Genomic DNA, 57,671 nt, shown 5'->3' with positions numbered 1-57,671 from the left:
ACAAGAAAGGTTGCGAACATAAAGGTTTCGACGCCTCCGACGCACTGTACCTGCTGATGCCCGACCGCTTTGCCAATGGCAACCCGGACAATGACCAGATTGCGGGCATGGCCGAGTACAAGATAGACCGCAAAGACCCCAATGCACGCCACGGCGGTGACCTTGCCGGCATCGAACAACACCTGGACTACTTCTCCGACCTCGGCGTCACAGCCCTCTGGTTTACTCCGGTACTGGAAAACAACATGACCGGCGGTTCCTATCACGGCTATGCCACCACAGACTACTACAAGGTAGACCCGCGCTTCGGTACCAACGAAGAATACAAGCAACTGATTGAAAAAGCCCATGCACGCGGCATCAAAATCGTAATGGACATGATTTTCAACCACTGCGGCGTAGAGCATGTATGGATTAAGGACATGCCCTCCAAAGACTGGTTCAACAACCCCGACCACGAAAACAACTTCGTGCAGACCTCCTTCAAACTGACCCCGCACGTAGACCCTTATACTTCCCAGTACGATGCCGACCAGATGAACGACGGCTGGTTCGTACCTTCCATGCCCGACCTCAACCAGAAGAACCCTCACGTTTACCGCTACCTGGTACAGAACAGTTTCTGGTGGATTGAATTCGCCAACATCGACGGCATCCGCATGGACACTTACCCGTATGCCGACTATGATGCCATGAGCAACTGGATGAAAGAGCTCAACGAAGAATATCCCAACTACAACACCGTGGGCGAGACCTGGGTTACCGAACCCGCCTACACCGCCTGGTGGCAGAAGGATTCCAAGCTATCAGCCCCCAAGAACAGTAACCTCAAGACCGTTATGGACTTCAGCTTCTTTGACAAGATAAACACCGCCAAGAATGAACAGACCGAAACTTGGTTCAAGGGACTGGACCGCATATACAATAACTTCGTATACGACTTCCTCTACCCCAACCCCGCTTCCGTACTGGCATTCATCGAAAACCACGACACCGACCGCTTCCTGGGCGAAGGCAACAACCTTCCGATGCTGAAGCAAGCCTCTACCCTGCTGCTTACCACCCGCCGCATTCCGCAACTCTACTACGGAACGGAAGTCATGATGAATGGCGTGAAGAGCAAGAGCGACGGCTATGTCCGCAAGGACTTCCCCGGCGGATGGACCGGTGACGCAACAAACGCACTGACCCCAGCCGGACGTACCAAAATACAGAACGAGTGCTACGACTTCTACAAGACCATCCTAAACTGGCGCAAAGGAAACGATGTGATTGCCAAAGGCAGCATGGTGCAGTTCATGGTACAGAATGGTGTTTATGCCTACGCACGCCAGTACGAAGGCAAGACGATATTCGTGATGCTGAACGGTACAGATGCAGAGACCACCGTTCCTTTGAAATTCTACAAGGAAATCCTAAAAGACAGCAAGCAGGGAAAAGATATTCTTAGCGGCAAGGCCATCACCTTCGGTGAAGAGCTGAAGATGGGCCCCAGAGAATCATTAGTGATAGAATTATAACGCGCACTCCACACAGAGAGCTCATTCTTGCAAATCTCCCTTGCAGATAGCTTGCAGACACCTCGCCTGCCAGCCATCTGCAAGGGATTTTTAGTATGGAATAGGTGTCACGGGGATATGCTTTTCACCGGTCTCAAATATAGCTAATCTGTTAGTTCATAACGGTGAACACTTTGTTCCAGTATAGAGAAACAAAGTGTTCGGATATGTAGAAACAAAGTGTTCTTACGTATTGGAACGAAGTGTTTTTGCATATTGGAACGAAGTGTTCTCTTTATTGAAACAAACTGTTCAGTTAAGGGAAACAGACTGTTTTGTTAAAGGAAACAGACTGTTGTACACGTTGAAACATCCGCTTCTGAAATAACCGGCGAACTTAACCATCCCACAACACCGGCCTATATATAACAAGTCAGCCCTTGCAACATCAATATTGCAAGGGCTGACGCTATATTCGGATTATCTTTCGATTAGTCCAGTTGAGCCAATTTGTTCTCTGAACCAAGCACGTTGATGATTTTATGCTTGTACAGTTTTTCCATATTGTCACGAGCCGGACCCAGATACTTACGCGGGTCGAATTCTGCCGGTTTTTCAGCAAATGTCTTGCGGATAGCAGCTGTCATAGCCAGACGTGAGTCAGAGTCGATGTTGATTTTGCAAACAGCAGACTTGGCAGCCTTACGCAACTGCTCTTCGGGGATACCGATAGCAGCTTCCAGCTTACCACCATACTTGTTGATAGTATCAACTTCTTCCTGAGGAACTGAAGAAGAACCGTGAAGAACGATGGGGAATCCCGGAAGTTTCTCCATTACAGCATCCAGAACGGCAAATTCCAAAGGAGGAGGAACCAGACGACCGGTAGCAGGGTCAACGTGGCATTGTTCGGGTTTGAACTTGTATGCACCATGAGAAGTACCGATTGAGATAGCCAGTGAATCGCAACCTGTACGGGTAGCGAAGTCAATAACTTCTTCAGGATTAGTATATGTATGGTGTTCTGCAGAAACTTCATCTTCTACACCGGCCAATACACCGAGTTCGCCTTCTACAGTTACGTCGAACTGATGGGCATAGTCAACTACCTTCTTAGTCAGTGCAACGTTTTCTTCGTACGGAAGGTGTGAACCGTCAATCATTACTGAAGAGAAACCGGAGTCGATACAGCTCTTGCAAGTTTCGAATGTATCTCCGTGGTCAAGGTGAAGAACAATTTCAGGATGTTTGCAACCCAATTCCTTAGCGTACTCAACAGCACCCTGAGCCATGTAACGCAACAGCGTAGCGTTGGCATACTGACGGGCACCCTTAGATACCTGAAGAATAACCGGAGACTTTGTTTCAACTGCAGCCTTGATGATAGCCTGCATCTGTTCCATATTGTTGAAGTTGAATGCCGGAATAGCATATCCACCTTTGATAGCCTTAGCAAACATCTCTCTTGTGTTTACCAGTCCTAAATCTTTGTAATTAACCATTTTGTTTAAATTTTATTGTTAGTGAATTAAAATTCTACGCAAAAGTAATCATTATCCTTTAAAGTAAAGAACTTGAGAGGAATAAAATATCCGGCTCATCCTACCAAATCCATTCTATTTTAAAGCTATTGGCTTCATTTAACAGATTATTGTAATCTCTATATTACAAACTCTTTGCATTTATCTCTGCCAGCCATACTTTTGCCATCTATACTTCTATCAACAAAAAAGCCGGAGAACATGTTTGCTCTCCGGCATCTGTTTACACATTATTATGTAATACTAATTTTTCAGATAGATGATGGTCGGCAAATGGTCACTGTAACCGTTCAGCCAAGTCCTGCCCCCATGCGTACGCAAGGGGGAACCTTTGTATTTGCCATCCTGCTGAATCAGATAATCGCGGATGAAAACTTCATTGTGATCATAGCGCAACCCTTTCTTAGCCTTCAGCAACGGTTTCGAAATGACAATCTGGTCAAACAAGTTCCACTTGCCCCGATAGAGCAATGTCCCCACTCCCTTGTCTTCCAGTGTCTCCCACCAGGGATTGTAGAATTCGCCTTTCTTCACCTGCTTCGGATATTTGCGTGCACCCAGCACCTCCATGCTTTCATCCATCGGGTCGTCATTCATATCCCCCATCACGATGAGTTTCAGCTTCTTGTCGCTACGCATCAGAGAGTCCTTCAAGGCCTTTACCTGCCTGGCTGCATGCACACGCACCGGTGACTTTGCCCCACGGGAGGGCCAGTGGTTCACTATCACGCAGACACGCTCTCCCGCCAGTTGTCCGTCCACAATCAGGAAGCCGCGCGTCAAGTGCACCGTATCCCCCTCAAAAGGAGTAGAAAGCACCAACTTTGAGTGGGTAACGCTGAACTGCTTCGGGTCGTACAGCAAGGCACAGTCGATGCCCCGTCTGTCCGGTCCTTCATAATGCACGAACTCATAATTGGAAATGGCCGGCTGCTTCACGAGGTCTTCCAGCACCCGGCTGTTCTCCGCCTCTGCCACACCGATGAATGCCGGACCTTCCGGCACTAAATCACGCGAAAGGGAACCCAACACTTTGGAAAGGTTCTGCAGCTTGGACTCATACTTCTTTGCCGTCCATTGGTAACTGCCGTCGGGCAGGAACTCATAGTCATTCTTACCTGCATCATGAATCGTATCAAACAAGTTCTCAAGATTGTAGAACGCAACACTATACAGTTTCCGTTCCGCATTTTGTGCCCCCAGCGTTGCCACGCACAGCCAGAAAGAGCATAAGACAAGTAGTTTCCTCATAAATTCACAAGATTAAGTCCTGCAAAAATCAGAAATAAAATGCGATAAACCTACTAAATAAAAATAAATCTGAATTTATTTTGTAGAGTCTCCAACTTGCACTATCTTTGCGCTCTGAAAAGAAGACCATTACACTATTTATTACCAAAATAGTAACAGAATATAAATTTTTAAAAGAAAATATCAAAATGAAAAAAGGTATTCATCCTGAAAATTACCGTCCGGTAGTATTTAAAGATATGTCAAATGGTGATGTATTCTTGTCTCGTTCCACTTGCAACACGAAAGAGACTATCGAATTCGAAGGTGAAACTTATCCGCTGGTAAAGCTGGAAATCTCCAGCACCTCTCACCCGTTCTACACAGGTAAGTCTAAGCTGGTTGACACTGCCGGTCGTGTTGATAAGTTCATGAGCCGTTACGGTAACCGTAAGAAATAATCAGTTTTCAAGCAAACTGAAAAAAGGGAGTCTTTCACTGAAAGGTTCCCTTTTTTGTTTCCGCCTCCCACTGCAGGACCGATAAATAGGGAATCTCCTATCACAGAATAGGGAAAAAAACGAGAAAGGGAAAAAACACTTCCCTATTTTTGTATCATCAAAACCGAAAACATATACTAATCATGAAACGACTTGCCACCCTATTCATCCTGACAATCCTTGTCGCAACGGCAGGATTTGCCAAGCCCCAAAAGTACAAAGATTTAAGCGGGAACATCGCTGTCAAAGGAGAATTGACAAAAGAGTACCGGCAATCTCCCGCCGGTACACCGGTCATTATCCGCCGGGTTGTCAAAATGAAGAATCCCGGTGAAAGCAGCAACAACATTTACTATGCTGTCGAAATGAACGGCATGCAAGAGACCATTCCTTCGAATGAGATGGGGCACATTGCCATATCCGCTCCGCAAACCGACCGGGAATTCTGGCAGCAGATATACTTGAAAAACCATCTTTACGAATATTTCAGCGACCGCGGCTACAAGCACAAACTGCGCCAGGAAATCGACGAAGAGTGCCTGGACTATCTCGACAAACTGAATGAGATAGCCTATCAGGAAGATTACATCGTTTCGTACGTGCAGGGAGTGTTCTCCAAGTTGAACGCCACCACCATTGACAGCAATCGCGGGGAGAGTTTGAACATACGTATCATCCAGTCGCCCGAACCAGATGCCTTCATGCTTCCCAACGGCTCCATGGTTATCAGTACGGGCCTCCTCTGCACTCTTGATTCCGAAGACGAACTGGCCGCCGTCATCGCATGTGAGCTGGGACATTTCGTCCTCGACCATCAGGTAAACAACATTTACCGTGCCGAGCGGCGTGCCAAGCGTGCAGCTTTTTGGGCAGATGTCTTTGCCACTACCGCCAGTGCAGCCCTCGATGTGGCCTACTGGGACGATAATGAAGATGCTTATGCCGTCAGTCTGGTGGCAGATATCGGAGCCATCGCTTCCCTTTTGAGCATTCCGGCAACGGACCGGTTGGGGATGAAATACAAAACTTCCCAGGAAATCTCTTCAGACCGCCTTGCGCGCCAACTTCTGGCATTCAAGGGCTATAATCCCGACGGAATCGCATCGGCCCTCAGTAAAATTATAGGGTATTACAACCTGCACCAGCGCAACAAGGACATTCCTCGCTACGGCAGCATCGGCGACCTGCAAAAGCGTATAGAAAAGGCCGGTGAATCCCATAGCTTGAGTGCCCGCCCCTACCTACGGACTACCAGCGATGTCGTTTCTTTCAACGCAAGTATGAACTACGCCAACAAGCGCTATAAGGAAACTGCCCGGCTGATACGCAAGAACATTGACAACAGACTAGCCACGGACAATGACTACATCATCCTGGTAAAAGCGGAAATGGCACTGTCTAATACGGAAGAAGTGAACAACCGCTGCCTCGCCATGCTTGATAAAGCCCAGGAGATGGCAGGAACAAGCCCCAATCTGGACATATATAAACAAAAAATACTATTATTGATGCGCATGAACAAACAAGCCCAAGCCACCGATATACTGAAAGAATACATCATCTTGCTTTCGGCCTACGAAGGCCAGGGCATAGAAGGAACCGAAAAGGAATGGACCAATAAAGAGATAGGTTGGGCAAACCAAATGCTGGATAGGATAAGCAGAATATAGAGAAAGGAATAACTAAGAATAAAGAATGAAGAATTTGTCATGCGGCATCATTGCGCAGCCAAATTCTTCATTCTCAGTCATTTATTCAAACTACTGTTTGCGGAACGGCGGCTTCACAACCACAGCTTTCAGCTTACGTCCCCGCATGTCAATGCAGATTTCCGTACCGACCTTGCTGTATTCGGGTCTGATATACCCCATTCCGATACCAATCTTACGGGTAGGCGACATAGTTCCGGAGGTAACCACACCGATGGCAATACCGTCTGTACTATACAGCTCGTAACCATGACGGGGGATACCGCGGTCTATCATCTCAAATCCCACCAACTTACGGGTAGTGCCTTCCGCTTTCTGTTTTTCCAGCATCGGGCGATTGGTGAAGTTCTTTCCCTCCACAAACTTGGTAATCCATCCTAAACCCGCTTCAATGGGCGAAGTGGTGTCATCCAAATCATTGCCATACAAACAGAATCCCATTTCCAGACGAAGCGTATCGCGCGCACCCAGACCAACTGGCTTAATGCCGAACTCTGCGCCTGCCTCGAACACGGCATCCCAAATCTTCATGGCAGCCTCCGGATAGAAGTAAAGTTCAAAACCACCCGCGCCGGTATATCCGGTATTGGAGATAATGACATCCTTTTCTCCGGCAAACTCACCGTGGGTAAAAGTATAGTAAGGAAGGTCGGAAAGATTAATGGAAGTCAGCTTCTGCAAAGCCTGAATAGCCTTCGGTCCTTGCACAGCAAGCTGTGCCATGTGCTCGGAAGCATTTTCCAATTCAGCGCCTTCCGTGTTATGAGACACACACCAGTTCCAGTCTTTCTCAATGTTCGACGCATTCACGACAAGCAGGTATTTCTCCGGCTCATAATGATAGACCAGAAGGTCGTCCACAATGCCTCCATTTTCATTTGGGAAGCAGGTATACTGTACTTTCCCCGGTGTGAGGGCAGCTACGTTATTGGAAGTCACTTTCTGCAGAAAGTCCAAAGCATGGGGACCTTTCACCCAAAATTCTCCCATGTGTGAGACGTCGAATACACCGACACCCTGACATACTGTAAGATGCTCGTCAATGATGCCGGAATACTCGATAGGCATATTATATCCCGCAAACTCGTGCATCTTGGCACCCAGCGAGATGTGTTTTTCGGTAAACGGAGTGGTTTTCATGGAACTATTAGAGTTATGAGTTATGAATTATCTATTTGCTTGCTACGAGCTCGGCAATCTTGACGATGACGTTCATGGCTTTCTCCATGTTCTGGATAGGCACGAACTCATAGCGGCCGTGGAAGTTCAAGCCACCGGCAAAGATATTGGGACAAGGCAGGCCCTTGAAAGAGAGCTGGGCGCCGTCCGTACCTCCGCGAATGGCTTTTACACGAGGCTCTACACCTACTGCCTTCATGGCGGCAAAAGCGGTGTCGATGATATGCATCACCGGTTCAATCTGCTCGCGCATATTATAGTATTGGTCGCGAAGTTCCAGAGTAGCGGTACCCGGACCGTATTCTTCATTGATTTTTGCCACAAGACGTTCCATCTCCTTCTTGCGCTCTTCAAAGCGGGTGCGGTCGTGGTCACGGATAATGTAAGAGACTGTTGTCTGCTCCACCTCGCCGGTAATGCCTATCAGATGATAGAAACCTTCGTAACCTTCGGTATGCTCCGGAGCCTCGTCAGCCGGAAGCATGGACATGAAACGGTTGGCAACGCGGATAGAGTTAATCATCTTATTCTTGGCATAGCCCGGATGCACATTCCGTCCCTTGAAGCTTATCTTGGCAGAGGCCGCATTGAAGTTCTCGAATTCAAGTTCACCCACTTCTCCGCCATCCATGGTATAGGCCCATTCGCAACCGAACTGCGCTACATTGAACTTATGGGCGCCCAGACCGATTTCCTCATCCGGATTAAAGCCGATACGGATTTTACCGTGCTTGATTTCGGGGTGCTCCTTCAGATATACCACCGCCGATACAATTTCGGCAATACCGGCTTTATCATCGGCACCAAGCAAGGTCTTGCCGTCGGTCACAATCAAATCTTCCCCTTGATGGTCGAGCAGTTCGGGGAACTGGGCAGGAGAAAGAACCACATTCTCTTCGGCGCAAAGAACAATGTCCTTACCGTCATAATTCTGCACGATACGCGGAGAAACATTCTTGCCACTCATATCGGGGCTTGTATCCATGTGGGCAATAAAGCCGATGACGGGCAACGGCTTGTCTGTATTGGCAGGAAGAGTGGCGAACAGATAACCATTTTCGTCCAACGTGATTTCTTCCAGACCCAAAGTTTCCAATTCTTCTTTCAGATACCGGGCAAACACCATTTGCCCCGGAGTACTCGGAGTAATCTCAGTCTCTTCACTGGACTGAGTATCGAAGCTTACGTACTTTAAAAAACGTTCTACTAAAGTCATGATGAATAATGATTAGTGATTAATGGTTAGTGATTAATGGTCAGTGATTAGTAATTGGCGAAAAGCATTATCCGAATGGCATTAATCATTAATCACTAATCATTAACCACTATTTTGTGCTGTAAAGATAAAAAAAGGGGCGTGAACTGCCAAGCAATTCACGCCTCTTTTTTATTTCTTAAGGACAAAATGTCAATCAAAAATGGCTGCTACCATCAAAACAATGCGTACATATCTTACACTTAGGCAATCCGATAGCCTCAACCAGAGTTTCCAACGTATTGAACTTCAAGGATGAAAGTCCGAAACGCTCGCGGATAACGTCCACCATCTTTTCGTATTCGGGTGAGCCGGTAGTGGCATACTTATCGAGATTCTTATTCTCGTCACCCTCCAGTTCCTTGATGACACGACGGGTAATCAGTTCCATGTCGCTTTTGGAAGCCGTGAATCCTACAAACGGGCAGCTATATATCAATGGAGGACAAGCAATCCGGATATGCACCTCCTTGGCACCATACTCATACAGCACCTTCACATTGTCGTGCAACTGGGTCCCCCGGACAATAGAGTCATCACAGAACAGCAGACGCTTACCCTCGAGCATGGCACGATTGGGAATCAGCTTCATCTTTGCCACCAGCGAACGCAATTCCTGCTTGCTGGGAGTAAAACTACGAGGCCAAGTCGGAGTATATTTGGAAATGGCACGATGATAAGGAACTCCTTTACCTTCGGCATACCCAAGCGCCATACCTACACCCGAATCAGGAATACCGCAGGCACAATCCACCTCTGACTTATCTGTCTGTGCCATCTTGAAACCGGAGGCAAAACGCACTTCCTCCACATTCTTACCTTCGTAGCAGGAAGTGGGGAAACCGTAATATACCCATAGGAAGGAACAAATCTGCATTCCCTCATCAGGCTTGCGCATCTGTTCCACACCATCGGCACGCAGGCGAACAATCTCTCCGGGTCCCAAATAACGGTCTATCTCATAACCAAGATTCGGAAAGCTGCTCGACTCACTTGTGGCGGCATACGCTCCGTCTTTCTTGCCAATCACAATCGGAGTACGTCCCCAGCGGTCGCGAGCGGCAATGATGCCGTCTTCCGTCAATAACAGCATGGAGCAGGAACCTTTGATATGCTTATACACATTTTCAATTCCTTCGACAAATGTCTTTCCTTGTATAATAAGGAGGGCGATAAGTTCCGTCTGATTGGTTTTGCCCGAACTGAGTTCGGCGAAGTGCATGTTTTGGGCCAACAGTTTTGTTTCCAGTTCTTGCAGATTTACTATTTTGGCTACCGTTACAATGGCAAAGCGACCGAGGTGGGAGTTAAGGATAAGGGGTTGAGGGTCTGTGTCACTGATGATTCCTATTCCGGAATTTCCTTTGAACTTATCCAGTTCATCCTCAAACTTCGTGCGGAAATAAGTGCTTTCCAGATTGTGAATGGAACGGGTAAACTGCTCCGTTTCTGCATCGTATGTAGCCAACCCACCACGTTTTGTCCCTAAATGTGAATTATAATCTGTGCCGTAAAACAAATCTGCCACACAGCTTGTTGCCTTGGCGACTGTTCCGAAAAAACCTCCCATAAGTTCTGTTTTGTTATTGGTTTCTAAAATTAACGGATGCAAAGGTATGAAGAATTTGCGAAATTCGGGCAGATTTGAAATGAATAAAAAAGGCAATATATTTCTTGCCCACAATAGAAGTTATATTATTGGAAACATATACTTTTGTGATCGAAACCAAACAACTGTATAATGGGAGAAACCGCAAATATTATAATAGCCGATACTCTTCAAGGTCTGGGGACGGACGCATACAGTGGCTATCTTGCACACGCCCTCTGTCTGTCAGGAATCTGCCGATTGAAGTACAATGGAGAGGAGCGCGAGCTACGTGCCGGCGACCTGATGATTGTCCGCAAAGGAAAACTGGTAGAGAAAATTCAACCTTCAGAAGATTTTCGCGTAAAGGTCATCTATATCGCATCGGGCTTTGTGGTGCTGAGTACACCACAGAACAACTACGGCATGAAAGGGCAACTTTCCCTATTTCTCAATCCTATCATGTCCCTGACTACCGAACAGCAAGAGCTATGTCTCCGGGATTTTGAACAAGTGGAATACAGACTCCGGAATACAGACCATCATTTCCATCGCGATATGCTTATCGCCTCCACACAGATGTTGATACTCGACTTCTTCGATTTCCACTCCCATCTATATGGCGAGGACAATATCTCTGTACAAAATGCTTCCATCATGAGCCGTTTCCTCAACATGCTGGAGAACGGAACTTTCCGCGAGCATCGTGAAGTGACCTATTATGCCGACTGCCTATGTGTCACCTCCAAATATCTTTCGGAAGTTTCCAAGAAAGTAAGCGGTTATACAGCAAACTACTGGATAAACCGTTATACCACACTCGACATCTCGCGTTTGCTGCGCGACAAATCACTAACGTTCGTCCGTATTTCCGATATGTTCGGTTTTTCCTCTCCTGCTTATTTTAGCCGTTACGTACAACAACATCTGGGTGTAAATCCGACAAAATACAGAGGTTAATGATTATAGTTTTTGATTGTTTGCCCGTTTCAGATCTATTAGCGAAATATGCTCATTACGATAGCGGGCATTGGGGTTCTTCTCCGTTCCGTCAGGAAAAGAGCCATCTTCCTGCTTTATGAACTGAATAGCCTTCTGCGGACAATTCTGTATGCAGGCAAAACAGAACTCGCAGTCACCGGACGTCTTCACTCCTCTCGACGTCAGCTCATAATTGCCGCGCGGACAAACGTAGGTGCAGATGCCACAGTCAATACAAGCATCAGTCACGGTAAAGAACTTCTCGCTTTTCATCAGGAAGCCCACCTCGGGGTCGAGTCCACTCCGCTGCATAAAACCTTGGTGCTGTTGCCGTTCCTCCTCCGTCACCGGTTCGTGCCAATGCTGCCGACTGTTGATATCTGCCGTTATCTTCTGCAAGTTCTCGGGGATGTGCTTGTCTATCTTGAGTTGCTCGTTCATGTCGAAGTTGGGTAGCCAGTTATCCACCATGATGATAGTGTTGATATAGTCGAACGCATTGTCGGCTTTACGGGATATACGGTCCCAAATCTCTACCGCATCGCACTTCCTTGCACCATAGGTGAGGACAGCAAACTTGTATTCTGCCTTCAGTTTTGCTTTCTGAATGAACTGCCGTACCATATAGGGAGGCATATGACCGTAGATGGGATAAACGATGCCGATTTCATCTGCCTCAAATTCATACTTCCCCCGTTTCACCATCTGAGGGATACTCAACAATTCTGCGTTCTCTCCAGCCAACTGACGGGCGATGTAAAGACTGTTACCCGTTCCGGTAAAATAAAAGATGATACGCTTACTCCTTTTTGTTTCGCAGGATGCCAACGAGAGTAGGCCGGAAGATGCGATAGCACTGCTCATCACGGCAAATCCCATACGCTTTAAAGCCTCCCGGCGACTGATTTTCTTATCCGTATTCATATCTCTGATTTTTAATGATTATGCAATCTGTTATCTGAGTGCAAAAATAAAGGTTTCCCCAAAGAACGGACTTACCAAAAACTCGGGTCTTGATGCTATTTTTACGGTATAAGAATGAGCTTACCCTAACACAAAAAAAGCCCCGCAAAGATTGGACTTCTGCGGGGCCTCACTAATGCCTAATAAAAACTCTTTCTACCCTAAATTATCTCCACTTCTTCACAGCTTTCTTGTCAGCCGGAGTCGCTTCAATCAAGCTCAATGCAAAACCACCGCTACGCGCTTCCTTCACGGACATTTTGGTCTTGCTGGTTACGATACCCTTCTTTATCTGATAAGAAGTAGGGTTCTCCTTGTAATCAGCATCTTTACCGTCGGCATAGAGAGTGGCTACGTATTGCTTGCCCGGTTCAAGGAAGTCGAGCGTAAAGTTGGCTGTACGTGCATTCTCGTCTGTAATACCTCCAACAAACCAGTTGCCAGTTCCTTTTGCCTTACGGGCCACGGTAATGTAATCACCCGGTTCTGCTTCAATGTACTTGCTGTCGTCCCAGTCTACTGCCACATCCTTGATGAATTGGAAAGCATCCATGTGCTTTTCGTAGTTCTCAACCAAGTCGGCAGCCATCTGCAACGGGCTGTATAAAGTTACATACAGAGCGAGTTGCTTGGCAAGTGTAGTCTGCACTTGTCCGTGGGGCAAATCGCCCATAAAGTCAAGTTTGGTATCGAAGATACCCGGTGTGTAATCCATCGGACCGCCAATCAAGCGGTTGAATGGAAGCAATGTGGTATGGAACGGTTTGCTACCGCCGAATGCCTCATATTCAGTTCCTCGTGCAGATTCGTTGCCAATCAAGTTAGGATAAGTACGGCACAAACCGGTAGGGCGTACAGCTTCGTGCGCATTTACACAAATTTTGTAGTCGGCTGCCTTCTTCACGGCATAGAGGTAGTGGTTGTTCAGCCATTGCCCATAATGATGTTCACCACGGGGAATCATATTACCTACATATCCGCTCTTCACGGCATTGTAGCCATTATCCACCATAAACTGATAGGCCTTGTCCATGTGACGTTCGTAGTTGCGCACCGAACCGGATGTCTCATGATGCATCATCAGCTTCACGCCTTTGCTCTTGGCATATTCATTCAGCATCTTCACGTCGAAATCGGGATAAGGGGTCACAAAATCGAATACATAATCCTTGGATTTGCCAAACCAGTCTTCCCAGCCTTCATTCCAGCCTTCTACCAATACTTGGTCCAGACCGTGCTCGGCTGCGAAGTCGATGTACTTTTTTACATTTTCGTTAGTGGCACCGTGACGGCCGTTGGGCTTCATTTTGGAGTAGTCCACTTCACCCAGTTTGATGGAGGGAAGGTCGTCTGTATATGCCCAGGTGCTCTTACCTGCAATCATTTCCCACCATACACCTACGTATTTCACGGGCTTAATCCAGGAAACGTCCTCGTAAGCACAAGGTTCGTTCAAGTTCAGCGTGATTTTAGAGGCAAGGATGTCACGAGCATCGTCGCTTACGATAACCGTACGCCACGGTGACGTGCAGGGAGCTTGCAGATAACCTTTATCGCCTACTGCATCGGGAGTAAGCCAAGATTCAAAAACAAAATTCTTATCATCCAGATTCAAGTGCATGCAAGAGTAATCCACCAAAGCAGCTTCGTGCAAGTTGATGTACAAACCATCAGCAGTCTTCATCTGCAAAGAAGTCTGAACACCGGTGGGCGAAAACGGGGTTTGCGAAGAGTTAGGCGTAATGGCCCCTTTCATCAGTCCGCGGATTTCAGAAAGTTTGGATTCTGTGTAGTCATATTCCTGCGTATCGTAGTCGCCCGGAATCCAGAAGGCAGTGTGGTCGCCAGTCATGGCAAACTGAGTACGCTCCTCTTTAATCACGAAATAGTTCAGGTTCTTCTGCAAAGGGAATTCATAGCGGAAGCCCATACCATCGTCGAACAAACGGAAGCGGATAATGATGTTCCTATCCTGCGCTTTTTGGTTGAGCGTCACAGCCAGCTCATTGTAGTGGTTACGGATTTGCTTTACTTCACCCCATACCGGTTCCCAAGTCTCGTCGAAAGTGGAAGTCTTTGCATCCGCCATCGTGAAGCCATTCATCAGACCGGGGTCGTTCTTCAGTTCGAGTCCTAATTTGGAAGGGTTAATCACCGGCTTTCCTTTGTAAGAAAGTTCGTAAACGGGTTCGCCTTGCGCATTCACCGAAAAATTCAATTGAAGTTGTCCGTTGGGAGAGGTAATACTCTCTGCCATTGCTACGCCGCTCACCAACAAAACGAGCAGGAAGCAGGCTAATTTTGTACAGATTGCTTTCATGTTTCTCATGCTATATTTATAAAATTATGTTCCAGATGCAAATATAGGCAGGAAAGAAATACACTCTGACGCAATTAAACTAAAATGATAGATGATTTGTCGGCAAACGTTTGCATGAAAACCAACTTCCCTTGAACAATATCCTGCCTACAAACAAAATAGAAGGAGAAGTATCGCTACGAAAACTTCGCCCTCCATATTTTTACAACTTTAATCGTGCACTGGAATTATCCCAAAGGATTTTCACCTTGGTCCCCGTCATTGCCTCCCGAAGGATTGGAGTTATCCCCTCCACCATTGCTACTTCCATCCGTATAGTCCGTATCGGGAACCACCATCTTGGTGACGCTCATATTGCCCAACATTTGACTAAAAGCTTTCCCCGGAAAAAACAGAATACGTTTACGGACAATGTTACTGGCCGAAACGCCAGCCTCCGTATCAGCACTCTTCCCTACAAAAGAAGGGCGGAACAATCCGAAATCACCTAAACGAACAGTCTTTCCATCGTCTATTTCTTCCGACATGATGTCCACCAGTCCTGCAGCCACTAAGTCCACCGTCTTTCTGTGAATACCAAGAATACGGCTCACTTTGGCACACAACTTATCAAAATCCAATTCACCCGCTCCTACGGATTTAGCTACATACTTTACATTTTTGTCCTTGTCAAAACCAAAGATTCTCTTTGCCACTACATACTGAAGTCCCATAATTTTTAATGTTTTAGAAAGTTAATATAATAATGTAATAAATAGGCCGAAGCCTTTTCCTCTCTTTCAAGAAGTGGAGATCCATCGTGAGGCCTCAACGATAAACTTTCATTCTCTTGAATTCGATGTTGCAAAGTTAGGGTGTGAATGACGGGAATACAAGGAAATGACATCTACAACCAATTTCGTTAAAACTCTAAAAAACAACAAATTAAAAACAACCCTTCTCTACAAGTGAAGAAAGAAAGGCAGGAAGAGAATGAGAAGGAATGGGTACAATCTCTACAGCCAATGAAAATAAATCGCTGATTATCAAGACAAGGTTCTAGAGAGGTCTCTACAATATGGCATTTGAACAGTTAAGACCTCAATTTCAAGAGTGGCTCAAGTTTCACAAGTTATTACCGTATCCAAAAATACAGACAAACCAGTCATCCTTCCAAAGCCCCTTCTACTCGTTTACTAAAATCTCCCGGACATTTTACTAAATCTCCGGCAACGATTTACTAAATCTTCCTCCAAGATTTAGTAAATCGCTTCTGCCCCATCACGAACTATCCGGAACCAAGATTGGCAATCACTCATATCAAATATCAAAATTATATACATCCCACCAATAACTACTTCCCCCAGTACAGAATTGCTTTATGAAATTTCGGGCTATGATTTACTGAAATTCCTTTGTCTTCACTACCTTTGCAGCCAAAACCAACCCCAGACAACCTATGACTAGATTACTGATAGCTATATTCCTTGGCGGCGGTACCGGCAGCGTACTGCGCTACTGCGTGCAGATGATGCTCCACGAGCGCATAGTCCCCTACTCTTTCCCATGGGCTACATTCACAGTCAATATCCTCGGAAGTTTCCTCATCGGGCTATTCTATACCTTATCCGCCCGTTTCAACCTTTCTACTGAGGTACGGCTGTTGCTGACTACCGGTCTGTGCGGAGGATTCACCACCTTCTCCACTTTCAGCAATGACGGACTGATTCTGATAAAGCAAGAATTCTACGGAATGTTTGCCTTATATACCTTATTAAGTATCACATTAGGAGTCCTGGCAGCCTTCGCCGGCGGCGCCTTCGGACGCTGTATATAACCCAAACACCCCTATGAAACCCAGCAAGCCTTTTGTCATGCCTCCCGTACGCATCATCCCTCCTACCTTAGAGGGACAAAGTGAAAGTTCCAAATCATTAGAAGAATGGCTGAATACGGAAGAAACTGTCAGAGACCTTCACTTCGGTAAACGGACAGAGGAACACATGGAGTATTCCTACAAAAGCATCACCAACTGTACTTTCAGTCATATCCAATTCAGCGCCTGCAAACTGAAATCCTGCCATTTCACTGATGTACGTTTTGAACATTGCGACCTTTCCAACATCTCATTTGCCGAAAGTTCTCTGTTCAGAGTGGAATTCATATCCTGCAAACTGGTGGGAACCAATCTGCCGGAAACAATATTGAACCATCTGACAATGAAGGACTGCAATGCCAGATACCTCAATCTTTCCATGAGTAAAATCAATCAAGTCCGCTTCACCTCTTGTGACTTGCGCAACAGCGACGTCAACGACTGCAAACTTGCCTCCATCGCCTTTGAAAACTGTGAGCTGGTAGAATCCGAGTTTTCACACACCCCTCTAAGAGGAATCGACTTGAGCGACTCGCACATAGGAGGTATACGCCTCAACCTGCCCGACATACGGGGAGCCATCGTCAATACTTCCCAAGCCATGGAGTTGACTGCTCTTTTAGGCATTACAATAAAGGATTAAAAACGAAAAACAATTCCTTGTTTTCATTTGTTAGTAAGATAGTTTATAATTAAAATTGACTGAATATGAAAATAGAGAAGATTATCGGACGTGAAATCCTCGATTCAAGAGGTAACCCAACTGTAGAAGTAGACGTAACCTTGGAATCCGGCTTCATAGGCCGTGCATCTGTCCCGTCAGGAGCATCCACGGGAGAACACGAAGCATTGGAACTGCGTGACGGTGACAAAAAACGTTACGGAGGCAAAGGTGTCCTGAAAGCCGTGGACAATATCAATAATATCATTGCTCCCAAGCTCATCGGTATGTCCGCCCTCAACCAGATGGGTATCGACCATGCCATGCTTGCACTGGACGGAACCAAAACGAAAGCCAATCTGGGTGCCAATGCCATCCTCGGCGTATCTCTTGCTGTAGCCAAGGCTGCCGCCGCTTACCTTGACATCCCACTCTACCGATATATCGGTGGTACAAATACCTATGTGATGCCTGTACCGATGATGAACATCATCAACGGCGGTTCGCATAGTGACGCTCCCATTGCTTTCCAGGAATTCATGATACGCCCCGTAGGTGCCACTTCCTTCCGCGAAGGTTTGCGTATGGGTGCCGAAGTGTTCCACGCACTGAAGAAAGTCCTGAAAGACCGTGGCCTCAGCACAGCAGTAGGCGATGAAGGAGGTTTTGCTCCTAATCTGGAGGGTACAGAAGATGCCTTGAACTCCATCATTGCCGCCATCAAGGCTGCCGGATACGAACCGGGCAAAGATGTAATGATTGCCATGGACTGCGCTTCTTCCGAGTTCTACCATGATGGCATCTACGATTATACCAAATTCGAAGGTGAAAAAGGCAAGAAACGTACTGCCGACGAACAGATTGACTATCTGGAAGAGTTAATCAACAAGTATCCCATCGACTCTATCGAAGACGGCATGAGCGAGAACGACTGGGACGGCTGGAAAAAACTGACCGACCGTATCGGCAACCGTTGCCAGTTGGTAGGAGACGATTTGTTCGTCACCAATGTGGACTTCCTTGCAATGGGCATCGAAAAAGGCTGTGCCAACTCCATATTGATTAAAGTAAACCAGATAGGTTCGCTGACCGAAACACTGAATGCCATCGAAATGGCACACCGCCACGGATATACTACCGTAACTTCCCATCGTTCCGGTGAAACGGAAGATGCGACTATCGCAGACATAGCCGTAGCTACCAACAGCGGACAAATCAAGACCGGTTCGCTGAGCCGCTCAGACCGTATGGCAAAGTACAACCAACTGCTTCGCATCGAAGAAGAACTGGGAAGCAATGCGGTGTATGGATATAAGAAAGTTATAAGTAATAAGTGATGAGTTATTTGCCGGAAGGCGGGGCTTATAAAGAAGAAAGCAGAAGGGGCGAACCGTCACGGTCCGCCCCTTCTCTTTTTAACCTTAAATCAACAATCAATCTACTACCTTAAAGAAAACTTCTTCTCCACTTTGGCTATCCGGTGCCACCCAAAGAGCAAAGTCTCCGGCTTCCACCGTCTTCACCATATCTATATTCCAGAAAGCAAGTTCACTTATCGGAAGTTCAAACGATACATTTTTCTTCTCACCCGGCTTCAATGTGACGCGAGCAAAGCGTTTCAGCTCTTTCACCGGACGGGTCACCGAAGCAAACTTGTCCTGCACGTAAAGCTGGGCTACCTCGGTACCTTCATACTTTCCGGTATTCTCAAGGTCGAAAGTCACAGTCAGCACATCTTCCTTCTTCAGATTGGCAGACGAGAGTTTCACATTATCATATTTGAACGTCGTATACGACAGACCGTAGCCAAACGGATACAGCGGATCGAAACCTGCATCCATATAGAAAGAAGTACATCCCAACGAAGTCTGCCCCGCTTCCAACGGAATGTCATTCAGCAAAACCTCATTCCGCGTAGCCGGACGTCCGGAACTGTTATGAGCATAATAAACCGGTATCTGTCCTACCATCTTCGGGAAAGTCACCGGAGTCTTGCCACTTGGCACAGCCTTACCCCACAGCAAGTCGGCCAATGCCGGTCCTCCCATGGTTCCGGGATGGAACGAATAAAGTACAGCTGACGAGAGTTCGACTTCCTTTCCTATGGTCAACGGACGCCCTGCCATTACGACAGTAACCACCGGTTTTCCTGTTTTCGCCAAAGCGGCAATCAGTTCGCTTTGCGCACCTTGCAGGTTCAGGTCGGCCAGGCAATGCGCCTCTCCTGAAAGAATAGCCTCTTCGCCTACAAACGCCAAAATAACATCAGCACGTGCAGCGGCAGCAGCGGCTTTGGCAACACCTGCCATATTCTTGTCACGGCTATAAGTCAGACCCGGCTCGTATATCACCTGCACTTTGTCCCCCACCAGTTCCTTGATAGCCTTCAACGGTGTCACGGTTTTTGTCTTGTCACCATCAAATATCCAGGTACCCAATTGGTCATAAGGTGCATTTGCCATCGGACCTACCACAGCAACCGTCTTTACCGAAGATTGCAAAGGCAATGTCTTCTTTTCGTTCTTCAACAAGATGGCCGATTCCACAGCAGCTTGCTTGGCAGCCTCCAGATGAGAAGGAGCATAAAGTTCCTCTATCCGTTTCTCATCCACATAAGGATTATCAAACAGTCCCAACCGGAATTTGATACGCAGAATATTCCGCACGGCATCGTCTATAGCAGACTTCTTGACCTTACCTTCTTTTATCAATTCCGGCAATTCCTTGACAAACGTATAGCTGACCATCTCCATATCCACACCAGCATTCACCGCCTTCATTGCTGCCTCTTTAGAATCGGCAGCAAAGCCATGTGCCATCATTTCGGCTACCGAAGCCCAGTCTGACACTACTATTCCATCAAATCCCCATTCACCACGAAGCACATCTTTCAAAATAAAAGTGTTTCCGGTAGACGGTGCTCCGTCATTGTCATTAAACGAAGTCATGAAAGTGGCTGCCCCTGCCTTGGCCACAGCTTCAAAAGGAGGAAGGTATACATCCCTCAAACGACGCTCCGGAATGAAAGTGGAATTATAATCACGCCCGCCCTCGGCAGCACCATAACCTACAAAATGTTTAGGACATGCGGCTATGGAAGTCGGACTGTTCAGCGAATCTCCCTGGAAACCTTCAACCATAGCAACACCCATCACTGAAGTCAAATAAGTATCTTCGCCACATCCTTCGGCCATACGCCCCCAACGGGGATCGCGAGCCACATCTATCATCGGCGCAAATGTCCAGCGGATACCCACGGCAGAAGCCTCCACAGCCGCTACCCGTGCACCATCCTTAGCCACCTGCGGGTTGAAAGATGCCGCTTGTCCCAAGGGAATAGGGAATATGGTCTTGAAACCGTGGATCACATCACGCGCCATCAGCAAGGGGATGCCCAAGCGGGACTCCTCCATTGCCACACGCTGCAAGGCATTGACACGCACCGGATCTACTTCATTCAGGATAGACCCGACTTCACCTTTCTTTATCAATCCGCTCATATCCTCTATGTTACCATAAGAAGAAATCTGGTTCATCTGCCCAATCTTTTCTTCCAATGTCATACGGGACAACAGCGCTTCTATTTTCTGCTCGATGACTGCGTCATTTTTTGTATCCTGCACTTGAGTACAAGATATAAAAGGAAGCAGCAATAAACAAGCAGAGAGCATTTTCATTGTTTTCATCTTTAATCTATTACTTGAAATGGAATATTTGCTGTTGAGACAAAGCCCGTATTATCAAGTACATATACGTACAAACGATATTCCCCGGGAACTTTAATCATAGTCTCATACACATTCTTGTCTGACACGGCCACGTCACCCATTCTTTCCGGACGTGGCTCATAAGAACCTCCAAAACCCAAGACTGTAGCCTCTTTCAGTACTTCCCACACATAAGCCAAAGAATCGTTCTCCTTATCTGTGACGGAAACCTCCGCCTTAAATAAAGTACCTGCTTTGATACGGACATTATCAATGGCACTTTTACCATCGATAGTCATGCCCCGAACTATCGGAGCCGTTTCATCCAATTCCTTGCCGGTCCACACTCTTTGCATGGCCTCCACCATAGGAGTTTTCTCTCCTTTCAATGGCAGTGAATCCACCTTATCCTCTACAAACATACTGAACCAAGTAGGCGTACGTTCTTCTTTTTGTCCCCACAAGAATACAAAAGAGCCCAAGCAACGGGTATTGGCAGAAATATATTGCGTATAACGCTCTTCGTATACCTGCCGTTTTTCTTCACTGGTCTGCTCTATGGGTGCCTTCCACTCGGTTGACGCTGTTTCCCACCAACCGGTCGGTCCCCACTCGGTAATCATAAATGCACCCTTGTAGTCCGACCGGTCAACAACAGCCTGCACCTCTCCCATCGGACCATATACATTGATGCCCACATAATCGAGAGACGGAGCATACTTTGCCACAGAGTCCAATGCCGACGGATTGTAGGAAATCACTGTCGAAACCAGATGACGCTTGTCTATCGACTTAATCAGCTGTGCCAGTTCTTCCACAAAATTCCATGCGGCAGCTATATTAGCATTTCCCAACTCAATTTCATTGCCAATACCCCAAGCCAGCAAACTCGTATCATTCTTGAACGTTTCTGCCAACAAGCGGACTTCTTCGCGCATCTTGTTCTTATATTCATCATCGTAATAGCGTATAGAGTCTTTGGTCATGCCTATTCCCTGCATTACGTACATGTTGTGCTCCGAAGCCAATGCCAGGTTTTTCTTTATCTCCTCCACATTACCTCCCCAGGTTCTGAAGGCATTGGCACCACTCTGGGCGGCAATGTCCAACCGATATGTGCCGCCTACGCCTTTAATATAGGTTTCTCTTCCGTCAATGGAAAGTTTATAACCGTCTGCCGCTTTCTCTATTACAATACCGTCTAGAGAAGAAGGAGAACAGGCAGACAACAAAACTAAACAGATAAAAATAAATATTTTTTCTTTTTTCATTATCAATTGTCCTAAAGCATAAGGTATTTATGTTATAAATAAAAAACATTCAGCCTTCATATTTAAATAAAATTTAAATATGAAGGCTCTATTTTTTCTGAAACACGCGTACATAGTCCACCTTCATCGTTACAGGAAGAGCAGACTCATCCACACCGTTCATTCCACCCCAATCACCGCCCCAAGCCAGATTCAGAATGGGATAGAAAGCATAATGGAAAGGCCATTGATTATGACCAGCTCCCAATTGTTGCTTGGTAACAGCCAACTGTACCTTGCCATCCACGTATGTAGTGATGGCATCTTCTGTCCACTCTAAAGCATAGAGATGAAATTCTCCTTCTGCCTGTTCTATAGTCATGGCATGTGTTTTCTGCGTACCTATAGTATGATTATAATCTTGCGTATGGATAGACGAAGAGACTTCGTTGGGTACGACTCCCACTTCCTCCATAATGTCTATTTCACCACACATGGGCCATGGGTTAGTATTCCAGTCATTACCAACTGGCATCATCCAAAAAGCCGGCCACGTCCCCTTGCCTTCAGGCAACATGATACGTGCTTCAAAATAGCCATATTCCCAACCAGTATTCACTTTAGCATACACACGACCAGAGTAAATTTTACCATCGGAGCCTTTGAAACAATTAATATTCAACTTACCGTCCACAAGTTCTGTCACACGCTTTCCGTCAGCAGAACCATTGACGTAATTTTGAAGTTCATTATTTACCCACCCTGCTCCTTGAACCTCGTGTGTCCAATCATTGCCAAGAGATGTGCCCTCATTAAATTCATCATGCCAAACCAACCGATACCCCTCAGGAGTATTGATATCCAGATCTTCAGCCGATTCTTGAATAACTGTTACCGTTACTTTCTCTGCACCAGCCACAACCTCAACTGTACCCGTACGGGAAATCTTTGCATCATTAGCTAAAGTGGTCACAACAATTTCCCCACTATTTTTTTCTGCGCTAATCCAACTATCATTGGATTTCACATTCCATTCGCCAGAAGCAATAACAGATAAGACAAAAGATTCTCCTATAGAATTAGAATACAACTCAGTCTGTGACACTGATAAAGGAGCCGCTTGCGTAAGAGGAATAGATACACGAGTAGCACCAGATTTAACCACCACCGTACCAGTACGAGAAGTAGTACCCGTATGAGCACTGACTATAACTGTCGCTGTGCCTTGGCTAGAAGAAGAACCCATTACATTTACTTTGACCCATGAACTGCAATCATCAGAGGCAAAAGCTGTCCACTCTTTACCAGAACAAACCACATTCACCACATATTGGCTAGCTTGTGCAACAGCCTCTATCTTTTCAGGAGAACATTTAATGGTAACATCCTCGGATTGCGGTTCCTTGTCATCGCTACTGCCACAAGCAATCAACGAAAACAAAAGAATAGATAATAGACAATAGTATTTCATATATATATATATTTTACAACATAAGTAGAGAAAAAGGGAAAGGATGAAACTCCAGCAATTGCCAAGATAACCCACATCCTTCCCCCTTTTTATTATTCACTGCTTTTAGCAGACCAATATTCTATCTAATACTAGCCATCAATCTCTATGAGTCTGGAAAATAATATCTTTAATAGTCACTTTTGTGTCAGCAGGATTTCCACCAAAATCCAAGACTAAAGATATAGCATGCATATCTTTAGGCGCCTTTTTATTTGCAACCCAAAATTTATTATCTTCATTACCCAACAAATCCGTCTGTTCTGCAAAGAAGAAGTTATCATCATGTTTGACATCAGGTTCATCAGTCTGAACCAGTTTTACTGTTACCCCCTTCAAATCAGTACTAGGATTTAGAGTGACACAGAAATCATAGGCAGTTTCTGTATCGGCTGACAAATCTGTAACAAACGAGAACTGGTTCTGCCATTGTGCTTCAGTAGCATCAGGGAAAGTGAGTGTATAAGCATTTCCATCCACCACTAAATCTGGATTAGGTCTAGCACTCCAATCCGGGTTTGCATAGAAGAAAGTATTGGTAAAGGTTGCCCCGTTCCAAAGATTGTCTTCACTATCCACCTTCACCCAAGAAGGTTCAGGCTCTTGTACTTCAGGAATTTCCGTACCGTCATCATTAGCATGGTCTTTCAAGACAAAGCTTTCCAAAGTAATATCCGTATTAGCTTCATTACCACCAAAATCAAGTGCAAACTTCAAATCGGTAATATTCACACCGGGTACGTTACTGAACCATATACACTTAGGCTCATTAGCATCTAAAGCCACACGCTGCATATTGATAAACGTATTGTCATCACCTTTCTGCTGTACTTTAACCGTCACGCCCGGATGTTTGGTAGTAGAAGTGATTATCACCGAAAAATCATAGGTTTTATCCACTGACAAAGCAATTACCTTATCCAATTCCACATGCATCTGAGCTTGCCACTGATCGGTAGTAGCTTCCGGTAAGGAAACAACAAATGCACCATTCTGATAAGTATATTTTGGATCTGCAATCTGCCCCCATCCTGGAGCATAGTAGAAAGATGCCACATTGAAAGTTACTCCCTTAAACATGTTAAATTCACTATCTTCCACAAAACCACCAAAACCGTTCATAATAGTCTTCTCTATTTCAAAGGTTTTGGTTATCGAACCATCACTAATGCCATTTGCGTTCTTTACTTTACATTCTACTGTATATGAACCTTTTTTACGATAATATTTGGAAAAACCATATGAGGCTTGATAAGCGCCGTCAATTATCCAAATTGGAGACACTCCAGGAGCAGAAGTAAATTCAAAGTTTGCATAATTGGTTGTCTGATCTACAGTAACTTTAAAGTTATCAGTATAATCCGATGCTTGTGGGATATTGCCATTGGCTCCCGTAAAATCTTCAGGCGAACATGAAGTCATTGCAAAACCAGCAACCAACACGCCTGCCATATATTTAAATATATTTTTCATATCAATTATTTATTAATGGAGTTATGGTAAACTATTTATAAGCATTCTGAACCAAAGCCGGATCGGAATCCAACTCTCCTTGTGCAATAGGAATGTATTTCTTCTTGGCAGTCCAAGAATTAGTACGGTAACCATATTCATCGGGGACCAGTGCAGTAGTAGCCTTATTGCTGGCTGATGCTCCACTGATTCCTTCAGCACGTACCAAATCAAAATAACGCTTGCCTTCACCTACAAATTCCAAACGACGTTCTGTAAGTACATCGTCAACCGTAACGTTTGCAAGTCCAGCCAAACCGGCACGGGTGCGAACTTCGTTCAACCATGTCTTAGCCTCACCTGTACCACTTCCACCTGTACGAAGAGAAAGTTCTGCAGCATTTAGTAATGTCTCAGCATAACGATAATAACGATAATTGTTATTATAGTTCAAATTCTGGTCACCGGAAGACTGCTTGAAGTTCTTATCATACGGACGATATTTTTGTAACCAAATATGAGTATCTTGATAACGTTTCGTATATTCTACATCTTCGGCAATCACCCAGCAAGTTGCATCACGACGTTTGTCTTGTTCACTAAACATTTGATAAGTTTCAAGACGCATGGGCATAAATCCCCAGCCATCATTACCCTTTGACCAACCATCATCACCTGGGAAAGAGTTAGGAGAAATCAGAGTAGGAAGCACTGTACCACCAACAGCTAACGGACTTCCCCAGCCACGTTCGTTATTAGTTTGCTCATAATTAATTTCCCAGATAGATTCGTCACACCATTCACCTTCCGTTTCCCAGATGTTGGCAAAACTAGGATTCAATCTAAAGCTAGGACTATCAATAAGCTCCTTCATATAACCTAAAGCTTTTGAGAAACGACTTTCATCATTCTGATACATTACCATTTCAGCATATACCATATAAGCCATAGCTTGAGTGACACGTCCCAACTGACCTTCGTCGTCAACTTCTTTACCTTCTTTGATTGTTTTATAATATTTCAAAGGTAACACCTTAGAGTCAATTACAGCTTCAAGTTCTGCGATCAACTCAGCATAAACCTGATCGGCAGTATATTGCGGAGCCGTATAAGGAGGTTCGGAAAGATTCTCCAAATAGAAAGGTACATTACCAAAATAATGCCACAACATATTATAATAGAAAACACGTAGTAAACGGGCTTGCATCTCATAGAGTTTACGATTGGCCTCAGTAACATCAGTACCCCAATCAAGATATTTCAGTAAGTCATTACAACGTTTGATACCAGAATAGTCCACTGTCCAAAGAGAGCCAAGTGTATTATTTTCATTAGCCTCATAATTAAACAACATATGCCAATTCTGCATATCGGTCTTGGTTGCACCACCTACCCAAAAATTATCGCCCATAATTTCACCGTCAATATTCAAGGCATTGTACTGTCCCAATCCCCAATCTGGCCAATGGAGAGGGTCATAGGCGGCAATCAGAGCTTCCTGAATATGCTCATCCGTAGTATAATAATCTTCCAATGGTTCACCTGTCGGATTTTCCACCTCAAGAAAACTGTCACTGCAACCGGTAGTCAACACTGTAGCGGCAGCAAGTAAGCCTATTGCTAATATTTTATTTGTTTTCATATAGTTCTTATTTTTAGATTAGAAAGAAACATTTACACCTACTGTATATGTGCGAGCCTGCGGATAAATACCACGGTCAACACCAAGAGAAGTTGCACCTGAAGAAATTTCAGGATCAAATCCCCAATATTTGGTCCAAGTCACAAGATTTTCAGCTTGCACATACACACGCAGACGTTCAATAGTAAGTTTGCGAGTAAGAGTCTTAGGCAATGTATATCCCAAAGTAATATTCTTAAGACGAAGATATGAACCATCACAAACATAAAGATCAGATACCATCCAGTTCGTTGCATTACCGACAGCCAGACGAGGATACTTATTAGAAGTACCTTCACCAGTCCAACGTCCCAACATCCAAGAAGGATAGTTACCAGAAGCAACATCTGTACGATAAGTGCCATCAAACACATCAGCACCAGCTACACCTTGGAAGAAAATATTAAAATCAAAGCCTTTCCAATCAGCATTAAGATTCAAACCATAAGTCCAATCCGGAGTACCATTACCAATGTTAGTACGGTCATCTGCCGAGATGCTACCATCACCATTTACATCCACAAAACGTGTATCACCAGGAACCGCATCCGGCATAATCATTTTACCATCTTTATTGACATAAGCACGAACTTCATCCATATTCTGGAAAACACCGTCAGTCTTGTAACCATAGAAATAGGGGAAAGGTTGTCCGTTAGAGCCGCGTGTACCGCCGCCAGAGAATCCTTGAATACCATCTAAATCCATATAGCCAGTATCATTTCCCAAATTCTTCAATTCATTTTTAAGATAAGTAGCATTTCCCTTTACAGCAAATTTAGCATCAGCAATATTCCATTTATAGCCAAGTTCAAACTCAAAGCCACTATTTTCCATATCACCTACATTACCAAGAGGTTTAGTTTCACCTACATAACTCGGGATAGGCATCGTAATAATCATACCATTGGTTTTCTTTATGTAATAGTCGGCACTGAACGTTAAAGCATTATTAAAGAATCCCAAATCAATACCTAAGTCAGTTTGCTCACTCTCTTCCCATTTCAAATCAGGATTTGCCAAACGTTGTGCTTTAGAACCATTCCATTTGATGGCATCTTTACCCAAAAGAACATTATTACCCATGGCTGTCAATGAAGTATAACCAAATTCGGCTATGTTATCATTACCATTCTTACCCCAACTAGCACGAACCTTTAAGTTAGACAACCATTCTCGCGTATCAGCCATAAATTCTTCATTTGTCACATTCCATCCCACAGATACTGAAGGGAACGTACCATATTTATTATTAATACCAAAACGACTTGAACCATCACGACGGATTGTAGCCTGAATCATATAGCGTTCATTATAGTTATAACTCAAACGAGCAAACATAGACGACATTCTATGTTCTGTATAAGGACCTCCATAAACGCCATACTGAACTGTAGCACCAGTAATATTACCATCTGCATCCTTTGTATATTCAACATTCCCTGTAGCATAATCAATAGAAGGTTTATTAGGATTCACCAGATTCCAACGGTTACCACCAAGTTGATCTCCCTTATATTTAAGGGCAGACTGTCCTAATACAACACCAAATGTATGTTTGCCGATAGTTTTGTCATAAGTTAATGTGTTTTCAATCTGCCATGTCACATTCTGTGCCTTGAATGAAGATGCATTAGTATGTGTTGCCTTATTATTAGCTGAGAGATAATACTTGCTCTTAGTTGCCCCTTCATTACCCCAAAATCCCATATCAGCACTATAATTGAAGTGATACTTCAAATTATCCCACAATTGAAGATCAATAGAAAACTTTGGAACAAACTTATGCGACCAATTCTTTGTAGGAGTCAATGTCATCATAGCCAGCGGATTATTCATTTCCTGATAAGCTCCTCCATAGCCAGGTACTGTATAAGGATCACCATTTGCATCACGAGGCAAATCAAAATCTTTATAAGTTTCAATCATCTTTTCAGCTGCATCACCAGTCAATGTAGGGGTCAAAATAGGAGACAGATAAAGAGCCGATCCCAAAATTGAACCGAATTCAGAGTTAGTACCAACACCTGTTGAATGCGTACGCATATAAGCCAAATTTACACCTAAATCCAATTTATTAAGGAAACCGCGTTCTTTAGATGCATCAATTAGATTATATTGAGTATTGGAACGAATAGTCAAACGGTCATAATTAGAATGTCCGTGATTACCACCAACAATACCATCTTGTGAATAATACCCCAAAGACAAATAATAATTTACTTTTTCCGATGCACCACTAACTGTCACATCATGATTCACTACCGGAGCATTGTCATAGAAAACAAGATCTTGCCAATCAGTGCCAAATCCTTTGATAGAATTTCCATTAGCATCAATCAAATTATAAGGATCTGCATAAATTGGAGCCTGACCACCATTCACATTGGCTTCATTCTGAAGGATAGCATAGTCTGTCGCACTAGTCACATCACGTCTCTTCCATGCACTCTGCCAGCCATAAGAAAAATTGTAATTAATTTGTGCCTTACCCATCTTACCTTTTTTGGTAGTTACTAGAATAACGCCATTAGCAGCACGCGCACCATAGATAGCACCAGAAGCAGCATCTTTCAACACTTCGATAGACTCGATATCATTAGGATTTACAAAATCAAGACCACCCCCAATAGGCATACCGTCTACAATGTAAAGGGGATCACTATTGTTAATAGTACCAATACCACGTACACGTACACGAGGAGAATCACCCGGCTGACCAGAAGCTGAAGTTACATCCACACCTGCAGCCAAACCTTTCAATGCATTATCCATACGCACCGGAGATTTGTTTTCCAAATCCTCACTACTAACTTTGGCAATAGATGCTGTTACCACACTTTTTTTCTGAACACCATACCCCACCACTACTACTTCGTCCAGCGTTTCTGAATCTTCCTGAAGAACTATTTTCAAGGAATTTTTTCCATTTACCGCTACTTCTTGTGACTTAAAACCAATATAGGTAATAGAAAGTGTTGCGTCGGCAGGAACCGACAATGTAAAATTACCGTCCAAATCAGTAATTCCACCATTGGTAGTTCCTTTAACTACCACATTTACTCCAGGCAACGGTTCATTATCCGAACCGCTTACCACTGTACCTTTTACCTGTATATTTTGGGCATATACAGAAGCCAAGGTAAAGCTTAACAGAAATAAAACTGATAATAACTTTTTCATAAGTTTTACTAAATTAAGATTAACGTTTCTCGGTTTTGTTCTCAATCGAACAGTGCAAACATAGAGTAAAAGGCAATAAAACAAACAAAAAACAATCATTCTTAAATACGTCAAATACAAAATTCAAATACGTTATCAATACGTCATCAACAAATAACTTACTAATAATCAATACTTAATATATACTTTTAAGTATTACGTCACAACATATTATAGAACACAAAAGGGAGGAATATTAAATTCCTCCCTTCCATGCACTTCCTTCTTTTAAAGGAAGTTAATATCTAAAGACTACAGTTTATTGCTTAAATAATCCGTCAAACTATCCTCTCTCTCTAAAGCGAACTTCTTACGAAGACGATAACGGATTGTTTCAACTCCACGAACCGAAATGTTCAGCAGAGGTGCTATTTCTTTCGTGGAAAGGTTCATCTTCAGATAAGCGCACATCATACGTTCGTTGTGCGAAAGCTCCGGATGCTTGGCATGAAGACGTTTCATGAAATTGTTATGTATCAAGTCGAACTGGTCTTCAATACGCTTCAGCACCTCGTCACTCTGTATATTACCGTCTATTTTATTATTAATAAGTATAAGCTGCTGTTTTCCTTCCCGGGCACCCTCACCTTTCAGCAATGCGGATACTTTAAGTATCTCCGACTTGATTTCAGTCAGCATTTCATTCTTACGGACAAAGTTTATCATCAGATTGGCCATTTCCTGACTCTTATGCTGCAAATCGTATTCCAGCTTTTCTTTCTCCAACTGCATAATCTGCTTTTCCTGGCGAGCCTTCTCCTCTTCATATTCCCTTTCCATATCATGCAGTTCCTTGTCCTTCTCGACCACAGCCTGTTGCTTTTTCCGCTTCACGCGGACATCATCCCAGCGATAGACATGCCACAAGGCAAGCAAAGCCAAGATGATATAACAAACGTATGCAGCAGCACTGCGATACCACGGTGGAAGTATACGGAAGGCGATTGTATCCGATGATGTCGTACCGTCAGGAAAGACCGCCTTAACTTCAAACGTATATTCCCCTTCCGACAAGCTGCTATACTCCTTGGTGCGTACCGTTGTGAAATCGGACCAGCCTCCCTTATTCAAACGATATTGAAAACGAATATCATCCCCTACCGAAAAAAAAGAAAGGGCATAGTCAAAACGAACGGAATTCATGGAATAAGCTATCACCGGAACCGGCTTCTCTCCTAAAAAGTTTGCGGTATATACCAATGAATCCTTGGGATAAGACAGATACATGTTCCTTATATATAAGGAGTGGCTACGATCCTGACGCTCTCTTACGGCCGGGATGCTGAATAAAGCGAAACCTCCTTCATTAGGAACCACCATCAGCGAATCTGAAAGAGGAATAATCGTTTCAAAACCGGGTACCAGTTCAATCAGCGATTGCTGGATGGGATTAATGCTTGTATTCGCCCCCCGCTTATAGGTACCCAGATTGGCAATACAGATTTCGTGAGGGCTCAAACTTATCAACTTATCGTGATACTCCAAGATACGCGAATAGGCCGTGGTGCCATTCAAAAGGTTGTTCATATCCGGACAAGGCTCCATGACATCTTTATGAGGATTATGCTTATAGATTCCCCGGGGAGTGGCAAAATACACCCGGTCTTCTATCTTCGCTATATACATATCACGCCCTACCGGGAAACCATCCTTCGCGCTATATTCCTTTATACGTACGGCTTTTGTCAAATCATTATCCAAATCCACACGGGTAACGTGGTCTGTATTATACACCCAAATCACCTTATCGCTTTCCTGCTCAAAAAGACGGCAAGAATCGTTCACACCCTCAATCTTGCCAACCACCTGCCATTCTCCATTCTTTTTCCCAACCAAATAAATACCGTTATATACCCCGACATACATAAGGTCCGTACGTCCTGCCACAAGTTGGCAACACCAGGCGCCGGCAATATCCGTCACACGTTTTACGGAAGTACCATTGATAAGGAAAATACCACGGTCGTGCAGACAGAAGAGTTCATCACCTATACGGCAAAGGTTCCAGACCTGTCCGCTGGATTGGGGCATCGGACGGATATCCGGCAAATCGCCGTTCATCTGTACCGGATACGAGGTGTAATACAAACCCCGATTGGTACCTAAATAAAGATAACCGCCTTCTACCGCCGCCGTATATCCCGTGCCGTAGGAATAAGGATAGGAATAGAGATTCGTAAAAGGAGAACTCAGACAGACGTAGTCAATGCCGCTATCCAGACCGGCCCAGAGGTTTCCGGTCGTATCGAAGGAGACAGAAAGCACCGTATTGTTACGCAAGCCGTTGTTCTCATTGAAATATTTCAGTTGCATGGTGCTGCAATCCACCAGTACCAATCCTTTATGAATGGTTCCCAAGGCAATCTTATCATCCTTTTTGGCCACGCAAAAGACTTCATTCTCACGCATAAACTCTTCGGCACCGGTGATAAACGGTTCCATCGTACGCCCGTCACAATAGTAAAGTCCGTTGTATGCAGTCACCACCAGAACACCTTTCTTATAAGGTATAATGCCACGAATACGCTTGGAAGCCAACGCATCGGCACCCTGAAGAGGGAAAAAAGTGTTTCCAACCAAAAGCCATACGCCTCTGTCCGTACCGATGTAAAGAATACCATTGACCATATTGGAACAGTCTATCTTGGCATTCATTTCAATGGCGGTATATTTTCCGTTCAGGAACTTCACCACGCACCCGTCCCCTTGGAAATACAAGATATTGTCAGTCTCATGAATGCCCCACACGTTTCCAAGAAAACGAACGGAACTCTCCAAAGTATCGGACATGCAATGATAGGCCAAAGAACCGTCCGTATCCGGTTCATAATAGCCGAATTCATTGATGCCCCCCACATAAATTCTTTTTTGGGTGGCAGAAGCCAGAACGGAACGCACATCGGAAGCATTGTTCAATGGAAACACATTCCAGACATTGCCATCAAATTGCACCATACCGTTCTTGTTGGCGAAATATACCCACTTGTCATCATAGGGTGCTATCTGCCAAGTCTGGGTCCCCTTACCATAAACACTTTTATCAAAATTGACGATAAAGCTATTCCAGCCGGCAATTGCTTCGACCAAAGGGGGAAAAAGAAAAAGGCAGAAAAAAAGATAAAATGACAATATGTGTTTGTTCATGCGTATAATGACTATATAGTTAGTTGCACAAAAATAATGCTTATTTTCAAGGTAGCGCACAATAGCCTATCTGTTTTTTCGTCCCCGATTATTATTTTCTTCTCAAATGGCAATCTTTTGCATAACTATACTTTAGATTCCGGTATACTAAGAAGTATTCGTCCGACGGCTGTTGAATTATCGTCCGACAGCTGTCGGACGATAATTCAACAGCCGTCGGACGATAAGGTTACATATGTCGGACGAATACTTTCTAGTAAGAGGAATATTTGTCCATCGTAATGCCGGAAAGAATCCGTACCTCCCCTCCAAAGTGTCTATATAAGAAGGCCATGAAGAGGGATAGAATAGAGAATCTAAAAAAACAAATAAAAAAACCGCCGCAAGCTATTGCAGATTCCAAAATAATGTCTACCTTTGCAACCGCAAAACGAAAACGGGTAAGTCCTATACGGCCAGCTCCCTTCGAATCCTCCAGGGCTTGATCGCAGCAAAGGTAGTTGGTTGTAGCGGCGCGATATAGCAAGCTTACCCACCCGCCTCTTTAGCTCAGTTGGCCAGAGCACGTGATTTGTAATCTCGGGGTCGTTGGTTCGAATCCGACAAGAGGCTCAGAAAAAGAAAAGGTGATACGAAATGTATCACCTTTTCTTTTTTAATTAATAATGAAAAATTAAAGAATTAAAAATTAAAATCTGCACATCGGCTTGCCCTTGAATCCAACTATATTTGTACCTTTGCACATTATTTCTAAGAAAGATGACAGAAAATAGAGGTTACATGCAACGATACGCAATGCTGTTCGGTACCTATATGGGAGGTTTTTGGATATTGAAGTTCATACTCTTTCCGGTGGGACTGTCGGTTCCTTTTTTACTTTTCCTTTTCATGGGACTCACGCTATGCGTACCTTTTATGGGATATTATTATGCACGGATGTATCGTAATCAGGTATGCGGAGGCGGCATCAGCTTCCTGCATGCATGGATATTCACCGTTTTCATGTATATGTTTGCCGCGCTGCTTGCCGCTGTGGCACACTACATCTACTTCAGGTTCATAGACCACGGATATGTGATAAACACGTGCGAAACGATGGTAGACACGCTTGCCCAAAGCAACATGCCGGAAATGGATTCGTACATCGCCACCTATCAGGAAGCTCTGGAGACAGCCCGACTGCTCAGTCCTATCGACATTACACTACAGATGATATCGTCCAATGTGTTTTGGGGTTCGATACTGGCTTTCCCCACCGCCTTGTTCGTGATGAGACGCAAGAAAGACAACGCTCCGGCAAAGTGACGGAACAGTAAAAAGAAATGTTATTTCAATTGTAAATAGAAAAATCATACATCAATGGATATTTCAGTTGTCGTACCACTATATAATGAAGAAGAATCACTTCCCGAACTGTTCGCATGGATTGAGCGGGTGATGAATGCCAACGGTTTTTCATACGAAGTGATTTTCGTGAACGACGGAAGTACCGACCGTTCCTGGCAGGTAATCGAGCAATTGCAGGCGCAAGCTCCGGACAAGATACGGGGCATTAAGTTCCGCCGCAACTACGGGAAGTCGCCGGCATTGTTCTGTGGTTTCGAACAAGCACAAGGCGACGTCGTGATAACCATGGACGCCGACCTGCAGGACAGTCCCGACGAAATACCCGAACTCTACCGCATGATTACCCAAGAAGGCTATGACCTCGTATCGGGCTGGAAGCAGAAACGTTACGACCCGTTGTCGAAGACCCTCCCCACCAAATTGTTCAATGCCACCGCTCGCAAAGTATCGGGCATCAAAAACCTGCACGACTTTAATTGCGGACTGAAGGCGTATCGCAAAGAGGTGGTCAAGAATATAGAGGTTTACGGCGAAATGCACCGCTACATCCCCTACCTGGCCAAGAATGCCGGCTTCAAGAAAATCGGCGAGAAAGTAGTACACCACCAGGCACGCAAATACGGAAAGACCAAGTTCGGGCTGAACCGTTTTGTAAACGGGTATCTGGATTTGCTTTCCCTTTGGTTCCTTTCCCGGTTCGGCATCAAGCCCATGCACTTTTTCGGATTGCTGGGTTCGCTGATGTTCATCTTCGGCTTCATAGCCGTGGTCATAGTGGGTGTCAGCAAGTTGTACTACATGCACCATGGCATGCCCTACCGCCTTGTGACGGACTCTCCCTACTTCTACCTCTCGTTGACCTCCATGATTATCGGCACACAACTGTTCGTGGCAGGATTCCTCGGAGAGCTGATTTCACGTAATGCCCCGGAACGAAACAAATATCAAATAGAGAAAACCATTTAACGATGAAAAAATTAGTCAGACTTGTCATACTCGGAGCTATCCTTTGCCCGATAATAAGCATAGCTATCTCCTGCTCGGAGGAGGCAGATTGCTCCATGACGGCACGCCCCATGGTGAATTGCATTCTTTATAGAGTAGACCCCGAAACCCAATACGTGGAGAACGACACGCTCGACTCGCTCACCGTCACAGCATACGGCACCGACTCCATCATCATCAACAACCAGAAGAAGGTACACGACATCTCCCTGCCACTGCGCTATACGGAGGATTCCACCAAGCTGATATTCAAGTATAGCCGGAATAAGAGTGACACGATGGTGATACGCCACACCAACACCCCCTATTTCCTATCGATGGATTGCGGCTATCAGATGAAGCAGGCCATCACAGACGTAACGTGCACCCGCATCTCTCTGGACTCGATATACATCAAAGACAATGAAGCAGGCATCTATGGAAAGGAAAATCTTAAGTTATTCTATTAGTCTGGCACTCTGCCTGCTGATGTTCCTCCCCCTACGGGCGCAGAACGGGAATCCTACCGTCCCCCCCCAGGGAGCACCTCCCAAGAAGGAGAAGAAGGACGCGAAAGAAGAAGTGCACTATCCGTTATACAACGGCATGTCCGTCGGCTTGGACTTGTGGGGAATCGGAAGTTCCGTATTTGGAGGAGATTTCCTGAGTTCCGAAGTGGCCGTGGATGTAAACCTCAAGAACCGCTTCTTCCCTATTGCCGAACTGGGATATGGCTCCACGGACACCTGGAGTGACAAAGGCATACACTACAAAAGCAACGCCCCCTACTTCCGCATAGGAATGGACTATAACACGCTATACAAGAAGCAGCACGGACACATGCTACTCGTAGGCTTGCGTTACGGTGTAAGCAGCTTCAAGTACGATGTAGACGCCTTGGGACTGGACGACCCGATATACGGTGGCATCGTAGGCAATCCGAATCTGGACGACGAGATATGGGGAGGCAGCCTGCCCTATAACCATAAAGGAATGAAAGGCTCCATGCAATGGGCGGAATTTTGTGTCGGTATCCGGGCGCACGTCTGGAAGGCATTGTACATGGGCTGGTCACTACGCTTCAAGTTCAAATTGTCTGCCTCGGCCAATGAATACGGTGACCCGTGGTATGTGCCCGGTTTCGGGAAATATGGCTCCAACACGATGGGAGTAACCTATACGATAACTTATAAACTACCTCTTTAAGCGACTTATGACAGGGTTAGAGATTTGGCTACTGGCCGTAGGACTTGCGATGGATTGTTTCGCCGTTTCTATAGCCAGCGGAATTATATTGAAACGCGCCCGGCTGCGCCCTATGCTGGTGATGGCCATCAGCTTCGGCTTTTTCCAGGCTTTGATGCCTCTGCTGGGATGGATAGGCGCCAGTTTTTTCAGCCACCTGATAGAAAGTATTGACCATTGGATTGCATTCGGTATCCTTGCCTTCCTGGGCGGACGCATGATAATGGAATCCTTCAAGGACGAAGATTGCAAGCACGAGTATGACCCTACCAGCCTGAAGGTGGTGCTCGCTCTGGCCGTGGCAACCAGCATCGATGCATTGGCGGTAGGTGTTTCGTTTGCATTCCTCGGTATCAAGCAATTCTCGGCTATTCTTTCCCCCATCGGCATTATCGGTTTTGTATCATTCGCCTTGTCGATGGTCGGCCTGATGTTCGGCATCCGTTTCGGATGTGGCATAGCCCGCAGACTGCGCGCCGAACTTTGGGGAGGGATTATCCTCGTCATCATCGGTACCAAGATATTGGTAGAGCATCTCTTCTTTTAATTAAAAAGTAAAAACTCAGATAGGATATGGAAAAGAAAGTACAACGGAATTTTTTATGGATTGCCCTACTGGTACTGGGAACCATCTGGATACTTGCCCGCCACAACCAAGTCACTCCTTATCAGACGGATAACGGACTGATATTCGGTACGGTATATAAAGTGACTTATCAATGTGACCAAAATCTGAAGGCAGAGATAGAAGCGGAACTCAAACGTTTCGACGGTTCCTTGTCCCCTTTCAATGACACGGCGACCATTACGCGCATCAACCGCAACGAGGACATTGTGCCCGACACATTCTTTACCAACGTCTTCCGACGTAGCATGGAAATCTCCCGGGAGACCGATGGTGCCTTCGATATCACCGTTGCCCCTCTTGCCAATGCCTGGGGATTTGGGTTCAAGAAGGGTAATTTCCCCGACTCTGCCATGATAGACAGCCTGCTGGAGATGACAGGATACGAAAAAGTAAAATTGTCCGATGAAGGGAAAGTGGTGAAAACAGACCCACGTATAATGCTCTCGTGCAGCGCTGTGGCAAAAGGATATGCAGTAGATGTCATAGCCCAACTTCTGAAGAAAAAGGGTATCCGCAACTTTATGGTCGATATAGGCGGAGAAGTGGTTGTTCACGGGCAAAACCCTCAAAATGGACCTTGGCGCATCGGTTTGAACAAGCCGATAGACGACTCACTGGCAGTGAACCAGGAACTGCAAGCAGTGCTGCAAGTTACGGATTTAGGCATGGCTACATCGGGCAATTATCGCAACTACTACTATAAAGACGGAAAGAAATATGCGCATACCATCGACCCGCGTACCGGCTATCCGGTACAGCACAGCATCTTGTCAGCCACCGTCATTGCCAAAGATTGCATGAGTGCAGACGCCTATGCCACGGCATTCATGGTGATGGGGCTGGAAGAAGCAGAACGCGTGGCGGATGCACATCCGGATATCGACGCCTGCTTCATTTATACGGATGAAGAAGGAAAGCTTCAAACGTTCTTAACAAAAGGGATGGAGAAGTATATGAAATAATGCGCAAATGCGATTAACCCATCATTTATAAAATACAAAATATACCGCCAGTACCAGACATACAAAAGCGGCAAAATGATTCCAATGCAGCGTTTCTCCCTTGAAAAGAACTGTTGTGAACACCGTAAAGATTATCAAAGTGATTACTTCCTGAATCACTTTGAGTTGCATCAATGAGAACGGGCCTCCATTGCCTAAAAAGCCTATCCGATTGGCCGGAACCTGACAAGAATACTCAGCCAGAGCTATTACCCAAGAAAACAGCACCACGGCATACAACGGCCAGTTGGAGATGACTTTTGTCTCTTGTAGCTTCAGATGCCCATACCAGGCAAACGTCATGAAAATATTAGATACAATCAATAGCAAAATGGTATAAAATGCTTTCATATAGTGATTAATGATTAGTGATTAGTGATTAATGATTAATGATTGCAGGCAGCAATTCCTCTTGCACATTCGTCATACTCCCCCATAGACTATAGCGTGCCTCAGGATTCATTTCCTCCAACTGTTTCAGAATGCCTTTCATTGCACTACGGCTGGATTGTGACTCATACGGACAATTCTTCACCTGCTTACGATACCCCCTCACTTGCGCCAACTCCATCAAATCCGCCTCATGTACCAGACACATCGGACGGATAATCGTCATATCAAACTTCTTCATTACCAGCCGAGGAGGCATGGAGCTGAACGCTCCCTGATAGGTGATATTCATCAGCAAGGTCTCTAGAATATCATCCATGTGATGGCCTAACGCGATTTTATTGCATCCCTGCTCCTTGGCTACGGTAAACAATGCCTTCCGCCTATTCCAAGAGCAAAGAAAACAAGGAGACTTGCGGGTATCTGTCGTGGCATCAAACTCCGTTTCAAAGAGAACAAAAGGCACTCCCCACGACTCTACGTACTCCCTCAGATAGTCCACATCGCTTTGATAAGGTATATTCTTCATCACTACATGTACGGCGACAACGGAAAAACGGGGTTTATAGACACGGACACGCCGTGCCAACAACTCCACCAGCGCCAAAGAGTCCTTGCCTCCCGAAAGCCCGATAAGAATCTTATCGCCGTCCTCTATCAGTCCATATTCCACCACACCTTTGCTAAACCGCTTGTCTATGCGGCGCAACATCTTTTCTTCTTCAGTAAATTGTGCCATTGATACGAGTTATGAGTTATAAGTTATAGCTCTTCCGGCTGCAAAAGTAAGGCAAAAGAACGATTTAAAGAAGAATTAACAAAATAGAATTACGGAAACCAGCTTTATTCACGATAAATTTGTATTTTTGACCTTCTGAACAAATCAGCATGTATCAATATGAATAAAAAATATATCCTTTTCTTTCTATTCGGCCTTTTGAGCATAACAATTTCCGCACAAAGCCTGGCAGAAGCCAAAGCCTTGTACGAGAAGGGAGAATACGAAGAAGCCAAGCCCGCCTTCAAAAAACTCGTCAAGACACAACCTGGCAATGGAAATTACAACCTATGGTACGGTGTATGTTGCCTGGAAACCGGCGAACCCGCAGAAGCCTTGAAACACCTGGAAAGCGCCGTCAAGAGACGCGTCCCCAGCGGGCAACTCTATTTGGCCCGGGCATACAATGATTTATATCAGTTCGAAGATGCCATCGAGACTTATGAGACCTACATTTCCGACCTGAGAAAGAGAAAACGCTCCACCGAAGAGGCCGAACAATTATTGGAAAAAAGCAAATCCAACTTGCGCATGCTGAAAGGCGTGGAAGAGGTCTGCTTCATCGACAGCTTTGTGGTAGACAAGGAAAAATTCCTGGATGCATACAAAATCAGCCCCGAATCGGGCAAACTGTTCATGTACGACACCTACTTCAATGATTCCGGTAAGGAAGGCGGAACGGTATACGAAACGGAGCTGGGCAATAAGCTATATTATAGCGAAATGCAACCGGACAGCACCCTCAGTATCCTTTCGCGCAACAAGTTGCTGGACAAATGGAGTGATGGCAGCTTGTTGCCCGGAAGCATCAACGAGGCCATGAATGCAGACTACCCTTATGTACTTACGGACGGTATCACTATCTACTATGCCTCGGATGGCCCTGGCTCGATGGGAGGATATGACATTTTCGTCACCCGTTACAATACGAATACCGACTCTTATCTGATGCCGGAAAATGTGGGCATGCCGTTCAATTCGCCCTACAACGACTATATGTACGTCATTGACGAATTCAACGACTTGGGATGGTTTGCCTCCGACCGCTACCAGCCGGAAGGCAAAGTGTGCATCTATGTATTCATTCCCAACTCATCCAAGCAAGTGTACAACTACGAAGGGATGGACCCGGACAAGATGATATCATTGGCGCAACTTCACTCTATCAAGGACACATGGACGGACACCGATGCGGTAAAGGCCGCCCGAGAAAGGCTTCGGACCGCTGCCAACGCAAAGCCGCGGACCACCAAGAAGCACGATTTCCAATTCGTCATTGATGACCACTCCACCTATTACCAGCTGGACGATTTCCGTTCCCCGCAGGCCAAAGCCTTGTATGGCAAATACAATCAGCTGGAGCAGAGCCACAAACAACTGCAGGAGAAACTGGAAGATATGCGTTCGGAATACTCCCGAGCCGACAAGCAGGAAAAGGACAAGATGTCCGCCGCCATCCTCGACCTGGAGCAACGTGTACGGCAATTGTCCACTGAGATGGAGCAAACTGCCATTCAAGTGCGCAACCTGGAAAAACAAGCCACCAAATAAAGACAACTATGGATATACTCATTATCGCCTCATTGATTATAGGAGCAGTAATCTTGTTCTTAGTGGAATTATTCGTAATTCCGGGCATCAGCGTTGCCGGTTTTCTGGCAGGAGGTTGCATCATCTTTGCCAACTACTATGCCTTTGCCTATATGGGCACCACGGCAGGTGTCATTACGCTTATCATATCTGCCCTGGCTTGTATCGGCTCGTTGGTATGGTTCATGCGTTCCAAGACACTCGACAAAATTGCATTGAAAAAAAACATCACCTCCAAAGTAGACCGTAGTGCCGAGGAAAAAGTCAAGGTAGGTGATATAGGCGTAACCACTACCCGCCTGGCTCTTATCGGCTATGCCGAAATCAACGGAGACATCGTGGAAGTAAAGTCATCAGACGGCTTCCTGAACGAAAAGACTCCGATTATCGTAGACCGTATTGCCGACGGAGTCCTCTTAGTGGAGCGGCTCAAGCAGTGAAATTTCAGAAATCAACCTATTTATAACTAACAATTAATATTTAATCTCATGGATCCAAGCACAATGTATTTAACCGCCTTCCTCATTATAGGAGGCATTATTTTCCTGGTACTTTTCTTCCATTATGTACCGTTCTTCTTGTGGCTGTCTGCCAAAGTATCGGGAGTAAACATCTCGCTGGTACAACTTTTCCTGATGCGTATCCGTAATGTTCCTCCTTATATCATTGTGCCCGGCATGATTGAAGCTCATAAAGCAGGATTGCAAAACATCACGCGCGACGAACTGGAAGCGCACTACCTTGCCGGAGGTCACGTAGAGCGGGTGGTACACGCACTGGTATCCGCCTCTAAAGCCAATATCGAGCTGCCGTTCCAGATGGCAACCGCCATCGACCTTGCCGGCCGTGACGTATTCGAAGCCGTACAGATGTCCGTTAACCCCAAAGTAATTGACACTCCTCCCGTGACAGCTGTTGCCAAAGACGGTATCCAGCTGATTGCCAAGGCCCGTGTAACGGTGCGCGCCAATATCCGCCAATTGGTGGGAGGTGCCGGAGAAGACACGATTCTGGCCCGTGTAGGCGAGGGTATTGTGTCTTCCATCGGTTCGTCAGAGAATCATAAGTCTGTATTGGAGAATCCGGATTCTATCTCCAAACTGGTATTGCGCAAGGGGTTGGATGCCGGAACAGCATTCGAAATTCTGTCCATTGACATTGCTGATATTGACATAGGTAAGAATATCGGTGCCGCCCTGCAGATAGACCAAGCCAATGCCGACAAGAACATTGCTCAAGCCAAGGCAGAGGAACGCCGCGCCATGGCCGTAGCCACAGAGCAGGAAATGAAGGCAAAAGCCCAGGAAGCCCGTGCCAAAGTTATCGAGGCAGAAGCGGAAGTACCCAAGGCCATGGCCGAAGCATTCCGCAACGGCAATCTGGGTATCATGGACTATTACCGGATGAAGAATATAGAAGCCGACACTTCCATGCGCGAAAACATTGCCAAACCGACGACGGGCAATACCAGCCAGCCGTTGAGTAAATAACCCGAAAAGTAACTGACGAAACGCCGGAACCGGTGAACAAGAATCGGTTCCCGGCGTTTCTATTTATAAACAAAAGATTAAAGCCTCAAGCATATGAAGAAATATTTCGCCTCTTCCGAACTGATCATCAATGAAGACGGTTCTGTATTTCATCTTCACGTAAAGCCCGAATGGCTGGCAGACAAAGTCATCTTGGTAGGCGACCCCGGACGGGTGGCACTGGTTGCCTCCCATTTCGAGAACAAGGAATGTGAAGTGGAAAGCCGCGAGTTCAAGACTATCACCGGTACTTACCAGGGGAAACGTATTACGGTGGTTTCCACCGGTATCGGATGTGACAACATCGATATCGTGATGAACGAACTGGATGCCCTGGCAAACATCGACTTCGAGACGCGCGAAGAAAAGCCCCGCCTACGTAGCCTTGAGCTGGTACGTATCGGCACCTGCGGCGGCTTGCAACCCTACACTCCGGTGGGTACATTTGTATGTTCTGAAAAATCCATCGGTTTCGACGGTCTGCTCAACTTCTATGCCGGACGCAACTCCGTGTGCGACCTACCCATGGAGCGTGCCTTCCTCAACCATATGGGATGGTCCGGCAACATGTGTGCCCCTGCCCCCTACGTCATTGATGCAAGTGCTGAACTGATAGACCGCATCGCACAAGACGACATGGTACGTGGCGTAACGATTGCCGCCGGGGGCTTCTTCGGACCTCAAGGACGCGAGTTACGCGTGCCGCTTGCCGACCCACATCAGAATGAGAAGATTGAAAAATTTGAATACAACGGCTACCGTATTACCAACTTCGAGATGGAAAGTTCTGCCCTGGCAGGCTTGAGCCGTCTGATGGGGCACAAGGCCATGACGGTATGCATGGTCATTGCCAACCGCCTGATAAAAGAAGCTAACACGGGATACAAGAATACGATAGATACTCTTATCAAAACAGTACTCGACCGTATCTAAGTATCCTTCAAGAAATGCTCCTCCCTTTCCTTCAGCCAATCCTAGGAGTAGGGTTTAGTAATGACTTCATCACATCCTGCCTGACGTGCCCGTTGCTGGTCTGTATAGTGTAGCAATGTCCTGCTATACCCACAATGGGCACAGAGGCGGATTAGGCTTTATAAGCATCTATCCATTATCGATTTGCACAAAGTTACGATAAAAGCCCATAAGTTGAATCACCATCTCTCTTTTTTGTAAAGAAACCATTATCTTTGCTGAATAAAAATAAGCCGGATAAAATGAACCAAGATACCATTTGTGCCATAGCCACCGCCCAAGGGGGAGCCATAGGATGCATCCGTGTCTCCGGACCGGATGCCATAGAGATAACATCCCGCATATTTACCCCTGCCCGGAAGGGGAAGAAGCTGAAGGATGCCAAGCCATACACACTTACCTTCGGTCATATCCATGAAGAAGAAAACATCATAGACGAAGTACTTGTAAGCTTATTCCGTGCCCCCCACTCGTACACGGGCGAGGATAGCACGGAAATCATGTGCCACGGTTCGAGCTATATTCTTCAGAAGGTGTTGCAACTGCTCATCGGTAATGGTTGCCGCCTGGCCGCTCCCGGTGAGTACACGCAACGGGCCTTCTTGGGTGGCAAAATGGACCTAAGCCAGGCCGAAGCCGTGGCCGACCTCATCGCCTCCACCTCTGCCGCCACTCACCGCCTCGCCATGAGCCAAATGCGCGGTGGGTTCAGCAAAGAGCTGGCCTCACTACGCGACCAATTGCTGCACTTCACATCACTCATAGAACTGGAGCTGGACTTCAGCGACCACGAAGAACTGGAATTTGCCGACCGCTCCGAGCTATGTCTCCTAGCAGACGGCATAGAGCAGGTAATTTCCCGTTTAGTACAATCCTTCAGTGTAGGCAATGCCATCAAGAACGGCGTGCCCGTAGCCATCATCGGCGAAACGAACGCTGGTAAATCCACCCTGTTGAATGCACTACTAAACGAGGAACGAGCCATTGTAAGCGACATACACGGGACAACCCGCGATGTGATAGAAGACACAGTCAATCTTGGTGGGATAACTTTCCGATTTATTGATACGGCAGGCATACGCGAAACGAACGACACCATCGAGAACCTAGGAATTGAGCGAACCTTCCAGAAATTGGAGCAGGCGGAAATCGTGCTCTGGATAGTTGATGCCACGAATGCCGTCTCACGGATACCACAACTAACTACCCAGATACTTCCCCGTTGCGAAGGGAAACGGCTCATTCTCGTATTCAACAAGACCGATCTGGTGCAAGATGCCTCAACCATCCCCAACTCCAGTTTCACCGTGGCCGCTACTAATGTGCAATGTATCTCCATCTCTGCCAAAGGACGTACCAACCTCGACAAGCTTCAGCAAATGCTAATCTCTGCCGCTAACCTGCCCACGGTTACCCAAAACGATGTCATTGTCACGAATATACGCCACTACGAGGCTTTGACCCATGCCTTGGAAGCCATCCACCGGGTTCAACAAGGACTAGCAGAAAATCTATCCGGAGATTTTGTTTCACAAGATATCCGCGAATGCATTTTCCATCTAAGCGATATTGCAGGGGAAGTTACGAACGATATGGTACTTGGGAATATTTTCGAACATTTTTGCATCGGCAAATAAGTGGTGATTACCAACGATTAGCATATATCATCAACGATTATCAAGGCGTTCATTTTGAGCGCCTTTCTTTTTAGCCTTATAAGCGATGGTTATCGTTTATAGGGCTTTTTCAGCTCATTTTTGTACCGCATTTGTTGCTCGCTTGTTACTCTCCGATTTTAGGTCGGAAAGGTCGTGGACACACTGGTACGTCATGGTACGTGGTGGTACGCGATGAAACAGATTTGGCGAAATAAACGGATAAATAATGAGTAGTAAAATCGACATTCAGAAAAGATGTAAGTGGTGTAATGCTGTTTTCACAGCCCATAAGACCACCACAGAGTATTGTTCACACCGATGCGCCAATCTTGCCTATAAAGACAGGGTTAGGAAACAGCGCATTGAAAGTCTGCAACACGAATTAGGGAAAAGCGTAAAGACACCTCCTAATTTGAACAAGGAGTATCTTACTCCATCAGAAGTAGCCGAGTTATTAAATATTGGGCGTACTTCTATATATCGCTATATCCGCAATGGAACAATCAAAGTAATCCGATTTGAAAGGAAAACGCTTGTTCGCAGAGCTGATATAGAAAACATGACAGACTATCTTTCGCCCGAAAACGAGAAGACACCAACAAAAGAGAAATCCCCTATCACCGACTTCTATACCACTGCCGAAGTGAAAGAGAAATACCATGTAAACGAGTCATGGATATTTGTGGTAGCCAAGAAGAATAACATCCCCCGAACTTTCAATCGTGGCAAGACCTACTGGAGCAAGAAACATATAGATGCTTACTTCGCCAAGAAAGCCCCAAATCCAGACATTACCGAATGGTATAGCACCCAAGAAATGCAGGAGAAGTTCGGTATGACTTTGTCCGCAATCTATTGTTTCGTTTCCAAGAATGCCATTCCGAAGAAGAAAGAGGGCATCATGGTGTACTATTCCAAGAAGCATGTGGATATTGTCAAAGGTATTACTGCACCCGAAGAACCGCAATATTATACGGTAGCTGAAGCGATGGAGAAGTTCAACCTTACCCGAGACCAACTCTATCATTATGCCAAGTACCATAATATCCCAAAGGTCAAGAAAGGTAAATACACACTTATCTCCAAGCCTGAGCTGGATAGGTTGCTTGCTACTCCAAAGATTGAATAAGTTATTTTTCGGTGAATGTACCCACCATTGAATCACCTTATTCCTTTGCACCAAACAAATGTAAAACTCTAAATATTAAACAGTATGACACACACGTGTACAAAAGTAACAGTTCGTCAGAGAGAGATTCGGAATAATCGTATCTCCTTGTATCTGGATTATTATCCGGCAGTCCGTAACCCCGAAACGATGCAGATGAGCCGCAGAGAATACCTTGGCATCTACATCTATGCTCACCCGAAAAACGAGATGGAACGGGAGTTCAACAATGATATGCTGAACAAGGCAGAGGCTATCCGCTGCATCCGAGTACAATCGCTCATCAACGAAGAGTTCGATTTCTTAGACAAGACCAAGCAGAAAGCCGATTTCCTTGCCTACTTCAAGAAAATGTGCCGGAACAAAGACCAGAAATGGCAGTTCGTCTATCAGCATTTCTACAACTTCGTCAAAGGGCAATGTACCTTTGGCGATGTGAATGTGGATTTATGCAAAAAGTTCCGTGAATACTTGCTGAATGCCAAGCAACTCAAACACAGCAACCGTCCTATATCCCTCAATTCGGCATCCGGCTACTACTCTACCTTCAGAGGATTGTTGAAGATTGCCTATCGGGACAAATGGTTTCGGGAGAACATCAATGATTACCTTGATAAGATTGAGCCACAAGATGTGAAGAAGGAGTATTTGACATTGGACGAAGTGAAGCAACTCGCTGCCACTCCTTGCGACATCCCCGTATTGAAAGCCGCTTCTCTATTCGCTTGTCTGACAGGCTTACGCATCAGCGACATTCTCAATCTGCAATGGGAAGACTTCACTATCGCTCCCGACCAAGGCTATTGTTTACGTATCAGAACACAGAAAACCCAGACGGAAGCGACACTCCCCATCAGTTACGAAGCCTACGAACTATGCGGCACACCCGGAACAGGCAAAGTTTTCAAGGATTTGAAGCGAAGTATGATTAATTACCCACTGAAAAGCTGGCTCAAAAAGGCAGGAATAACGAAACCGATAACCTTTCACGGATTCAGACATTCGTATGCGGTCATACAAATATCCTTAGGCACAGATATTTACACTGTATCAAAGATGCTAACGCATAAGAATGTGTCCACAACTCAAATATATGCCGATTTGGTCAATTCCAAGAAGCGAGAAACAGCCAATAAAATATCACTCAAATAGATAGAACTATGAAACGAGGAATCATACTCAACAACGGACAATGCATCCATATTTCTGATGGCGAAGTATGGATGACCACTTGGGAACTTGCAGACTTGTTTTATACAACGTCTGGAGCTATCCATATAGCAATCAAGAGAATCCTGAAAGCTAATGTTTTGAAGAGCCACGAAGCTTGCAAGTACATCAAGTTGGAGAATGGGAACAATGCCGATGTGTATAATCTCGATATGGTTATAGCCCTATCCTATCAAATAGACACCGGACATTCCGCTGTATTTAGGAAATGGCTAATAAACAAAGTCGCTCGTAAACAAGAGTATAACATCTTGTTATATCTCAATGGTACAAGCCATACATTGTATTGCTAATAAGCTATATCTCTATACCCCATTGATTATCTGCATTGTTTACCCAAAATGATGCAGATAATTTTTGTTTTTAAGATACACAAGCCTATTTATCCAACTATTTTCATCCAAAAACAAGAAATTTGCAATGCGCTTATTATTAGGAGTGTAACGTAGTGAAAAGCGATGAAATATATCGTCAAAAGCCCATTAACAGGCAAAACTATGGATTTTCTCAAAAATTAATCCTATATATTTGCACACAAACGATTAATACATACCACTATGGAGCTGAAAAAGATAGAACATATAACATTGCATCTGATTGTTTTTGGTACAATCGCCATCATTGGTGTTTTAGCCCGCCAAACCGTACTTCACTATGGTTGGGACGAGTTCAGCAGCTACCTTATTTTGGTGGTATGCTCCATTATCATGGGAGCTATCTATCTCAATCTGCAAATGGTATTCAGTCAAATTCTTTCACCGACAATAGAAAAGTGCTTTATGAGATTTGAGTGCTATCGCAACAAGGCTGTAGTCGTAGAAGTTCCAGCAGTAAACTCGGAACTTGCTGAAAGTGCTATAAATTCAGAACCTATCATTTCTGAGCCTGAACCCGAAATTGAAATCGAAACTACATCTGACATAACAGAAGAAGTTTCTACTCCATTATGTTCCGAACTCAACGAAGATGTGGCAGAACTTCCAAATGAAGAAGCCACACCTTCTACTATCAACAATACTTTTATAGAAGAATCCAACCAACCATCAGAATATGAGATACTCCGTGCCCATGCTATGGCTGAGAAAGAACGCGCCTCACAAGAAAAACTCAATAAAGTTATCGCATACACGAAACAAACTTTAGTTTCCTATCTTGATGAAACTGCGCTTAATCGCTTGTGTGGATATGTAACAGAATATTACCTGTCAGATGCCTTACCTAAAATCGAACCGATAAAGATTGATTCTCAGCTAAAGACTATTGACATCATGCACTTTGGATGGAATATCGGTAAGGCATTTGGCAAACCACGCTTACAGACAGCCACATTTATAAAGAGGATATTTGCTCATACCCTCCGTGATTCTGAAATATCTACCATTGAACGTAAGATGTCCCATACCGAATCTGTATGTAAGATTAAGCTGGATAGAAAAATTGCATAGCTGCAATACCATCAAGCATTATCCATTGCATCCCAGTAGTCCATATCCATTTTCATGACTTTAAGGACTTTCTCTGTTTGCAATCCCAAGCCATAGTCATAAATGTATTCTGTTAATTGTTGACCATTTATCAAGATAATGGTTGGTGAACCGTTAAGGCTTTCCACATACTCCATTGCACCTTTAGTATAATCAGAGGTAGTAATGAATACTCCTTTCTTGGATGGCGTTCCGGCAACAGCTCCTACAAAACTTTGAACCTCGTGACGCTGAACATTATTATCTAAAGCATATCGCTTTGCCTGTATGGATATATGATTAAATCCTAAAATATCTTCTTTAATAATACCATCTATACCACCGTCATTAGAAAGTTTCGTTACGATACCTGAGTTTTTGACCTCTCCACCATACCCCATTGCTTGAAGTAATTTCACAACTAACCGTTCAAATTCTTGTGGCTTTTTACTTAATATTGTTGTCAGAATCTGAGATTGTACATTCTGTTTTATTCTATCATACGAATCTGCCAATTCTTCTTCCGGCGTACGTTCATCATCATTTTCCAAATGGGAAAAAGCATTGTTAGCATCTTTATTTTTAGAACTTTTCTTCGGAGTTTTCGCATTCACAGTTACTTTGATGAACTTATTTATTTGTTCCTCTGTACATGAAGAAAGCATAGACAGTCCCTTTTCGCTGATTTTATAATCACCTCTTTGGGGCTTTTCTACAAGACCTGCAATAAAAAGATACGATAAAGCCCACGAAATACGGTCTAAGAATATTTCGCCATTACCAGAAGGATACCAAGCATTCATTTCCTCATCGGTCAATCCAAAATGCTTAGCCAAAGGAATGCGCAAATCTTTAGCTCTCATAACAACTCCAGCACTTAATTCTTTCAATGCCTGTATCCGTATTTCTTCAAATTGCGGTATCATAAACGACAAATTTGTTTTATAGCTTTAATAACCACTGGTATTTCATGACACAAAGGTACTTAAATTACTCGTAATCATCACTTATTACCATCAAAAAGTTATTCTTCAGTTATATTTTGGTGAATGATTCCACCATTGAAACACCTGTTTCCTTTGCCGTCGAACAATTAAAAACGATTGGCGTATGCAAAAAGAAACAGTAACATTTGATAAGCTGCCCGAAGCGGTAGGTTATCTGACCGAACAGGTCATCGAGTTGAAAAAGATGGTAGCGGAACTCCAGCCACAGCCATCTGACAAACATGTATTGGTGGAAATTGATGATGCTTGCCACATCATCCGAAAAGCCAAGCCTACCATATATACATTGGTACGCAAAGGGCTACTTCCGGCTTACAAGAAAGGCAAGAAACTCTATTTCTATGAGGACGAGCTTCTTGCTTGGATTGAGAACGGACGAAGAAAGACTGCTGAGCAGACATACGAGGAGATGCTTGCCAATATGCAAAGCGGTGTTCGCCACAAGCCCAAATCATCAGTACAATTTTAATGGATTGGACTATGGGTAAATATTCTATTAATCCGGCATCCATCATTGATGAAGCGATTGATTTAAGCACAAGATTGTCCGGTACGGCATTCCCTATCAGCATATTCCCGGCAAAAATACAACGCATCATCCGTGAGGTACACGAATGTCATAACTACCCTACCGACTACATTGCCGCAGCCATCCTTACGGCAATAGCGATCGGCATAGGTAACACGCATCTTGCCCAAATCAAACAAGGCTGGCTGGAAAGCCCCATCCTGTATATGGCATTGATTGGAAGACCGGGAGCTAACAAAAGCCATCCGCTCAGCTTTGCGATGAAACCGTTTCTTGATTATGACTACCGACAGAATCAGGAATTTGAAAAGGCTCTTGCCAAGTACGATGAGCTGATGAGCATGAGCCGCAAGGAACGTACTGAAAGCGGTGGAGAGCAATTTCCGCAAGAGCCTATCCGCAAACGCTTCTTGGTTTCGGATGTAACGCCCGAAGGGTTGAGCCTCATTCATGCGCAGAATAAACGCGGGCTATGCTTGTGGGCCGATGAATTATCCGCTTGGTTCAAGAACTTCAACCGCTATAACAACGGTTCGGAAGAACAATTTTGGCTATCTGTGTTCAGTGCCAAAACCACTATATCCGACCGCAAGAATGCCAAGAGTTCCATCTTCATCAAGCGTCCGTACATATCGGTCATTGGTACTATCCAAAAGAAAATCCTGAACGAGTTGGCTAAAGGTGAACGCTCCAGCAACGGGTTTATCGACCGCATCCTGTTTGTGATGCCCAATCTGCAACAGAAAGCACGATGGAATGACAAAGAACTGCCGAAAGATATAGAGCAAGAATGGAATGACATCATTGATAAGCTGATACAATCGGAGTGCAGCCTAAATGAGCATGGAGAGATTGAACCGCAAATTCTTTTCTTTTCAGAGGATGCCAAGAAAAGACTTTATGAATGGCAGCATCATTTCTCAGAGTTATGCGACCGAGAAACAAACGACACCATTGTGAGCATCTATTGCAAGCTGGAGATATACATCATTCGCTTCTGCCTGATTATCCAACTGGCACGATGGACTTGTGGAGAGTGCGACAAGACGTGTATCGACTTGCTGACGGTGGAGAGAGCCATTAAACTGACGGAATATTTCAAGGAATCCGCATTGAGCGTACAAAATATCCTGAATGAAAATGGCCTCAACAGTCAGCAACAGGCGATAGTCAATCTGCTACCTCCGTCCTTTACCACCGCTCAAGCAATACAGATAGCCGAGCAAAACGGAATGAAAGAGCGGACATTTCAACGCTTTCTCAATGACAATATCGGAACATTGTTCCGCAAAGAGAAGCATGGAGAATATTCAAAGATTAACCCATGACATTTTTGTCGGTTTTGACACTTTCCAAGCGAAAACGACAATAACGACAAAAGTGACACACTAAAAAAGAGATAAACAATGAGTACACATAGATTCATATTAGAACCCTACAAGGGCGTCAGCACCCGGCATACTTGCCCGAACTGCCACCGCAAAAGATGTTTCTCCAAGTACATTGATACGGAGAAGCGAATCCAGTTTCCGGATTACGTGGGGCGTTGCGACCACGAGCAGAAATGCGGTTATCATTTCACACCCCGTGATTACTTTGAACGGCATCCATCTGAAAAAGAAAAGTTGTCCGAAAATAACTCTCAGAGCTATGCGTCTATTAAGACAGCCGAGCCGATAGCCACTTCCTACATTGATTTGGGAATAGTCAATCAGTCGTTACAACGCTATCCTGAGAACAAGCTGTTTCAATTCTTATCGGCTCAATTCGGAGAGACGGAGACATTGAAACTGATGGAGAAATACAAAGTTGGCACTTCCAAGCATTGGGACGGTGCAACCGTATTTTGGCAAATGGATTATCAGAACAGAGTCCGTACAGGTAAGATAATGCTTTACAATCCAGAAACTGGCAAGCGGATAAAAGAACCGTACAATCATGTCACATGGGTACACTCCGTACTACATAAAGAGGACTATAATCTGAAGCAATGTTTCTTCGGTGAGCATTTGCTTTCAGAAGACAAAAGCCGTCCTGTGGCATTGGTCGAAAGCGAGAAAACTGCAATCATTGCCTCCTACTACCTCCCCCAATTCCTATGGATTGCATCGGGTGGAAAGAACGGTTGTTTCAATGCCAATAATCAGTCCGTTCTAACCGGAAGAAGCGTTGTATTATTCCCCGATTTGGGAGCGACCGATTATTGGCAGAGCAAAATCGGGTTGATGAAAAGCAATGGAATTGATGTGCAACTGTTCGATTATTTGGAAGCCAACGCAACCGAAAACGAACGGAAAGAGGGGTACGACATTGCCGATTACCTGTTGAAGGTACGCCCCGATGAAGCCATACTCCAGCAGATGATTAAGAGGAATCCGAACTTGAAAACACTGATAGAAACATTTGATTTGAAGCTCATCTGCGTACAACGAGGCATTCCTCAACCAAAGGTTTCACCGCCGAAGAAACGAGGATTCAGACTTTGAACAAAGGGAGAGAATTTGAGACTTTTTTACTATAGCAAGTTAATGTCGGTGTATTACATTTCCCGACTAATTGCTCCTCAAAAAGTCAGAGGAGGCGGCTCCCGATGGTCACAAATTATTCACTAAAAGCAATTCAAAATGGAGAAGAAACATACGATAACACTCCGTCTGTCTTACGACCAATTCGCATGGCTCGGTGCGCTTTGCAGACGGAGCAAGCAGACTCAAAGCGCAGTCATCCGTTCGCTCATTGAGAACGGAACGGTACGTGAACGAATCACGAAAGAGCATATCCACATCATCCGTCAGTTAATTGGAGAAAGTACCAACCTCAACCAGTTGGCGAAACAGGCAAACACCTACGGATTCTTTGCCGTTGCCGAAAGATGCGAGGAGATGGCGCTGCGTATTAACCAACTTATAAAACAACTGAAAGATGATAGGTAAGCAGACCAAAGGGACATCGTTCGGTGGTTGTGTCCGCTATGTCCTGAAAGAGGAGAAATCCAAATTGCTGGAAGCAGCCGGAGTGGATGGCACACCCGAACAGATGGCAGAACAATTTGAATTACAAGCGTTGCTCAATGACAAGGTAAAGAATATTGTCGGACACACCTCGCTCAACTTCTCCCCTGAAGACAGCGAACGCTTGAAGTCTGATGATGTGTTGATGTTGCAAATCGCCCACGACTATATGAAACTGATGGGTATCGAAAACACGCAGTACATCATCGCCCGGCATATCGACCGTGAGCATCCGCATTGCCACATCGTTTTCAATCGGGTGGATAATGATGGCAAAACAATTAGCGACAAGAACGACTTCCGCAGAAATGAAAAGGCGTGTAAGATGTTGACGGCAAAATACCGCTTGCACTTTGCCAATGGTAAAGACCATATCAAGGAGGAACGCTTGCGTCCATACGACCGGGCAAAACACGAGATATACAAAGCGTTGAAAGAGGAGTTGCCCAAAGCTCAAAATTGGGATGAACTGAAAGAAGCTCTTGCTGACCGTGACATTGATATGAAATTCAAAGTCAGCCGGACTACAAGAGAAATACAGGGTGTCAAGTTTGAGTACAACGTTTTTTCTTTCTCCGGCTCAAAAGTCAGCCGTGAATTCAGCTACTTGAATATCGACAACCGATTGGAGCAGAATGCTTGCGCATCCTCATTTGAACACCCCAAACAAGGGGTCACGCATAATGATGAAGAGGTGCAGCAAAGCGTTTCCCACTCCGGCAATGGTTCAAGTATCGGCCTTGGTCTGTTGAATGGCAGTTCATCATACGATGCCACTGCCGCAGAAGAAGCTGAGTTCAACCGTCTGATGAAAAAGAAAAAGGCTAAGCGCAAGCGAGGCTTTCATTTATAATCCACTTTTTATTAACTTTTTAAATTCAATCAATTATGTTACAAAATGATTTGATTCTTGATTTCAATCTCTACTTGTGTGAGAAGTTCGGCTACAGAAACAGTTGTAGCGTGATGCAAAATGCCAATGGCTTTTGTGTGAACATCCGTGAGCGTGACTTGGACTGCTACATCCGTTTCTGGGAGTACAGCAACGGAAGAGGCAACTTCCCCGACTGGAGCATCATCATCGTGCGCAGCAATTTCAAGAAGAACCAAGCCGAAAGCCTGAAAGACTTGGCTCGCTTCTTCAAGGAGTACATGCCTCGCTACGGTTACAAGTACCTCTGTACCGAAGGTGATGACTACAAGTATTATCAGACACTCGGTTTGAAACTCATCCATCAAGACCTGTTCGGACAGGAAAACTATGGATTGGCGATGAAGGATTTGAATGTCTGACATTTGATTTAGGGTTAAGGAGGGTATTTTTCCTCTCCTTTTCTCTTTATATAGCAGATAATTTTATATCTTTGCAAACGGAAAAACAATAAATATATGAACGCAATAGGCATACTTGAACAGCAACAAGCTAATGAAGTTTTAAGATTGGAAATAGCATATTCCAATCTTTATAAAGCGTATATGCTGGGAGATAGAAATAAAATGATAAGTCACTATATTGCTACAGGCTATATAGGCATCCCTTATTTTGCAGAATCGGTACAAAGTCAGACGAAACAGGAAATGCTCTCTAATGGAATTTTGCCTGACATATTACCAACTTCCATTGACAACATCAAAGATGATACATTATTGCGAATGAATGTTGTGGGATGTTTGAAAGCCTTACAAAATGAGATTAATATTCGCAATATATATCGAACCCATTACACATATGCGCAAAATATTCTTTATCAGCCTAATCATATATTTAGGCAAGAAGAAGTCTTATATCAAAACCCATATGGACAACAACTGAAAGTTGCCGATATACTTGCGGTATCTAAATATGCAGTAAGCATTGCGGAAGCTATTGCACCGGATGATGAAAATTTTTCAAAAGCAAATGCAGCAATTACAGCTTTACAAAGTATAGATGCAACACTTAACAATAAACCGGAAGATAAGCCAGTCAACAAGATGTTGCATTTAGTAACCAGCTTCATTTCTTCTGTTGTAAAATCATCTATCAAAAATGATGAAGCAAAGCGTGGAGTTACAATAACTGCATTAATGGTTGATTTGACTATAGATTTCTTTTGTAAAAAATAAAGCGATGGATAAACCCATGAATCGGATAAAAGAGGTACTTGAAGAAAGAGGTATCAAACAAACTTGGCTGGCCGAGAAACTCGGCAAGAGTTTCTGTATAGTCAATGCGTATGTATGCAACAGACGGCAACCAAGTTTGGAAGTGCTATTTGAAATTGCTGATATATTGAATATTGATGTGAAAGATTTAATAAAAGACAGATGAGTAGTATGAAGAAGCAAGAAGAACAAACTAAAAATATCTGTCTTTTAAAAAAAGATGGATTTACACTTTATTTAGTGAAAGAAGGAGATTCGTTCACTGATATAAAGAATGGAGTCGTTTCCATACTTCCAGAAGAGCTTATTGCCAAACGCAAAAGCGGAGGCAACATCTCGACTGACATAGAAAACTACGCCCACAAATTAAAACGTCAAGAATATGGAAAGAAGCTAAATTACCAAATTGAGAATCTCTTGTTTCTTACTGGTGCAGGTTCTTCCTACCTTTTTGGAGAGAATGACAAGAAAGGCAAACTCATGTGTAATTTATGGGATGATGCTACGGTTTTGCTTGGTGGAAAACAGAATATGGATGCCTTTTGCGAAAAAGTCAGATATACTGACAAAGACGAGAAAGACGAATATAGAAAAAACCTAGAAAAAGTCCTTTCATTAGCAGAAAAAGCAAAAGATTATATCACAGAACCGATTTTCAAAACAGATAAAGAAGAATGGAATATTACATATACCGTTAGCAAAATAAAGAAGATGATTAAAGATAATTGCAATCTACAAATAACATCTTCCGAATCATCCAGTGTGCATGAAAAATTTCTTAATAAGATTACTAAACGAAAAAGTTCTATTGCAAGGGTAAAGTTATTTACCTTAAACTATGACACCCTATTTGAGCAAGCTGCACGAAAAGGGAATTATACAATAATAGATGGATTCTCTTTTTCCATTCCACGGATATTCAGTGGAAGACATTTTGATTACGATATCGTAATTCGTGATGGTAGCAGAATTAAGAACGAGGACAATTTTGTTCCACGAGTTTTCCACCTATACAAACCACATGGTTCGGTAGATTGGGAAAAACGAGGCAACAACGTTTACCAAAATAAGGCAGAAGAAATTTCTGTAGAAGATTCATTAATGATTTTTCCGCAAGAAAATAAATATGAACACTCTTACGAACAACCATTTTTTGAAATGATGACTCGTTTTCAAGCTGCGTTACGTATGAAAAATACTACATTGGTTGTTATAGGATTTAGCTTTGGTGACAAGCACATATTATCCATGATAAACGAAGCTTTGGAACAAAATCCAAGTTTTCAACTTATCATTATCAATTACAGGGACACAGGTATCATAGAAAGCGACATTTTCTATAAAGAAGCTGGTGAAAGAGGTAATATAATGATGGTCAATGAAACTTTTAAAGAATTTGTTGACGCTTATCCAAACATCAAAATATATGACCAATCCGATGAATATCGTTTAGTGAAAATTGTCAATGAAGGGAACTAATTATAATCCATTTGTAAACGAGCACTTTATTGGTTTTATCAATCAAGTAACTCCACAAGGAGTGAAGGTACATTTCCCTTCCTCCGCTTTGTTACAACCTTTTTTCAAGTATGGTGAACTATATCACGGCGGTTTAGTAGGCAACTATGTAGTAATAGAAGGGCATCAAATGGGATTGGAAAATCCAGTGTAAGCTGCCCCCTAAAACCAAGCGATTCTGCCCCCTTGTGCTAAAATAATCCTACCCCCTTGATTCCAATATAAAAATAC

The 57,671-nt window shown here is 44.5% G+C and carries 49 protein-coding genes and 1 tRNA gene (1 of these 50 running past the window's edge); 32 read left to right on the top strand and 18 right to left on the bottom strand.

Annotated features, from left to right (window positions below; translation table 11 throughout):
* Positions 1-1,520 carry the 3' portion of a glycoside hydrolase family 13 protein gene (locus tag CSD97_RS12405; RefSeq protein ID WP_005835949.1) on the top strand. 331 nt of this gene lie to the left of the window's left edge, so the window shows 1,520 of its 1,851 coding nt (coding positions 332-1,851); the start codon falls outside the window, past its left edge; its stop codon occupies positions 1,518-1,520.
* A gap of 470 nt (positions 1,521-1,990) precedes the next feature.
* Here CSD97_RS12405 and CSD97_RS12400 read toward each other — a convergent pair whose 3' ends face one another.
* Both CSD97_RS12400 and CSD97_RS12395 read right to left on the bottom strand, forming a co-directional pair.
* Complete coding sequence (locus CSD97_RS12400; protein WP_005826798.1) at positions 1,991-3,001, bottom strand: class II fructose-bisphosphate aldolase; 1,011 nt, start codon at positions 2,999-3,001, stop codon at positions 1,991-1,993.
* Positions 3,002-3,283: 282 nt separating this feature from the next.
* Positions 3,284-4,291 (bottom strand): endonuclease, encoded by a 1,008-nt coding sequence (locus CSD97_RS12395; RefSeq protein ID WP_005835947.1) that lies wholly within the window; start codon positions 4,289-4,291, stop codon positions 3,284-3,286.
* Between the two features lie 188 nt (positions 4,292-4,479).
* Here CSD97_RS12395 and CSD97_RS12390 point away from each other — a divergent pair, with 188 nt between their 5' ends.
* On the top strand, positions 4,480-4,731 hold the full coding sequence (locus CSD97_RS12390) for a type B 50S ribosomal protein L31 (RefSeq protein WP_005835945.1): 252 nt from the start codon (positions 4,480-4,482) through the stop codon (positions 4,729-4,731).
* Positions 4,732-4,913: 182 nt separating this feature from the next.
* The gene (locus CSD97_RS12385; protein ID WP_035449408.1) at positions 4,914-6,440 is read left to right on the top strand and encodes a M48 family metallopeptidase; all 1,527 of its coding nucleotides are present in this window, start codon (positions 4,914-4,916) and stop codon (positions 6,438-6,440) included.
* A 90-nt stretch (positions 6,441-6,530) separates the two neighbouring features.
* Here the strand turns inward: CSD97_RS12385 and gcvT are convergent, their stop codons facing one another.
* The 3 genes from gcvT to CSD97_RS12370 form a co-directional block, all read right to left on the bottom strand.
* Positions 6,531-7,619 carry a glycine cleavage system aminomethyltransferase GcvT gene (gcvT, locus tag CSD97_RS12380; RefSeq protein ID WP_098032467.1) on the bottom strand — a complete coding sequence of 363 codons (1,089 nt, stop codon included), beginning with the start codon at positions 7,617-7,619 and terminating at the stop codon, positions 6,531-6,533.
* Between the two features lie 31 nt (positions 7,620-7,650).
* Positions 7,651-8,874, bottom strand: coding sequence for a peptidase T (gene pepT, locus CSD97_RS12375; protein ID WP_005826807.1), 1,224 nt, complete (start codon positions 8,872-8,874; stop codon positions 7,651-7,653).
* Positions 8,875-9,070: 196 nt separating this feature from the next.
* Positions 9,071-10,483 (bottom strand): hypothetical protein, encoded by a 1,413-nt coding sequence (locus CSD97_RS12370; RefSeq protein ID WP_005826808.1) that lies wholly within the window; start codon positions 10,481-10,483, stop codon positions 9,071-9,073.
* Between the two features lie 171 nt (positions 10,484-10,654).
* Between CSD97_RS12370 and CSD97_RS12365 the strand changes: the two genes are divergently transcribed.
* Positions 10,655-11,461, top strand: a complete 807-nt coding sequence (locus CSD97_RS12365; RefSeq protein ID WP_005826809.1) for a helix-turn-helix domain-containing protein — start codon at positions 10,655-10,657, stop codon at positions 11,459-11,461.
* Positions 11,462-11,464: 3 nt separating this feature from the next.
* Here CSD97_RS12365 and CSD97_RS12360 read toward each other — a convergent pair whose 3' ends face one another.
* The 3 genes from CSD97_RS12360 to CSD97_RS12350 all read right to left on the bottom strand — a co-directional run bounded on the left by CSD97_RS12360 (position 11,465) and on the right by CSD97_RS12350 (position 15,478).
* Entirely contained in the window at positions 11,465-12,406 is a 942-nt protein-coding gene (locus CSD97_RS12360; RefSeq protein WP_098032466.1) for an EFR1 family ferrodoxin, read from the bottom strand.
* 205 nt (positions 12,407-12,611) lie between these two features.
* Complete coding sequence (locus CSD97_RS12355) at positions 12,612-14,774, bottom strand: glycoside hydrolase family 97 protein (protein WP_005826812.1); 2,163 nt, start codon at positions 14,772-14,774, stop codon at positions 12,612-12,614.
* A gap of 218 nt (positions 14,775-14,992) precedes the next feature.
* Positions 14,993-15,478 (bottom strand): DsbA family protein, encoded by a 486-nt coding sequence (locus tag CSD97_RS12350; protein WP_005835937.1) that lies wholly within the window; start codon positions 15,476-15,478, stop codon positions 14,993-14,995.
* 725 nt (positions 15,479-16,203) lie between these two features.
* Between CSD97_RS12350 and crcB the strand changes: the two genes are divergently transcribed.
* The 3 genes from crcB to eno all read left to right on the top strand — a co-directional run bounded on the left by crcB (position 16,204) and on the right by eno (position 18,618).
* A complete protein-coding gene (crcB, locus tag CSD97_RS12345) occupies positions 16,204-16,581 on the top strand; it encodes a fluoride efflux transporter CrcB (RefSeq protein WP_005826820.1) in 378 nt (125 codons plus the stop codon).
* A gap of 13 nt (positions 16,582-16,594) precedes the next feature.
* The gene (locus tag CSD97_RS12340; RefSeq protein ID WP_098032465.1) at positions 16,595-17,263 is read left to right on the top strand and encodes a pentapeptide repeat-containing protein; all 669 of its coding nucleotides are present in this window, start codon (positions 16,595-16,597) and stop codon (positions 17,261-17,263) included.
* Positions 17,264-17,328: 65 nt separating this feature from the next.
* Positions 17,329-18,618 (top strand): phosphopyruvate hydratase, encoded by a 1,290-nt coding sequence (gene eno / locus CSD97_RS12335; RefSeq protein ID WP_005826824.1) that lies wholly within the window; start codon positions 17,329-17,331, stop codon positions 18,616-18,618.
* Between the two features lie 96 nt (positions 18,619-18,714).
* On the opposite strand, the gene bglX is transcribed toward eno, so the two are convergent.
* The 7 genes from bglX to CSD97_RS12300 form a co-directional block, all read right to left on the bottom strand.
* Entirely contained in the window at positions 18,715-20,967 is a 2,253-nt protein-coding gene (gene bglX / locus CSD97_RS12330; protein ID WP_098032464.1) for a beta-glucosidase BglX, read from the bottom strand.
* Positions 20,968-20,969: 2 nt separating this feature from the next.
* Positions 20,970-22,259, bottom strand: coding sequence for a glycoside hydrolase family 2 TIM barrel-domain containing protein (locus CSD97_RS12325; RefSeq protein WP_005826831.1), 1,290 nt, complete (start codon positions 22,257-22,259; stop codon positions 20,970-20,972).
* A gap of 88 nt (positions 22,260-22,347) precedes the next feature.
* Positions 22,348-23,709, bottom strand: a complete 1,362-nt coding sequence (locus tag CSD97_RS12320) for a family 16 glycosylhydrolase (RefSeq protein ID WP_005826833.1) — start codon at positions 23,707-23,709, stop codon at positions 22,348-22,350.
* Between the two features lie 138 nt (positions 23,710-23,847).
* Positions 23,848-25,221, bottom strand: a complete 1,374-nt coding sequence (locus tag CSD97_RS12315; RefSeq protein ID WP_005826835.1) for a hypothetical protein — start codon at positions 25,219-25,221, stop codon at positions 23,848-23,850.
* Between the two features lie 31 nt (positions 25,222-25,252).
* Positions 25,253-26,842 carry a RagB/SusD family nutrient uptake outer membrane protein gene (locus CSD97_RS12310; RefSeq protein WP_005826837.1) on the bottom strand — a complete coding sequence of 530 codons (1,590 nt, stop codon included), beginning with the start codon at positions 26,840-26,842 and terminating at the stop codon, positions 25,253-25,255.
* 18 nt (positions 26,843-26,860) lie between these two features.
* Complete coding sequence (locus CSD97_RS12305; protein ID WP_005826839.1) at positions 26,861-30,064, bottom strand: TonB-dependent receptor; 3,204 nt, start codon at positions 30,062-30,064, stop codon at positions 26,861-26,863.
* 291 nt (positions 30,065-30,355) lie between these two features.
* Complete coding sequence (locus CSD97_RS12300; RefSeq protein WP_098032472.1) at positions 30,356-33,247, bottom strand: triple tyrosine motif-containing protein; 2,892 nt, start codon at positions 33,245-33,247, stop codon at positions 30,356-30,358.
* A 538-nt stretch (positions 33,248-33,785) separates the two neighbouring features.
* On the opposite strand from CSD97_RS12300, the gene CSD97_RS12290 reads away from it, so the two are divergent.
* From CSD97_RS12290 to CSD97_RS12260, 7 genes are all read left to right on the top strand, one after another.
* Positions 33,786-33,859 (top strand) — tRNA-Thr (locus tag CSD97_RS12290).
* A 147-nt stretch (positions 33,860-34,006) separates the two neighbouring features.
* On the top strand, positions 34,007-34,552 hold the full coding sequence (locus CSD97_RS12285) for a DUF4199 domain-containing protein (RefSeq protein WP_098032462.1): 546 nt from the start codon (positions 34,007-34,009) through the stop codon (positions 34,550-34,552).
* 54 nt (positions 34,553-34,606) lie between these two features.
* Entirely contained in the window at positions 34,607-35,560 is a 954-nt protein-coding gene (locus CSD97_RS12280) for a glycosyltransferase family 2 protein (protein WP_098032461.1), read from the top strand.
* 2 nt (positions 35,561-35,562) lie between these two features.
* Entirely contained in the window at positions 35,563-36,048 is a 486-nt protein-coding gene (locus tag CSD97_RS12275) for a DUF6452 family protein (RefSeq protein WP_035449420.1), read from the top strand.
* On the top strand, positions 36,017-36,784 hold the full coding sequence (locus tag CSD97_RS12270) for a DUF6048 family protein (RefSeq protein ID WP_035449422.1): 768 nt from the start codon (positions 36,017-36,019) through the stop codon (positions 36,782-36,784). Before CSD97_RS12275 ends, CSD97_RS12270 begins: the two co-directional genes overlap by 32 nt.
* A 7-nt stretch (positions 36,785-36,791) precedes the next feature.
* On the top strand, positions 36,792-37,370 hold the full coding sequence (locus CSD97_RS12265) for a manganese efflux pump MntP family protein (protein ID WP_005826852.1): 579 nt from the start codon (positions 36,792-36,794) through the stop codon (positions 37,368-37,370).
* A 26-nt stretch (positions 37,371-37,396) separates the two neighbouring features.
* Positions 37,397-38,413 (top strand): FAD:protein FMN transferase, encoded by a 1,017-nt coding sequence (locus CSD97_RS12260; protein WP_035449423.1) that lies wholly within the window; start codon positions 37,397-37,399, stop codon positions 38,411-38,413.
* A 21-nt stretch (positions 38,414-38,434) separates the two neighbouring features.
* Here the strand turns inward: CSD97_RS12260 and CSD97_RS12255 are convergent, their stop codons facing one another.
* The gene (locus CSD97_RS12255) at positions 38,435-38,803 is read right to left on the bottom strand and encodes a DMT family protein (RefSeq protein WP_005826856.1); all 369 of its coding nucleotides are present in this window, start codon (positions 38,801-38,803) and stop codon (positions 38,435-38,437) included.
* A gap of 28 nt (positions 38,804-38,831) precedes the next feature.
* Complete coding sequence (locus CSD97_RS12250; RefSeq protein WP_035449424.1) at positions 38,832-39,581, bottom strand: ATP-binding protein; 750 nt, start codon at positions 39,579-39,581, stop codon at positions 38,832-38,834.
* A gap of 159 nt (positions 39,582-39,740) precedes the next feature.
* On the opposite strand from CSD97_RS12250, the gene CSD97_RS12245 reads away from it, so the two are divergent.
* The 9 genes from CSD97_RS12245 (at position 39,741) to CSD97_RS12205 (ending at position 49,212) form a co-directional block, all read left to right on the top strand.
* The gene (locus CSD97_RS12245; RefSeq protein WP_016273337.1) at positions 39,741-41,171 is read left to right on the top strand and encodes a tetratricopeptide repeat protein; all 1,431 of its coding nucleotides are present in this window, start codon (positions 39,741-39,743) and stop codon (positions 41,169-41,171) included.
* An 8-nt stretch (positions 41,172-41,179) separates the two neighbouring features.
* The gene (locus CSD97_RS12240; RefSeq protein ID WP_005826862.1) at positions 41,180-41,650 is read left to right on the top strand and encodes an NfeD family protein; all 471 of its coding nucleotides are present in this window, start codon (positions 41,180-41,182) and stop codon (positions 41,648-41,650) included.
* A 48-nt stretch (positions 41,651-41,698) separates the two neighbouring features.
* Positions 41,699-42,700 carry a flotillin-like protein FloA gene (gene floA / locus CSD97_RS12235; RefSeq protein ID WP_005826863.1) on the top strand — a complete coding sequence of 334 codons (1,002 nt, stop codon included), beginning with the start codon at positions 41,699-41,701 and terminating at the stop codon, positions 42,698-42,700.
* Between the two features lie 93 nt (positions 42,701-42,793).
* Positions 42,794-43,672: a nucleoside phosphorylase gene (locus tag CSD97_RS12230; protein WP_025831882.1), complete on the top strand. Its 879-nt coding sequence runs from the start codon at positions 42,794-42,796 to the stop codon at positions 43,670-43,672.
* A 281-nt stretch (positions 43,673-43,953) separates the two neighbouring features.
* Positions 43,954-45,348: a tRNA uridine-5-carboxymethylaminomethyl(34) synthesis GTPase MnmE gene (mnmE, locus tag CSD97_RS12225; protein WP_005826869.1), complete on the top strand. Its 1,395-nt coding sequence runs from the start codon at positions 43,954-43,956 to the stop codon at positions 45,346-45,348.
* 247 nt (positions 45,349-45,595) lie between these two features.
* Positions 45,596-46,498, top strand: a complete 903-nt coding sequence (locus CSD97_RS12220) for a helix-turn-helix domain-containing protein (RefSeq protein WP_098032460.1) — start codon at positions 45,596-45,598, stop codon at positions 46,496-46,498.
* 84 nt (positions 46,499-46,582) lie between these two features.
* Positions 46,583-47,689: a site-specific integrase gene (locus tag CSD97_RS12215; protein ID WP_098032459.1), complete on the top strand. Its 1,107-nt coding sequence runs from the start codon at positions 46,583-46,585 to the stop codon at positions 47,687-47,689.
* Positions 47,690-47,697: 8 nt separating this feature from the next.
* Positions 47,698-48,060 carry a lipofamily protein gene (locus tag CSD97_RS12210; protein ID WP_098032458.1) on the top strand — a complete coding sequence of 121 codons (363 nt, stop codon included), beginning with the start codon at positions 47,698-47,700 and terminating at the stop codon, positions 48,058-48,060.
* A 264-nt stretch (positions 48,061-48,324) separates the two neighbouring features.
* Positions 48,325-49,212, top strand: coding sequence for a hypothetical protein (locus CSD97_RS12205; RefSeq protein ID WP_036633147.1), 888 nt, complete (start codon positions 48,325-48,327; stop codon positions 49,210-49,212).
* A gap of 11 nt (positions 49,213-49,223) precedes the next feature.
* Here the strand turns inward: CSD97_RS12205 and CSD97_RS12200 are convergent, their stop codons facing one another.
* A complete protein-coding gene (locus CSD97_RS12200; RefSeq protein WP_036633148.1) occupies positions 49,224-50,156 on the bottom strand; it encodes a restriction endonuclease in 933 nt (310 codons plus the stop codon).
* A gap of 184 nt (positions 50,157-50,340) precedes the next feature.
* On the opposite strand from CSD97_RS12200, the gene CSD97_RS12195 reads away from it, so the two are divergent.
* The 9 genes from CSD97_RS12195 to CSD97_RS12155 all read left to right on the top strand — a co-directional run bounded on the left by CSD97_RS12195 (position 50,341) and on the right by CSD97_RS12155 (position 57,401).
* Positions 50,341-50,706 (top strand): helix-turn-helix domain-containing protein, encoded by a 366-nt coding sequence (locus CSD97_RS12195; RefSeq protein WP_036633149.1) that lies wholly within the window; start codon positions 50,341-50,343, stop codon positions 50,704-50,706.
* Positions 50,707-50,717: 11 nt separating this feature from the next.
* On the top strand, positions 50,718-52,094 hold the full coding sequence (locus tag CSD97_RS12190) for a DUF3987 domain-containing protein (RefSeq protein WP_098032471.1): 1,377 nt from the start codon (positions 50,718-50,720) through the stop codon (positions 52,092-52,094).
* A 78-nt stretch (positions 52,095-52,172) separates the two neighbouring features.
* Positions 52,173-53,252, top strand: a complete 1,080-nt coding sequence (locus tag CSD97_RS12185) for a DUF6371 domain-containing protein (RefSeq protein WP_098032457.1) — start codon at positions 52,173-52,175, stop codon at positions 53,250-53,252.
* Between the two features lie 138 nt (positions 53,253-53,390).
* The gene (locus CSD97_RS12180) at positions 53,391-53,699 is read left to right on the top strand and encodes a MobC family plasmid mobilization relaxosome protein (protein WP_098032456.1); all 309 of its coding nucleotides are present in this window, start codon (positions 53,391-53,393) and stop codon (positions 53,697-53,699) included.
* Positions 53,689-54,630 carry a relaxase/mobilization nuclease domain-containing protein gene (locus CSD97_RS12175; RefSeq protein ID WP_098032455.1) on the top strand — a complete coding sequence of 314 codons (942 nt, stop codon included), beginning with the start codon at positions 53,689-53,691 and terminating at the stop codon, positions 54,628-54,630. Before CSD97_RS12180 ends, CSD97_RS12175 begins: the two co-directional genes overlap by 11 nt.
* 35 nt (positions 54,631-54,665) lie before the next feature.
* Positions 54,666-55,070, top strand: coding sequence for a hypothetical protein (locus CSD97_RS12170; RefSeq protein WP_098032454.1), 405 nt, complete (start codon positions 54,666-54,668; stop codon positions 55,068-55,070).
* A 96-nt stretch (positions 55,071-55,166) separates the two neighbouring features.
* Positions 55,167-55,883 (top strand): hypothetical protein, encoded by a 717-nt coding sequence (locus CSD97_RS12165; protein ID WP_098032453.1) that lies wholly within the window; start codon positions 55,167-55,169, stop codon positions 55,881-55,883.
* Between the two features lie 4 nt (positions 55,884-55,887).
* Positions 55,888-56,088 carry a helix-turn-helix transcriptional regulator gene (locus tag CSD97_RS12160; RefSeq protein WP_007665817.1) on the top strand — a complete coding sequence of 67 codons (201 nt, stop codon included), beginning with the start codon at positions 55,888-55,890 and terminating at the stop codon, positions 56,086-56,088.
* 5 nt (positions 56,089-56,093) lie between these two features.
* Positions 56,094-57,401, top strand: coding sequence for an SIR2 family protein (locus CSD97_RS12155; RefSeq protein ID WP_121736319.1), 1,308 nt, complete (start codon positions 56,094-56,096; stop codon positions 57,399-57,401).
* Positions 57,402-57,671 lie beyond the last annotated feature (270 nt).

The sequence above is a fragment of the Bacteroides sp. AR29 genome (assembly GCF_900217715.1).
Classification (GTDB): Bacteria; Bacteroidota; Bacteroidia; order Bacteroidales; family Bacteroidaceae; genus Bacteroides; species Bacteroides uniformis.
The sequence above is the reverse complement of the archived record's forward strand: the minus strand, read 5'-3'. Positions and strand labels throughout refer to the sequence as shown.

Coding starts and splice junctions, on each gene's coding strand:
- CSD97_RS12400 (WP_005826798.1), bottom strand. CDS start 3,001: ATGGTTAATTACAAAGATTTAGGACTGGTAAACACAAGAGAGATGTTT.
- CSD97_RS12395 (WP_005835947.1), bottom strand. CDS start 4,291: ATGAGGAAACTACTTGTCTTATGCTCTTTCTGGCTGTGCGTGGCAACG.
- CSD97_RS12390 (WP_005835945.1), top strand. CDS start 4,480: ATGAAAAAAGGTATTCATCCTGAAAATTACCGTCCGGTAGTATTTAAA.
- CSD97_RS12385 (WP_035449408.1), top strand. CDS start 4,914: ATGAAACGACTTGCCACCCTATTCATCCTGACAATCCTTGTCGCAACG.
- gcvT (WP_098032467.1), bottom strand. CDS start 7,619: ATGAAAACCACTCCGTTTACCGAAAAACACATCTCGCTGGGTGCCAAG.
- pepT (WP_005826807.1), bottom strand. CDS start 8,874: ATGACTTTAGTAGAACGTTTTTTAAAGTACGTAAGCTTCGATACTCAG.
- CSD97_RS12370 (WP_005826808.1), bottom strand. CDS start 10,483: ATGGGAGGTTTTTTCGGAACAGTCGCCAAGGCAACAAGCTGTGTGGCA.
- CSD97_RS12365 (WP_005826809.1), top strand. CDS start 10,655: ATGGGAGAAACCGCAAATATTATAATAGCCGATACTCTTCAAGGTCTG.
- CSD97_RS12360 (WP_098032466.1), bottom strand. CDS start 12,406: ATGAATACGGATAAGAAAATCAGTCGCCGGGAGGCTTTAAAGCGTATG.
- CSD97_RS12355 (WP_005826812.1), bottom strand. CDS start 14,774: ATGAGAAACATGAAAGCAATCTGTACAAAATTAGCCTGCTTCCTGCTC.
- CSD97_RS12350 (WP_005835937.1), bottom strand. CDS start 15,478: ATGGGACTTCAGTATGTAGTGGCAAAGAGAATCTTTGGTTTTGACAAG.
- crcB (WP_005826820.1), top strand. CDS start 16,204: ATGACTAGATTACTGATAGCTATATTCCTTGGCGGCGGTACCGGCAGC.
- CSD97_RS12340 (WP_098032465.1), top strand. CDS start 16,595: ATGAAACCCAGCAAGCCTTTTGTCATGCCTCCCGTACGCATCATCCCT.
- eno (WP_005826824.1), top strand. CDS start 17,329: ATGAAAATAGAGAAGATTATCGGACGTGAAATCCTCGATTCAAGAGGT.
- bglX (WP_098032464.1), bottom strand. CDS start 20,967: ATGAAAACAATGAAAATGCTCTCTGCTTGTTTATTGCTGCTTCCTTTT.
- CSD97_RS12325 (WP_005826831.1), bottom strand. CDS start 22,259: ATGAAAAAAGAAAAAATATTTATTTTTATCTGTTTAGTTTTGTTGTCT.
- CSD97_RS12320 (WP_005826833.1), bottom strand. CDS start 23,709: ATGAAATACTATTGTCTATTATCTATTCTTTTGTTTTCGTTGATTGCT.
- CSD97_RS12315 (WP_005826835.1), bottom strand. CDS start 25,221: ATGAAAAATATATTTAAATATATGGCAGGCGTGTTGGTTGCTGGTTTT.
- CSD97_RS12310 (WP_005826837.1), bottom strand. CDS start 26,842: ATGAAAACAAATAAAATATTAGCAATAGGCTTACTTGCTGCCGCTACA.
- CSD97_RS12305 (WP_005826839.1), bottom strand. CDS start 30,064: ATGAAAAAGTTATTATCAGTTTTATTTCTGTTAAGCTTTACCTTGGCT.
- CSD97_RS12300 (WP_098032472.1), bottom strand. CDS start 33,247: ATGAACAAACACATATTGTCATTTTATCTTTTTTTCTGCCTTTTTCTT.
- CSD97_RS12285 (WP_098032462.1), top strand. CDS start 34,007: ATGACAGAAAATAGAGGTTACATGCAACGATACGCAATGCTGTTCGGT.
- CSD97_RS12280 (WP_098032461.1), top strand. CDS start 34,607: ATGGATATTTCAGTTGTCGTACCACTATATAATGAAGAAGAATCACTT.
- CSD97_RS12275 (WP_035449420.1), top strand. CDS start 35,563: ATGAAAAAATTAGTCAGACTTGTCATACTCGGAGCTATCCTTTGCCCG.
- CSD97_RS12270 (WP_035449422.1), top strand. CDS start 36,017: ATGGAAAGGAAAATCTTAAGTTATTCTATTAGTCTGGCACTCTGCCTG.
- CSD97_RS12265 (WP_005826852.1), top strand. CDS start 36,792: ATGACAGGGTTAGAGATTTGGCTACTGGCCGTAGGACTTGCGATGGAT.
- CSD97_RS12260 (WP_035449423.1), top strand. CDS start 37,397: ATGGAAAAGAAAGTACAACGGAATTTTTTATGGATTGCCCTACTGGTA.
- CSD97_RS12255 (WP_005826856.1), bottom strand. CDS start 38,803: ATGAAAGCATTTTATACCATTTTGCTATTGATTGTATCTAATATTTTC.
- CSD97_RS12250 (WP_035449424.1), bottom strand. CDS start 39,581: ATGGCACAATTTACTGAAGAAGAAAAGATGTTGCGCCGCATAGACAAG.
- CSD97_RS12245 (WP_016273337.1), top strand. CDS start 39,741: ATGAATAAAAAATATATCCTTTTCTTTCTATTCGGCCTTTTGAGCATA.
- CSD97_RS12240 (WP_005826862.1), top strand. CDS start 41,180: ATGGATATACTCATTATCGCCTCATTGATTATAGGAGCAGTAATCTTG.
- floA (WP_005826863.1), top strand. CDS start 41,699: ATGGATCCAAGCACAATGTATTTAACCGCCTTCCTCATTATAGGAGGC.
- CSD97_RS12230 (WP_025831882.1), top strand. CDS start 42,794: ATGAAGAAATATTTCGCCTCTTCCGAACTGATCATCAATGAAGACGGT.
- mnmE (WP_005826869.1), top strand. CDS start 43,954: ATGAACCAAGATACCATTTGTGCCATAGCCACCGCCCAAGGGGGAGCC.
- CSD97_RS12220 (WP_098032460.1), top strand. CDS start 45,596: ATGAGTAGTAAAATCGACATTCAGAAAAGATGTAAGTGGTGTAATGCT.
- CSD97_RS12215 (WP_098032459.1), top strand. CDS start 46,583: ATGACACACACGTGTACAAAAGTAACAGTTCGTCAGAGAGAGATTCGG.
- CSD97_RS12210 (WP_098032458.1), top strand. CDS start 47,698: ATGAAACGAGGAATCATACTCAACAACGGACAATGCATCCATATTTCT.
- CSD97_RS12205 (WP_036633147.1), top strand. CDS start 48,325: ATGGAGCTGAAAAAGATAGAACATATAACATTGCATCTGATTGTTTTT.
- CSD97_RS12200 (WP_036633148.1), bottom strand. CDS start 50,156: ATGATACCGCAATTTGAAGAAATACGGATACAGGCATTGAAAGAATTA.
- CSD97_RS12195 (WP_036633149.1), top strand. CDS start 50,341: ATGCAAAAAGAAACAGTAACATTTGATAAGCTGCCCGAAGCGGTAGGT.
- CSD97_RS12190 (WP_098032471.1), top strand. CDS start 50,718: ATGGGTAAATATTCTATTAATCCGGCATCCATCATTGATGAAGCGATT.
- CSD97_RS12185 (WP_098032457.1), top strand. CDS start 52,173: ATGAGTACACATAGATTCATATTAGAACCCTACAAGGGCGTCAGCACC.
- CSD97_RS12180 (WP_098032456.1), top strand. CDS start 53,391: ATGGAGAAGAAACATACGATAACACTCCGTCTGTCTTACGACCAATTC.
- CSD97_RS12175 (WP_098032455.1), top strand. CDS start 53,689: ATGATAGGTAAGCAGACCAAAGGGACATCGTTCGGTGGTTGTGTCCGC.
- CSD97_RS12170 (WP_098032454.1), top strand. CDS start 54,666: ATGTTACAAAATGATTTGATTCTTGATTTCAATCTCTACTTGTGTGAG.
- CSD97_RS12165 (WP_098032453.1), top strand. CDS start 55,167: ATGAACGCAATAGGCATACTTGAACAGCAACAAGCTAATGAAGTTTTA.
- CSD97_RS12160 (WP_007665817.1), top strand. CDS start 55,888: ATGGATAAACCCATGAATCGGATAAAAGAGGTACTTGAAGAAAGAGGT.
- CSD97_RS12155 (WP_121736319.1), top strand. CDS start 56,094: ATGAAGAAGCAAGAAGAACAAACTAAAAATATCTGTCTTTTAAAAAAA.